Annotated in this window: 53 protein-coding genes, 1 other RNA gene and 1 pseudogene (1 of these 55 only partly in view); 26 read left to right on the top strand and 29 right to left on the bottom strand. The window is 73.7% G+C overall.

Translation table 11 applies throughout. The features are described from left to right. Together ACZ4M3_RS14330 and ACZ4M3_RS14325 are read right to left on the bottom strand one after the other, a co-directional pair. Positions 1 to 695 carry the 5' portion of an alpha/beta fold hydrolase gene (locus ACZ4M3_RS14330; protein ID WP_467732364.1) on the bottom strand. The gene continues 211 nt to the left of window position 1, outside the view, so the window shows 695 of its 906 coding nt (coding positions 1-695); its start codon is at positions 693 to 695; the stop codon falls past the left edge of the window. Beyond that, complete coding sequence (locus ACZ4M3_RS14325; protein WP_467732362.1) at positions 692 to 1,405, bottom strand: DUF998 domain-containing protein; 714 nt, start codon at positions 1,403 to 1,405, stop codon at positions 692 to 694. The genes ACZ4M3_RS14330 and ACZ4M3_RS14325 overlap by 4 nt, the downstream gene beginning before the upstream one ends. A 169-nt stretch (positions 1,406 to 1,574) precedes the next feature. On the opposite strand from ACZ4M3_RS14325, the gene ACZ4M3_RS14320 reads away from it, so the two are divergent. Beyond that, the gene (locus ACZ4M3_RS14320; RefSeq protein ID WP_467732360.1) at positions 1,575 to 2,903 is read left to right on the top strand and encodes a DUF4190 domain-containing protein; all 1,329 of its coding nucleotides are present in this window, start codon (positions 1,575 to 1,577) and stop codon (positions 2,901 to 2,903) included. Between the two features lie 54 nt (positions 2,904 to 2,957). Continuing rightward, positions 2,958 to 4,712, top strand: a complete 1,755-nt coding sequence (locus tag ACZ4M3_RS14315) for an NAD+ synthase (RefSeq protein ID WP_467732358.1) — start codon at positions 2,958 to 2,960, stop codon at positions 4,710 to 4,712. Positions 4,713 to 4,769: 57 nt separating this feature from the next. Here the strand turns inward: ACZ4M3_RS14315 and ACZ4M3_RS14310 are convergent, their stop codons facing one another. After that, complete coding sequence (locus ACZ4M3_RS14310; protein ID WP_467732356.1) at positions 4,770 to 5,801, bottom strand: endonuclease/exonuclease/phosphatase family protein; 1,032 nt, start codon at positions 5,799 to 5,801, stop codon at positions 4,770 to 4,772. A 308-nt stretch (positions 5,802 to 6,109) separates the two neighbouring features. Between ACZ4M3_RS14310 and panB the strand changes: the two genes are divergently transcribed. The 3 genes from panB (at position 6,110) to ACZ4M3_RS14295 (ending at position 8,978) form a co-directional block, all read left to right on the top strand. After that, the gene (gene panB, locus ACZ4M3_RS14305; RefSeq protein ID WP_467732354.1) at positions 6,110 to 6,970 is read left to right on the top strand and encodes a 3-methyl-2-oxobutanoate hydroxymethyltransferase; all 861 of its coding nucleotides are present in this window, start codon (positions 6,110 to 6,112) and stop codon (positions 6,968 to 6,970) included. A gap of 131 nt (positions 6,971 to 7,101) precedes the next feature. After that, entirely contained in the window at positions 7,102 to 8,127 is a 1,026-nt protein-coding gene (locus ACZ4M3_RS14300) for an ATP-binding cassette domain-containing protein (protein WP_467732352.1), read from the top strand. Beyond that, on the top strand, positions 8,124 to 8,978 hold the full coding sequence (locus ACZ4M3_RS14295) for an ABC transporter permease (protein ID WP_467732350.1): 855 nt from the start codon (positions 8,124 to 8,126) through the stop codon (positions 8,976 to 8,978). The genes ACZ4M3_RS14300 and ACZ4M3_RS14295 overlap by 4 nt, the downstream gene beginning before the upstream one ends. 57 nt (positions 8,979 to 9,035) lie before the next feature. Here the strand turns inward: ACZ4M3_RS14295 and ACZ4M3_RS14290 are convergent, their stop codons facing one another. Then, positions 9,036 to 12,362: an ATP-binding protein gene (locus ACZ4M3_RS14290; protein WP_467732348.1), complete on the bottom strand. Its 3,327-nt coding sequence runs from the start codon at positions 12,360 to 12,362 to the stop codon at positions 9,036 to 9,038. Between the two features lie 66 nt (positions 12,363 to 12,428). Between ACZ4M3_RS14290 and ACZ4M3_RS14285 the strand changes: the two genes are divergently transcribed. Further along, positions 12,429 to 13,229: a site-2 protease family protein gene (locus tag ACZ4M3_RS14285; RefSeq protein WP_467732346.1), complete on the top strand. Its 801-nt coding sequence runs from the start codon at positions 12,429 to 12,431 to the stop codon at positions 13,227 to 13,229. Positions 13,230 to 13,248: 19 nt separating this feature from the next. Here the strand turns inward: ACZ4M3_RS14285 and ACZ4M3_RS14280 are convergent, their stop codons facing one another. Together ACZ4M3_RS14280 and npdG are read right to left on the bottom strand one after the other, a co-directional pair. Next, the gene (locus ACZ4M3_RS14280) at positions 13,249 to 13,422 is read right to left on the bottom strand and encodes a hypothetical protein (RefSeq protein ID WP_467732344.1); all 174 of its coding nucleotides are present in this window, start codon (positions 13,420 to 13,422) and stop codon (positions 13,249 to 13,251) included. A 119-nt stretch (positions 13,423 to 13,541) separates the two neighbouring features. Next, a complete protein-coding gene (gene npdG / locus ACZ4M3_RS14275; protein WP_467732342.1) occupies positions 13,542 to 14,246 on the bottom strand; it encodes an NADPH-dependent F420 reductase in 705 nt (234 codons plus the stop codon). A 118-nt stretch (positions 14,247 to 14,364) separates the two neighbouring features. Between npdG and ACZ4M3_RS14270 the strand changes: the two genes are divergently transcribed. Next, positions 14,365 to 14,973 (top strand): hypothetical protein, encoded by a 609-nt coding sequence (locus ACZ4M3_RS14270; protein WP_467732340.1) that lies wholly within the window; start codon positions 14,365 to 14,367, stop codon positions 14,971 to 14,973. 46 nt (positions 14,974 to 15,019) lie between these two features. On the opposite strand, the gene ACZ4M3_RS14265 is transcribed toward ACZ4M3_RS14270, so the two are convergent. Next, positions 15,020 to 15,277, bottom strand: coding sequence for a hypothetical protein (locus ACZ4M3_RS14265; protein ID WP_467732338.1), 258 nt, complete (start codon positions 15,275 to 15,277; stop codon positions 15,020 to 15,022). An 82-nt stretch (positions 15,278 to 15,359) separates the two neighbouring features. Here ACZ4M3_RS14265 and map point away from each other — a divergent pair, with 82 nt between their 5' ends. Together map and ACZ4M3_RS14255 are read left to right on the top strand one after the other, a co-directional pair. Next, a complete protein-coding gene (map, locus tag ACZ4M3_RS14260; protein WP_467732336.1) occupies positions 15,360 to 16,217 on the top strand; it encodes a type I methionyl aminopeptidase in 858 nt (285 codons plus the stop codon). 101 nt (positions 16,218 to 16,318) lie between these two features. Further along, complete coding sequence (locus ACZ4M3_RS14255; RefSeq protein WP_467732334.1) at positions 16,319 to 16,966, top strand: biliverdin-producing heme oxygenase; 648 nt, start codon at positions 16,319 to 16,321, stop codon at positions 16,964 to 16,966. A gap of 57 nt (positions 16,967 to 17,023) precedes the next feature. Here ACZ4M3_RS14255 and ACZ4M3_RS14250 read toward each other — a convergent pair whose 3' ends face one another. Next, a complete protein-coding gene (locus ACZ4M3_RS14250; protein WP_467732332.1) occupies positions 17,024 to 17,734 on the bottom strand; it encodes a PhzF family phenazine biosynthesis protein in 711 nt (236 codons plus the stop codon). Between the two features lie 178 nt (positions 17,735 to 17,912). Here ACZ4M3_RS14250 and efeO point away from each other — a divergent pair, with 178 nt between their 5' ends. The 3 genes from efeO to efeU are packed head-to-tail and all read left to right on the top strand — an operon-like array spanning position 17,913 to position 21,267. After that, positions 17,913 to 19,061, top strand: a complete 1,149-nt coding sequence (gene efeO, locus ACZ4M3_RS14245) for an iron uptake system protein EfeO (protein WP_467732330.1) — start codon at positions 17,913 to 17,915, stop codon at positions 19,059 to 19,061. 35 nt (positions 19,062 to 19,096) lie between these two features. Continuing rightward, the gene (efeB, locus tag ACZ4M3_RS14240; protein WP_467732328.1) at positions 19,097 to 20,380 is read left to right on the top strand and encodes an iron uptake transporter deferrochelatase/peroxidase subunit; all 1,284 of its coding nucleotides are present in this window, start codon (positions 19,097 to 19,099) and stop codon (positions 20,378 to 20,380) included. A 26-nt stretch (positions 20,381 to 20,406) separates the two neighbouring features. Beyond that, positions 20,407 to 21,267 (top strand): iron uptake transporter permease EfeU, encoded by an 861-nt coding sequence (efeU, locus tag ACZ4M3_RS14235; RefSeq protein WP_467732326.1) that lies wholly within the window; start codon positions 20,407 to 20,409, stop codon positions 21,265 to 21,267. An 83-nt stretch (positions 21,268 to 21,350) separates the two neighbouring features. Here efeU and ACZ4M3_RS14230 read toward each other — a convergent pair whose 3' ends face one another. Next, complete coding sequence (locus ACZ4M3_RS14230; protein ID WP_467732324.1) at positions 21,351 to 22,100, bottom strand: bifunctional DNA primase/polymerase; 750 nt, start codon at positions 22,098 to 22,100, stop codon at positions 21,351 to 21,353. A 124-nt stretch (positions 22,101 to 22,224) separates the two neighbouring features. Next, entirely contained in the window at positions 22,225 to 22,896 is a 672-nt protein-coding gene (locus ACZ4M3_RS14225) for a TetR/AcrR family transcriptional regulator (RefSeq protein ID WP_467732322.1), read from the bottom strand. 100 nt (positions 22,897 to 22,996) lie between these two features. On the opposite strand from ACZ4M3_RS14225, the gene ddaH reads away from it, so the two are divergent. After that, positions 22,997 to 23,860, top strand: coding sequence for a dimethylargininase (gene ddaH / locus ACZ4M3_RS14220; RefSeq protein WP_467733085.1), 864 nt, complete (start codon positions 22,997 to 22,999; stop codon positions 23,858 to 23,860). 12 nt (positions 23,861 to 23,872) lie between these two features. Here ddaH and ACZ4M3_RS14215 read toward each other — a convergent pair whose 3' ends face one another. Then, positions 23,873 to 24,889: a small ribosomal subunit Rsm22 family protein gene (locus ACZ4M3_RS14215; RefSeq protein WP_467732320.1), complete on the bottom strand. Its 1,017-nt coding sequence runs from the start codon at positions 24,887 to 24,889 to the stop codon at positions 23,873 to 23,875. Positions 24,890 to 24,968: 79 nt separating this feature from the next. Then, positions 24,969 to 26,261 carry a multidrug effflux MFS transporter gene (locus ACZ4M3_RS14210; protein ID WP_467732318.1) on the bottom strand — a complete coding sequence of 431 codons (1,293 nt, stop codon included), beginning with the start codon at positions 26,259 to 26,261 and terminating at the stop codon, positions 24,969 to 24,971. A 107-nt stretch (positions 26,262 to 26,368) separates the two neighbouring features. On the opposite strand from ACZ4M3_RS14210, the gene ACZ4M3_RS14205 reads away from it, so the two are divergent. The 3 genes from ACZ4M3_RS14205 (at position 26,369) to ACZ4M3_RS14195 (ending at position 28,647) form a co-directional block, all read left to right on the top strand. Next, complete coding sequence (locus ACZ4M3_RS14205) at positions 26,369 to 27,130, top strand: SDR family oxidoreductase (protein ID WP_467732316.1); 762 nt, start codon at positions 26,369 to 26,371, stop codon at positions 27,128 to 27,130. Between the two features lie 67 nt (positions 27,131 to 27,197). Next, positions 27,198 to 28,073 carry a PhzF family phenazine biosynthesis protein gene (locus ACZ4M3_RS14200; RefSeq protein ID WP_467732314.1) on the top strand — a complete coding sequence of 292 codons (876 nt, stop codon included), beginning with the start codon at positions 27,198 to 27,200 and terminating at the stop codon, positions 28,071 to 28,073. Positions 28,074 to 28,095: 22 nt separating this feature from the next. Continuing rightward, positions 28,096 to 28,647, top strand: coding sequence for a GNAT family N-acetyltransferase (locus tag ACZ4M3_RS14195; protein ID WP_467732312.1), 552 nt, complete (start codon positions 28,096 to 28,098; stop codon positions 28,645 to 28,647). A gap of 74 nt (positions 28,648 to 28,721) precedes the next feature. On the opposite strand, the gene yaaA is transcribed toward ACZ4M3_RS14195, so the two are convergent. Then, the gene (gene yaaA, locus ACZ4M3_RS14190) at positions 28,722 to 29,522 is read right to left on the bottom strand and encodes a peroxide stress protein YaaA (protein ID WP_467732310.1); all 801 of its coding nucleotides are present in this window, start codon (positions 29,520 to 29,522) and stop codon (positions 28,722 to 28,724) included. 168 nt (positions 29,523 to 29,690) lie between these two features. Between yaaA and ACZ4M3_RS14185 the strand changes: the two genes are divergently transcribed. Then, positions 29,691 to 31,133 carry an RNB domain-containing ribonuclease gene (locus ACZ4M3_RS14185; protein WP_467732308.1) on the top strand — a complete coding sequence of 481 codons (1,443 nt, stop codon included), beginning with the start codon at positions 29,691 to 29,693 and terminating at the stop codon, positions 31,131 to 31,133. 1 nt (position 31,134) lies between these two features. Here the strand turns inward: ACZ4M3_RS14185 and ACZ4M3_RS14180 are convergent. Beyond that, positions 31,135 to 31,554: pseudogene (locus ACZ4M3_RS14180) on the bottom strand (helix-turn-helix domain-containing protein); the annotation flags it as partial. A 76-nt stretch (positions 31,555 to 31,630) separates the two neighbouring features. Here ACZ4M3_RS14180 and rnpB point away from each other — a divergent pair. Next, positions 31,631 to 32,032: RNase P RNA component class A (rnpB, locus tag ACZ4M3_RS14175), an RNA gene on the top strand. Positions 32,033 to 32,097: 65 nt separating this feature from the next. Here the strand turns inward: rnpB and ACZ4M3_RS14170 are convergent. From ACZ4M3_RS14170 to ACZ4M3_RS14160, 3 genes are read right to left on the bottom strand one after another with little or no spacing between them, the layout of a single operon-like run. Then, positions 32,098 to 33,387: a bifunctional RNase H/acid phosphatase gene (locus tag ACZ4M3_RS14170; protein WP_467732306.1), complete on the bottom strand. Its 1,290-nt coding sequence runs from the start codon at positions 33,385 to 33,387 to the stop codon at positions 32,098 to 32,100. Continuing rightward, a complete protein-coding gene (locus tag ACZ4M3_RS14165; protein WP_467733083.1) occupies positions 33,387 to 34,130 on the bottom strand; it encodes a zinc ribbon domain-containing protein in 744 nt (247 codons plus the stop codon). Before ACZ4M3_RS14165 ends, ACZ4M3_RS14170 begins: the two co-directional genes overlap by 1 nt. Further along, the gene (locus ACZ4M3_RS14160) at positions 34,127 to 34,984 is read right to left on the bottom strand and encodes a Nif3-like dinuclear metal center hexameric protein (RefSeq protein ID WP_467732304.1); all 858 of its coding nucleotides are present in this window, start codon (positions 34,982 to 34,984) and stop codon (positions 34,127 to 34,129) included. Before ACZ4M3_RS14160 ends, ACZ4M3_RS14165 begins: the two co-directional genes overlap by 4 nt. A gap of 187 nt (positions 34,985 to 35,171) precedes the next feature. Between ACZ4M3_RS14160 and ACZ4M3_RS14155 the strand changes: the two genes are divergently transcribed. Then, complete coding sequence (locus ACZ4M3_RS14155) at positions 35,172 to 36,236, top strand: hypothetical protein (RefSeq protein ID WP_467732302.1); 1,065 nt, start codon at positions 35,172 to 35,174, stop codon at positions 36,234 to 36,236. 122 nt (positions 36,237 to 36,358) lie between these two features. On the opposite strand, the gene ACZ4M3_RS14150 is transcribed toward ACZ4M3_RS14155, so the two are convergent. Genes ACZ4M3_RS14150 through ACZ4M3_RS14140 form a run of 3 tightly spaced genes read right to left on the bottom strand, consistent with a single transcriptional unit; the run spans position 36,359 to position 39,300 of the window. Then, on the bottom strand, positions 36,359 to 37,300 hold the full coding sequence (locus ACZ4M3_RS14150) for a 3-oxoacyl-ACP reductase (protein ID WP_467732300.1): 942 nt from the start codon (positions 37,298 to 37,300) through the stop codon (positions 36,359 to 36,361). 23 nt (positions 37,301 to 37,323) lie between these two features. Next, complete coding sequence (locus ACZ4M3_RS14145; protein WP_467732298.1) at positions 37,324 to 38,400, bottom strand: Zn-dependent alcohol dehydrogenase; 1,077 nt, start codon at positions 38,398 to 38,400, stop codon at positions 37,324 to 37,326. A gap of 45 nt (positions 38,401 to 38,445) precedes the next feature. Then, the gene (locus ACZ4M3_RS14140) at positions 38,446 to 39,300 is read right to left on the bottom strand and encodes a MaoC/PaaZ C-terminal domain-containing protein (RefSeq protein ID WP_467732296.1); all 855 of its coding nucleotides are present in this window, start codon (positions 39,298 to 39,300) and stop codon (positions 38,446 to 38,448) included. A 246-nt stretch (positions 39,301 to 39,546) separates the two neighbouring features. Here ACZ4M3_RS14140 and ACZ4M3_RS14135 point away from each other — a divergent pair, with 246 nt between their 5' ends. After that, positions 39,547 to 39,897, top strand: a complete 351-nt coding sequence (locus ACZ4M3_RS14135) for a response regulator (protein ID WP_467732294.1) — start codon at positions 39,547 to 39,549, stop codon at positions 39,895 to 39,897. Positions 39,898 to 39,903: 6 nt separating this feature from the next. Here ACZ4M3_RS14135 and ACZ4M3_RS14130 read toward each other — a convergent pair whose 3' ends face one another. The 4 genes from ACZ4M3_RS14130 to ACZ4M3_RS14115 form a co-directional block, all read right to left on the bottom strand. Then, positions 39,904 to 41,091, bottom strand: coding sequence for a lipid-transfer protein (locus ACZ4M3_RS14130; protein ID WP_467732293.1), 1,188 nt, complete (start codon positions 41,089 to 41,091; stop codon positions 39,904 to 39,906). A 16-nt stretch (positions 41,092 to 41,107) separates the two neighbouring features. Continuing rightward, entirely contained in the window at positions 41,108 to 43,240 is a 2,133-nt protein-coding gene (locus ACZ4M3_RS14125) for an acyl-CoA dehydrogenase (RefSeq protein WP_467732291.1), read from the bottom strand. 149 nt (positions 43,241 to 43,389) lie between these two features. Further along, positions 43,390 to 43,632, bottom strand: coding sequence for a DUF397 domain-containing protein (locus tag ACZ4M3_RS14120; protein WP_467732289.1), 243 nt, complete (start codon positions 43,630 to 43,632; stop codon positions 43,390 to 43,392). Beyond that, positions 43,610 to 44,458: a helix-turn-helix domain-containing protein gene (locus tag ACZ4M3_RS14115; protein ID WP_467732287.1), complete on the bottom strand. Its 849-nt coding sequence runs from the start codon at positions 44,456 to 44,458 to the stop codon at positions 43,610 to 43,612. Before ACZ4M3_RS14115 ends, ACZ4M3_RS14120 begins: the two co-directional genes overlap by 23 nt. 235 nt (positions 44,459 to 44,693) lie before the next feature. On the opposite strand from ACZ4M3_RS14115, the gene ACZ4M3_RS14110 reads away from it, so the two are divergent. From ACZ4M3_RS14110 to ACZ4M3_RS14095, 4 genes are all read left to right on the top strand, one after another. Next, positions 44,694 to 45,335, top strand: a complete 642-nt coding sequence (locus tag ACZ4M3_RS14110) for a class I SAM-dependent methyltransferase (RefSeq protein ID WP_467732285.1) — start codon at positions 44,694 to 44,696, stop codon at positions 45,333 to 45,335. 123 nt (positions 45,336 to 45,458) lie between these two features. Continuing rightward, positions 45,459 to 46,427, top strand: a complete 969-nt coding sequence (locus ACZ4M3_RS14105; protein ID WP_467732283.1) for an N-acetylmuramoyl-L-alanine amidase — start codon at positions 45,459 to 45,461, stop codon at positions 46,425 to 46,427. A 140-nt stretch (positions 46,428 to 46,567) separates the two neighbouring features. Then, complete coding sequence (locus ACZ4M3_RS14100) at positions 46,568 to 47,362, top strand: hypothetical protein (protein WP_467732281.1); 795 nt, start codon at positions 46,568 to 46,570, stop codon at positions 47,360 to 47,362. Positions 47,363 to 47,487: 125 nt separating this feature from the next. Then, positions 47,488 to 48,498: an LLM class F420-dependent oxidoreductase gene (locus tag ACZ4M3_RS14095; protein ID WP_467732279.1), complete on the top strand. Its 1,011-nt coding sequence runs from the start codon at positions 47,488 to 47,490 to the stop codon at positions 48,496 to 48,498. Here the strand turns inward: ACZ4M3_RS14095 and ACZ4M3_RS14090 are convergent. Both ACZ4M3_RS14090 and ACZ4M3_RS14085 read right to left on the bottom strand, forming a co-directional pair. Then, positions 48,495 to 48,893 (bottom strand): hypothetical protein, encoded by a 399-nt coding sequence (locus ACZ4M3_RS14090; RefSeq protein ID WP_467732277.1) that lies wholly within the window; start codon positions 48,891 to 48,893, stop codon positions 48,495 to 48,497. The two genes, ACZ4M3_RS14095 and ACZ4M3_RS14090, sit on opposite strands and share 4 nt — an antisense overlap. A 90-nt stretch (positions 48,894 to 48,983) precedes the next feature. Then, entirely contained in the window at positions 48,984 to 49,631 is a 648-nt protein-coding gene (locus ACZ4M3_RS14085) for a hypothetical protein (RefSeq protein ID WP_467732275.1), read from the bottom strand. Positions 49,632 to 49,744: 113 nt separating this feature from the next. Between ACZ4M3_RS14085 and ACZ4M3_RS14080 the strand changes: the two genes are divergently transcribed. Continuing rightward, a complete protein-coding gene (locus ACZ4M3_RS14080) occupies positions 49,745 to 50,044 on the top strand; it encodes a hypothetical protein (RefSeq protein WP_467732273.1) in 300 nt (99 codons plus the stop codon). Between the two features lie 128 nt (positions 50,045 to 50,172). Here the strand turns inward: ACZ4M3_RS14080 and ACZ4M3_RS14075 are convergent, their stop codons facing one another. The 3 genes from ACZ4M3_RS14075 to ACZ4M3_RS14065 are packed head-to-tail and all read right to left on the bottom strand — an operon-like array spanning position 50,173 to position 53,351. Next, a complete protein-coding gene (locus ACZ4M3_RS14075; RefSeq protein ID WP_467732271.1) occupies positions 50,173 to 51,255 on the bottom strand; it encodes a prenyltransferase/squalene oxidase repeat-containing protein in 1,083 nt (360 codons plus the stop codon). Then, positions 51,252 to 51,986, bottom strand: coding sequence for a class I SAM-dependent methyltransferase (locus ACZ4M3_RS14070; protein WP_136215595.1), 735 nt, complete (start codon positions 51,984 to 51,986; stop codon positions 51,252 to 51,254). The genes ACZ4M3_RS14075 and ACZ4M3_RS14070 overlap by 4 nt, the downstream gene beginning before the upstream one ends. A 54-nt stretch (positions 51,987 to 52,040) precedes the next feature. Continuing rightward, complete coding sequence (locus ACZ4M3_RS14065; protein WP_467732269.1) at positions 52,041 to 53,351, bottom strand: glycosyltransferase family 4 protein; 1,311 nt, start codon at positions 53,349 to 53,351, stop codon at positions 52,041 to 52,043. A 238-nt stretch (positions 53,352 to 53,589) separates the two neighbouring features. On the opposite strand from ACZ4M3_RS14065, the gene ACZ4M3_RS14060 reads away from it, so the two are divergent. Further along, the gene (locus ACZ4M3_RS14060; protein ID WP_467732267.1) at positions 53,590 to 54,213 is read left to right on the top strand and encodes a TetR family transcriptional regulator; all 624 of its coding nucleotides are present in this window, start codon (positions 53,590 to 53,592) and stop codon (positions 54,211 to 54,213) included. The last annotated feature ends 201 nt before the right edge of the window (positions 54,214 to 54,414 follow it).

Below are 54,414 nucleotides of genomic sequence, written 5' to 3'. Positions count from 1 at the left end.
ACCGTGACGGGGGCGGCCGTCGGACGCGTGGCCCGCAGCGCGAGCAGTTCGGTGGCCACCTCGGGGTAGCGGACGTACTCCAGCAGGGCCCCGCGCCAGACACGGGTGCCGCGGTAGCAGCGGCGTACGAGGTCACGTGCCGCCGGCTCGCCCGCACCGCCGGCCCGCCCGGCCCGGACCCCCGCGCGGCGCGCCGCCGGACCCAGCGCGGCCGGGAGTCCGGCGGCGCACGCGGCGCGGCCCAGCAGGCGGGCGGCGCCGGTGCGCAGGCCAGCGCCCCGGACCGCAGGGGGGACCTCCTCGATGCTGGAGTCGACCAGGACGAGGGCGGCGGTGCGGCCGGGGTGGAGGCGGGCGAAGGCCTCGGCGTGGAACCCCGCGAGCGAGTGCCCGACGACGGTGACGGGCCCCGCGGCGGGCAGGTCCAGCGCGTCCAGCAGCGCGGCGATCCGGTGCGCCTCCCCCGCGGCGCTCGGCGGGGCCACGGCCGGGCCGCTGAGCCCGTGTCCGGGCCGGTCGAAGCGGACGACGGTCCGGCCGGCGGCCACGAGCAGCCGGGCGACGGGGTCCCAGTCGAACCAGGCCATCGCCAGCCCGGCGCTGAGCACGACGACGGGGCCGCTCCCCTCGACGACGGCGTGCAGCGCGACCCCGTCGCCCCCGGCCGGGCGCAGGAACAGCCCGGGCCCGGTCACGTCCGCCGCTCCCGGTGCACGGAGTACGCCAGCAGCCCCAGCCAGGACGCGACCAGCAGCACTTGGAGCCGCTGTCCGGCGCCCAGGGCCCACGTCCCGCGCCCGGCCGTGAACAGGGCGATGGCCGACAGCGTCCAGCAGGTGGCGAGGAGTTCCAGCGCGACGAGCACGGGCCCGTACCGGGCGAGCGGGGCCGGGCGGCGGTAGCGGCGGGCGGCGACGGTGAGGGCCACCATCGCGGTGAGCGCGCCGGCCATGGCGAGGCCGCTGCTGACGGCGTGGGCCTGATGGGTGGCCGGCACCAGCCCGGCGGTCTCCCGGGAGGCGCACTCGGGGTCCACGGTCGGCGCGCAGCTCAACGGGAGCCAGGCGTCGGCGGCGGTGGCGGCGCCGAACACGGTGACCCCCGCCCAGCCGACGACCGCCCAGGGGCGCCGCGCGTCGGGGTGGCGGACGAGCCGGAGCAGGGCGAGCAGTCCGCCGCACAGGACGAGCAGTCCGGCGGTGAAGTCGGTGGCCCTGAAGAGGCCGCCCAGGGGCTGGTCCCGGGCGGCGAGTTCGCTGACGTAGGTCTCGACGGGGTCGAGGCCGGTGGACAGCACGACTTCGAGCACCCAGGCGGTGTAGGCGGCGCCGCCGAGGCCGACGAGCACGGCGACGGACCGGACGCCGGGCAAGGCGCGGTGCGGGGGCGGGCCGTTGGGCGACATGGTGCGGTTCATCCTAGGCGGGGCCGCGCCCGTTCCCGGGGAGCGGAGCTGCCGGGCGCGGGGGCCGAAAGCGGTTGGAGGGGGTCGGGGGGCGTGGCAGGGTAGGTGATCACCGCGTCGGCCGCCGCCGCGGGGCACCGCCACCGCCGTTCCGAAGGACGCCCCAGGTATGACTACGCCCCCGAACCCGCCGAGCAGCAGCCCGAGCGACCCGCCGCCGGAGCCTTCGGGGACCCCCGTACCGGAGGAGTCCGCGCGGCCGGCCGAACCGCTGTCCCTGGCCAAGACCCCGCAGGACGCTCCCGAGGTCACGCCCGCGCAGGACGCGCCCGCGCACCCGATACCCGAGGACGCACCCCCGCCCGCGGAGCCCCTCTCCCTGACCAAGTCCCCCGCGCCCGCCCGGCAGGACGCCGCCCCGCAGCCCGCGCCCGCCCCGCAGGACGCCGCCCCGCAGCCCGCGCCCGCCCCGCAGGACGCCGCCCCGCAGCCCGCGCCCGCTCCCGCCCCGTTCGCGCCGCTCACCCCGCCGCCCGCCGCGCCGCAGGGGCCGCCGCCCGGGGCCGCGCCCTACGGTTACCCGGGTCAGCCCGGACCCGCCGCCAACCCCTTCGCCCCGCCCGGTTCCCCGGGTCAGCCCGGCTACCCGGGTTATCCGGGCTACCCGGGTTATCCGGGTTATCCGGGTTATCCGGGTTATCCGGGTTATCCGGGTTATCCGGGTTACCCCGCCGCCCCCCGGCCGCCCGCCAACCACCTGGCCATCGCCGCCCTCGTCCTCGGCCTCACCGCGATCTCCTTCGGCATCATCCCGTTCGCCTTCTGGCTCGGCGCCCTCCTCGGCTGCACGGGGCTCGGCATCGGCATCGCCGCCATGGTCAGCGCCTCCCGCGGCGCGCCCCGCAAGACGATGGCCCTGATCGCCACGATCCTCTGCGTCCTCGGCCTGTTCGCCTCGGTCGGCGGTTACTTCCTCACCGTGGCCCTCATCCACAAGGCCTCGGACCACGTGGAGCGCCGGCTGGACCACGACTGGAAGCAGCCGGCCGACCCGGACGATCCCTTCGGCCCGGACGAGACCACCGCCCCCGACCCGGATTCCGGCCGGGGCTTCGGCACCCCCGTCCCCTTCGGCAGCACCGTCAGCTACGCCAACGGCCTCCGCGTGAGCCTGTCGGCGCCGAAGAAGTACGCCACGAAGAACGAGTACATCGAGGTCGGCAACGCGGTGCGGATCGAAATCAAGATCACCAACAGCTCGGATCAGCCCGTCAACGTGACCTACGCGATCCCCTCCGTCCACGACGAGCACGGCGGCAGAGGCAAGCTGGTCTTCGACGGCGACACACCGAAGATGATCACCGGCACCATCCAGCCCGGCGCCACCGCCACCGGGTCCGCCGCCTACGAGGTCCCCGAGGGCACCACGAACCTCACGGCGGACGTCTCCCCCGTCAGCCCTGCCCCCGCCGCCCGGTTCAGCGGTCCCATCGGCTAGAGATCAGGGCGCGCGCCCAGGACATCGCGTCAGTAAGACGATTAGAGTGGGTCCGTGCCTCAACTACGCCTCGCTCTGAATCAGATCGACTCGCACGTCGGCGACATCGCCGCCAACGCCGACTCGGTCGTCCACTGGACCCGGCACTCCGCCGAGCAGGGCGCCCACCTGGTGGCGTTCCCGGAGATGATGCTGACCGGGTACCCCGTCGAGGACCTCGCCCTGCGCGGTTCCTTCGTCGAGGCCTCCCGCGAGGCGCTGCGCGGCCTCGCGCGGCGCCTCGCCGCCGAGGGCTTCGGCGAGCTGCCCGTCATCGTGGGGTACCTGGACCGCGCCGAGCAGGCCGCGCAGCGACTGGGCCTGCCGCCCGGCTCGCCGGAGAACGCGGCGGCCGTACTGCACCGCGGGGAGGTGGTGCTGCGCTTCGCCAAGCACCACCTGCCCAACTACGGAGTCTTCGACGAGTTCCGGTACTTCGTGCCGGGCACCACCCAGCCGGTGATCCGGGTGCGCGGCGTCGACGTGGCGCTGGCCATCTGCGAGGACCTGTGGCAGGAGGGCGGCCGCGTCCCGGCGACCCGCTCCGCGGGGGCCGGTCTGCTGGTGTCGATCAACGCCTCGCCCTACGAGCGCAACAAGGACGACCTGCGCCTGGAGCTGGTCCGCAAGCGGGCCCAGCAGGCCGGCTGCACGCTGGCGTACCTGGCGATGATCGGCGGCCAGGACGAGCTGGTCTTCGACGGGGACTCGATCGTCGTGGACGGCGACGGCGCGGTCATCGCGCGCGCCCCGCAGTTCTCGGAGGGCTGCGTCCTGGTCGACCTCGACCTGCCCGCCGCCCGGGCGGACGCCCCGGAGGGCGTGGTCGAGGACGGCCTGCGCATCCACCGGGTGGTCCTGTCCGAGGAGCCGGTGGAGCCGTACGAGCCGGTGGTGGCGGGCGGCTACGCCGAGCGCCTGGACGACGACGAGGAGATCTACGACGCGCTGGTGGTGGGCCTGCGCGCGTACGTCAGGAAGAACGGTTTCCGTTCCGTGCTGATCGGGCTGTCCGGCGGCATCGACTCCGCGCTCGTCGCCGCCATCGCCTGCGACGCCATCGGCGCGCAGAACGTGTACGGCGTCTCGATGCCCTCGAAGTACTCCTCGGACCACTCCAAGGGCGACGCGGCCGAGCTGGCGCGGCGCACCGGCCTGAACTTCCGTACGGTGTCGATCGAGCCGATGTTCGACGCGTACATGGGGTCGCTGGGCCTGACCGGCCTGGCCGAGGAGAACCTCCAGTCCCGGCTGCGCGGCACCATGCTGATGGCGCTCTCCAACCAGGAGGGCCACATCGTGCTGGCCCCGGGCAACAAGTCGGAGCTGGCCGTCGGCTACTCGACCCTCTACGGGGACTCCGTCGGCGCCTACGGCCCGATCAAGGACGTCTACAAGACGGTGGTCTTCCGCCTCGCGGAGTACCGCAACCGGGCCGCCGCCGAGCGCGGCGAGACCCCGCCGATCCCGGAGAACTCGATCGTGAAGCCGCCCAGCGCCGAGCTGCGCCCGGGCCAGGTGGACACGGACTCGCTGCCGGACTATCCGGTGCTCGACGCGATCCTGGAGCTGTACGTGGACCGCGACCGCGGGATCGGGGAGATCGTCGCGGCCGGCTACGACCGCGAGCTGGTCGCCAGGATCCTGCGGATGGTGGACACGGCCGAGTACAAGCGCCGCCAGTACCCGCCGGGCACCAAGATCTCCGCGAAGGGCTTCGGCAAGGACCGCCGGCTGCCCATCACGAACGGCTGGCGCGAGCACGCGTAGGGCGGCCGCTACGCGTCCGGTTCCCGCGCCGGGGCCCGGCGCGGGAACCGGACGGGGTTACGGGGCCATCTCGACCCGCGCCGCGATGGGCAGGTGGTCGCTGTCGGTGCGCGGCAGGGTCCAGGAGGCCTTCGGCGTGACGCCCCGCACCAGGATCTGGTCGATCCGGGCCATCGGGAACCCGGCCGGCCAGGTGAACCCGAAGCCGTCGCCCGCCGCGCCCTGCGTGGAGCGCATCTGCGACGTGATCTCCGACAGGGACCGGTCGTTCACGGTGCCGTTGAGGTCGCCGAGCAGCACGACCCGCTTGAGCGGCTCGGCGGCGAGCGCGGCGCCCAGCGCGCCGGCGCTGTTGTCGCGCTGGTTGGCGGTGAACCCGGCGTTCAGCTTGACCCGGACGGACGGCAGGTGGGCGACGAAGGCGGCCAGGTCCCCGTGCGGGGTCTTCACGGTGACGCGCATCGCGCGCGTCCAGCCCATCTTGATGTCGACGGGCCGGCTGGAGGTGAGCGGGTACTTGCTCCAGACGCCGACCGTTCCCTCGACGGCGTGGTACTTGTACGTGGCCTCCAGGGCCTTCTCGTAGGCCGGGACGGCGCCCGCCTTGAGCTCGGTCAGGGCCAGCACGTCGGCCCCGGCCTTCGCGACCGACTCGGCGGTGCCCCGCGGGTCCGGGTTGGCGGCGTCCACGTTGTGGGTGGCGACCGTCAGGTTGCCGCCGGTTCCGGACTTGTCGGTGACCAGGCCGCCGAAGAGGTTCACCCAGACGGCGGCGGTCAGCGCTATCGAGAGCAGCGCGGTCGCCGACTTCCGGACCAGGGCCGCGACCAGCAGCAGCGCGACGGCCAGGCCCAGCCAGGGCAGGAAGGTCTCGGTGAGGCTGCCGAGGTTACCGACGTCGTTCGGCAGCTCCGCATGGAAGATCATCACCAGCGAGACCAGCGCGGCCAGGGCCGCCGTCACGATCCCGCGCCGCCAGATGCCGCGATCCTTGCGCCATTGGGCGATCCGGCGCCGCAGACCGGATCCGGAGGGCCCCGGCTCCGAGCCGCCGCCGTTCCCCGTCTCCGTCATGTACGCCTGTGCCATGTAACTGCCCTCGCTGCCGTGCTTGCGCTCCGTCCCCGCCCCTTGACCCTAGGCGATCGACGCAGCCATCCGTGCCGTCCGTTCCGGCCGTACGACCGGGAGGACGAACAGCTGTCCGCCCGGGGTTCCTGTTGTCACGAAACGCGCACATTCGGTCCGGCGCGAGTGGAGTGCGGCCTGGATCGGACCGGGAGTGTGACGGACCGGTCATCGCACCACTTCCGCCCCGGGCCCGGAGGGTGCCACCATGGTGGGTGAGTCCGGGGACGTCGTCAGGACGCCTCGAGATGACACAAGGAGCAGCAGCAATGACGCATGCCGTTTCGCCTGCCCGCGAAGCTTCCGGCCCCACTCTGTACGGGGGCACGGCCTCCCGCCGCATCACCATCCGCGACCTGGCCCTGGCCAAGGAGCGCGGGGAGAAGTGGCCCATGCTGACGGCGTACGACGCGATGACCGCGTCGGTGTTCGACGAGGCCGGCATCCCGGTCATCCTCGTCGGCGACTCGATGGGCAACTGCCACCTGGGCTACGAGACCACCGTCCCCGTGACGATGGACGAGATGACCCTGCTCTCGGCGGCCGTCGTACGGGGCACCCGCCGCGCCCTGGTCATCGGCGACCTGCCGTTCGGTTCGTACCAGGAAGGCGCCGTGCAGGCGCTGCGGAGCGCGACCCGGCTGGTCAAGGAGGCGGGCGTCGCCGCGGTCAAGCTGGAGGGCGGCGAACGCTCGCTGGCCCAGACCGAGCTCATCGTGCAGTCCGGCATCCCGGTCATGTCCCACCTGGGGCTGACCCCGCAGTCCGTGAACGCCATGGGCTACCGGGTGCAGGGCCGCGGCGACGAGGCCGCGCACCAGCTGCTGCGCGACGCGAAGGCGGCACAGGACGCGGGCGCGTTCGCCGTGGTGCTGGAGCTGGTCCCGGCCGAGCTGGCCGCCGAGGTCACCCGGTCGCTGCACATTCCGACGGTCGGCATCGGCGCGGGCTCGGAGTGCGACGCCCAGGTGCTGGTGTGGACCGACATGATGGGCCTGACCGGGGGGAAGATGCCGAAGTTCGTCAAGCAGTACGCGAACCTCCGCCAGACCATGGGTGACGCGGCGAAGGCCTTCGCCGAGGACGTGATCGGCGGATCGTTCCCGCAGCCGGAACACGCCTTCCACTGAGGTCCGCTCTCGGGAACGCGCCCTCCCGAGGCCTTCTGACGGCCCGTCGGCCACCGTGCCGGCGGGCCGTCGGCCGTCTGTCGGTTCGCCGTCGGTCTCCTGTCGGCGGTTTGTCAGTGGGCGGTGGTCCCATGGTGGACATGACGCGAAACGACAAGAATCCCCTGAACGGCTCGCACGCCGTAGAGGTACGGGGGCTGGTCAAGCACTACGGCGAGACCAAGGCCCTCGACGGCGTGGACCTCGATGTGCGCGAGGGAACCGTCCTCGGGGTCCTCGGGCCCAACGGCGCCGGCAAGACCACCCTGGTCCGCATCCTGTCCACCCTGATCGCCCCGGACGCCGGGACGGCGACGGTCGCCGGTTTCGACGTGGTCCGCCAGCCGCGGCAACTGCGCCGCACCATAGGCCTGACCGGCCAGTACGCCTCGGTCGACGAGAAGCTCTCCGGCTGGGAGAACCTCTACATGATCGGCCGGCTGCTGGACCTGCCCCGCAAGGAGGCCCGGTCCCGCGCCGACGAGCTGCTGGAGCGGTTCTCGCTCACCGAGGCCGCCCGGAAGGCCGCCATGAACTACTCCGGCGGCATGCGCCGCCGGCTCGACCTGGCCGCGTCGATGATCGGCCGCCCGGCCGTCCTGTACTTGGACGAGCCGACCACCGGCCTCGACCCGCGGACCCGCAACGAGGTGTGGGACGAGGTGCAGCGGATGGTCGCGGAGGGCGCGACCGTGCTGCTGACCACCCAGTACATGGAGGAGGCCGAGCAGCTCGCCGACGAGCTGACGGTCATCGACCGGGGCAAGGTCATCGCCAACGGCAAGGTGGACGAGCTGAAGGCCCGGGTCGGCGGCCGCACCCTGCGGATCCGGCCCGTCGCCGCCGCCGACCTGCCGGGCATGGCCCGGGCGTTGGCGGAGGCCGGGCTGGACGGGGTGGCCGGCTCCCAGGCCGTGCCCGACGAGGGCGTGCTGCTGGTGCCGATCCTGAGCGACGAGCAGCTGACCGCGGTGGTCGGGCTGCTGGCCGCCCGGGGCTACCCGATAGCCGACCTCGGCACCTACCTCCCCAGCCTCGACGAGGTGTTCCTTTCCATCACCGGCCAGAAGCCCTCTTCCGAGACCTCCGCCCAGCAGACCGAGGAGGTCGCGGCATGAGCACCGTCACCACGTCCAAGCCCACTCCCGCCGTGGCCGTTCCGGCCGCGCCGGCCGCGGGACCGGCCGGCGAGGGCCGGATCGGCCTGCGGGCCAACCTGCGGCACATCGGCGCCCTGGTGCGCCGCAACACCCTGCAGATCAAGCAGGACCCCGAGTCGATGTTCGACGTCGTGTTCATGCCGATCATCTTCACCCTGCTGTTCGTGTTCGTCTTCGGCGGTGCGATCTCCGGCAAGGGCCAGCAGGAGGCGTACGTCAACTACGTGGTCCCGGGCCTGATGGCGATGATGGGCATGAACATCGCCATGGGCGTCGGCACGGGGGTGAACGACGACTTCAAGAAGGGCGTGATGGACCGCTTCCGGTCGATGCCCATCGCGCGGTCCTCCGTACTGATAGCCAAGATCGTGGTCGAACTCGGCCGCATGATGGTCGCCATCGCGATCCTGCTCGGCGTCGGCTTCGTGCTGGGCCTGTCGATCAAGACCTCGGTGCTGGACCTGCTCCTGTCCATCGGGCTGTCCGCCGTCTTCGGCGCCTCCCTGATGTGGATCTTCATCCTGCTCGGTCTGACCATGAAGACCGCGCAGGCCGTACAGGGCATGGCCATGCTGGTCCTGATGCCGCTCCAGTTCGGCAGCTCGATCTTCGCTCCGCCGTCGACCATGCCGGGCTGGCTGCAGACCTTCACCGATTACAACCCGCTGTCCAACCTGGCCGACGCGGCCCGCGGCCTGATCAACGGCGGCGCGGTCGGCCACCCGGTCTGGGTGACCCTGGCCTGGTCCGTGGCCATCACGCTCGTCACCATGCCGCTCGCGGTGCGCAAGTTCCGCCAGAAGACCTGATCCGGGACCCGGTCCGTTCGGATCGCGTCCCGGACGGACCCCGTACGGGGGGCCGGGTCAGCAGAGGGCGGTGGCCTCCTCCAGGGAGAGGCCGCCGCCTTCGGCGTACGCCGCCTCGAAACCGGCGTCGCCCAGCACCGCCCGCGCCCGCTCCTCGGCGTGGGCGGCGTCGGTGCGTTCGGTGGAGACCGGCATGTGCCCGGGCGGCAGCAGGACCCGGTAGGCCCCGATCAGCCGGGCCGCGTCGTACGCGCGCTCGGGGCCGCCGAGACCGGTGAGGGAGACGGCGGCCGTGATCAGGAACACGGCCGGGATCTGGGGCGCGACCATCCTGGCGAGCGGGTCCTCGGCGGCGCCCATGGCCTGCCGGATCAGCTCCAGCGACTCGCGGTACCTGCCCTCCTGGTTGTCGAGCCAGGCCTGGGTCGCGAGCAGCAGGCAGTCGAAGATCGCGAACGCGCCGGTGGAGAATTCCTCGCGCAGCGCGCGGAGCTGGGCACGGGCCTGGGGGATGCGGCCGGTGCGGCCGTAGATGCCGGCGATGAACATCCGGGCGGCCGGCATGGCTTCGTTGTTGAGCTGGTGGACGTACCCGATGACCTCGTCGAGGATCCGCTCGGCCTCCTCCACCTGGCCGTTCTCGACCAGGGACCCGGCCCGCCGCACCCGCAGGACGGTCACCTGCGCCTGGGCGCCGAGGCGTTCGGCGTAGTCGATGGCGGCGCGGAAGTCCTCGGCGGCCAGGCCGTACTCACCGCGCTTCTCCAGCGATTCGGCGCGGGCCGACAGGGCTTCGGCGCAGCCCCAGGCGTCGCCGAGGTCCCGGAAGACGGCCAGGCTCTCCTCCGCGTCGCGGGCGGCGTCGCCGCTCCAGTCGGCCCGGTTGGCGAGGATGTTGGCGCGCAGCTGGAGGGCGGACGCGTACGCCCAGCGGTCGTCCAGCTCCCGGGAGGTGTCGACGGCGGCGTCCAGGATGGTCCGGAGCAGGTCGGCGTCCCCGTTGATCACGACGGCGTAGATGTAGATCCAGAGGGCGCCGGGGACCTGGCAGGTCTGCGGGAGGCCGGGGCGGTAGACCCGCACGATGGCCTCGATCTGGGACCGGACCTCGGGGCTGCTCCAGTCGCCGCCGGCCTGGTCGCGGGAGGCCAGGGACAACATCCGCACCCCGCGCCAGGCTTCGGTGAGCAGTTCGCCGGTGTAGGGCGGCGGGGAGTCGAGGATCCGTTCCCGGACGGGTTCGGCGGGGGCGGCCGGCGGGGCGAACGGGTCGGGGCCGAGGGCGGCGGCCACACCGGACCAGTGGCGGCTCTCGGCGCGCAGGTCGTGCATGTGCCAGTACCAGATGAGGGAGTGCACCAGGCACAGCACCTCGCCCGTGTCCTTGACGGCGACGGCCCGGCGCAGGGCGGTACGGATGTTCTCGTACTCGGTGGCCAGCCGCTCGCCGGCCTCCCGCTGGCCGTGGCCGCGCAGCACCGGCTCGGTGGTGCGGGCGAGTTCGCGGTAGTGGGTGAGGTGGCGGCGCTCGGTGGCCTCGCGGTCGCCGGGGACCTCGGCGAGGCGCTCGGCCGCGTACTCGGCGACGGTCTCCAGCAGCCGGTAGCGCATGACACCGCCGGGGCCCGGGGCGGCGACGACGAGGGACTTGTCCACGAGGGAGCCGAGGCAGAAGAGCACGTCGGCGCCGTCCCGGGCGGCCCGGCCCCCGCCCGGGCCGGCCGCGCCCGGATCGCCGGCATCTGAGCAGACGGCTTCGGCGGCGGCCAGGTCGCAGCCGCCCGCGAAGACGGACAGCCGCCGCAGCACGGCCCGTTCGGCGGCATCGAGGAGGTCCCAGGACCAGTCCACGACGGCGCGCAGCGTCTGCTGGCGGGGCAGCACGGTACGGGACCCGCTGGTCAGCAGCCGGAACCGGTCGTCCAGCCGGTCGGCGATCTGCCGCGCGGTCAGCAACCGCAGCCGGGCGGCGGCGAGTTCGATGGCGAGCGGCAGTCCGTCGAGGCGGCGGCAGATCTCGGCGGCGGCCTCCGGATCGTCCTCGACGCGGAACCCGGGGCGGGCGGCGGCGCCCCGGTCGGCGAGGAGCCGGAGCGCGACCGGGTCGGGCAGCGGTTCCACCGGGCGCAGGGTCTCCCCCGGCACCCCGAGGGGTTCGCGGCTGGTGGCCAGGATGCGTACGCCGGGGCAGCGGGCGAGGAGTTCCTCGGCGAGGCCGGCGGCGGCCTCGACGACGTGCTCGCAGTTGTCCAGGAGCAGCAGGAGCCGCCGCCGCGCGCAGTGGTCCACGAGCCGTTCGAGCGGGTCGTCGTTGCGGTCGGTCAGCGCCCGCAGTTCCTCGGCGGCGGCGCCGCGCAGCTTGGTCTCGCGGGCCCCGAGGGCGGTGAGGACCACCTCGGGTACGTCCTCGGGGTCGTCCACGGGTGCCAGCTCGACCAGCCACACCCCGTCGGGCCAGCCGTCGGCGGTGCGCGCTTCGGCGGCCTCCTGCGACAGCCGGGTCTTGCCCGCCCCGCCCGGGCCGAGGAGCGTGACGAGGCGGGCGCGGGCGAGGTCGTCGCCGATGGCCCGGATGTCCTCTTCTCGGCCGACGAAGGTGGTGAGCCGGGACCGCAGGTTGCCGCGGACCGGCGGCGGCCCGGGCGCGGCGGCGGGGGCGGGCGGCGCCTCCGCCGCCGGGGCCAGGAGCTCGGCGTGCAGGGCGCGCAGGGCGGGCCCCGGGTCGGTGCCCAGCCGGTCGGCGAGGTCCCGGCGGACCTCGTCGTAGGCGGCCAGCGCCTCCGCCGGCCGGCCCGCGTCGCGCAGGGCGCGGATCCGCAGCGCCTGCGACGGCTCGTCCAGGGGCTGTTCGGCGCACAGTGCGCTCAGCTCGGGCAGGACCCGCTCCGCCTGCCCCAGCGCGAGGGCCGCGGCCAGCCGTCCCCGGCGCGCGTCGGTCCGTACGGCCTCCCAGCGCGTGGACTCGGCCCCGGGGTCGGGCAGGCAGGCCAGCGCCGGTCCGCGCCACAGCGCGAGCGCCTCGTCGTACAGGGCGGCGGCCCGGGCGGGGTCCGGCTCCGCCGCGGCGGAGCCGGCCAGCCGCTCGAAGCGGTACAGGTCGACGTCGTCCCGGTCGGCGGCCAGCAGGTAGCCGCCCTCGGCGGACCGCACGGCCCGGTGTCCGAGCGCCCGCCGCAGCCGCGCCACGAGCGCCTGGAGGGCGGCGACCGCGTCGGCGGGCGGGTCACCGTCCCAGACCTGGTCGACGAGCAGGTCCGTCGGCACCGTGCGGCCGGGCCGCAGCGCCAGCGCGGTCAGGAGGGCGCGCAGGCGCGCTCCGCCGACGGCGGCGGGGGTCCCGTCGTCGCGGACTGCCTGGGCGGTGCCGAGAATCGCGTAACGCACCGGCCCATTGTCGCTGCCCGGGCCCCCGGCCCCGACCGATTTCCGGACCGGGGTAGGTTTCGCCGCATGGGTCACCAGGGGAGCCGCGCCGAGCGGCAGATCAGTTCCGTGTTTCTGGGCATCGTCGCCGTCATGGCCGTCACCGGCTGGGCCGTCTGGACCGGTTACGCGACGAGCGCCGGACTCGCCGTGTTCCTCTTCGTGACCTCGGCGTGGGTGGTCTCCCTGTGCCTGCACGAGTACGCGCACGCCCGCACCGCCCTGCACGGCGGGGACATCACGGTGGGCGCCAAGGGCTACCTGACGCTGAACCCGCTGAAGTACACGCACGCGCTGCTCAGCATCGTGCTGCCGGTGCTCTTCGTGATCCTGGGCGGTCTGGGTCTGCCCGGTGGCGCGGTGTACATCGAGCGGGACCGGATCCGCGGCCGCTGGAAGCACAGCCTGGTCTCGGCGGCGGGCCCGCTCACCAACGTGCTGTTCGCGGTCGTGTGCACGGCGCCGTTCTGGCTGCACGCGCTCGACGGCGTCCCCTTCGTCTTCCGCTTCGCGCTGGCGTTCCTCGCGCTGCTCCAGGTCTCGGCGGCGATCTTGAACTTCCTGCCGGTTCCGGGCCTGGACGGCTACGGGGTCATCGAGCCCTGGCTGTCCCACCGGGTGCGCCGCGAGGTGGCGCCGCTGGCACCGTTCGCCCTGATCGGCGTGTTCGCGCTGCTGTGGATCCCCGGGGTGAACGCGTTCTTCTTCGACCGGGTCGACGACGTCCTGGGCGCGCTGGGCGTGTCCGACCTGGAGACGTACTGCGGCCACGCCCTGTACCGCTTCTGGGAAGAGACGGACGGCTACTGCCAGATCCCGTCGCGGTAGGGGGTCTCCGGCGGGCGGGTCAGGCCCGCTTCTCCGCCTTGGCCTTGCGCAGGTAGTACCAGGCCATGTTGGAGGTGAGCCCGGCCAGCAGGACCCAGACGATCCCGAGGAAGCTGCCCTCCACGAAGGCGACCACGGCCGCGGCCACGGACAGCAGGCAGACGACAACGGCGAACACGGCAAGGCGGGGCATGCGGCAGAGCTCCTCGGCGGCACAGAAGGGGTCGAGCCCCTCCAGTGTCCCCCATCCCCGCCCGCCCGCCGGACGGCCACCGGATCCACGGGGCGGCGGCCGTCGCGGCGGGGCGGCGCTCAGACGTCCGTGACGCGCAGGCCCGCGTGGGCCTTGTAGCGGCGGTTCGTGGAGATGAGGTTGGCGACCAGGGCCTCGACCTGGTGGGCGTTGCGCAGGCGGCCCGCGAAGACGCCGCGCATGCCGGGGACGCGGGCCGTGAGGGCCTGGACCAGGTCGGTGTCGGCGCGGGATTCGCCGAGGACCATCACGTCGGTGTCGATCTCCTCGACCGACTCGTCCTGGAGCAGCACCGCCGAGAGGTGGTGGAAGGCCGCCGTGACCCGGGAGCCGGGGAGCAGCGCCGCGGCCTGCTGGGCGGCGCTGCCCTCGGGGACCTGGAGGGCGTACGCGCCCTGCTTGTCGAAGCCGAGCGGGTTGACGCAGTCCACCACGAGCTTGCCCGCGAGGTCCTCGCGCAGCGCTTCGAGGGTCTTCGCGTGGCCTTCCCACGGCACCGCGACGATCACGATGTCGCTGCGCCGCGCACATTCGGCGTTGTCGGCGCCCTCCACGCCCAGGCCCAGTTCCCCGGCCGCGGCCCGCGCGCGATCGGCGGCGCGGGAACCGATGATCACCTTCTGGCCGGCCCGGGCGAAGCGGTAGGCCAGGCCGCGGCCCTGGTCGCCGGTGCCGCCGAGGACGCCGACGACCAGGCCCGAGACGTCCGGGAGGTCCCAGGGGTCCTTGGCCGGCGGCTTCTGCGTGCTGTCTGAGGAAGTCATGGGGGCAAAGGTACTGCCGAGTACCCCTCGCCATACCCGCCCTACCCGCCGTACCCCGTCGGGACGTATCGCGGGGAAGTGCCCGCCGCGCGTCCACCGGGTGCGACAGGATGCCGCCATGGACGCCGTGAGGGTCGCGTTGTTGCGCGAGGTGCTCGCCGGTACGCAGTGGCCCGGGGCCGCCCGCCGGTTCGCCGGTTCGCTGCGGCGCTCGGTCGTGCCCGCCGGGGGGAACCTGCTGCTGGTGGGCACGGAGGGGTACGAGCCCTGGCACCTGGCGGCGCACCTGGTGGACGAGGCCGCGTGGTCGGGGCTGCCCGAGCTGGCGCCGACCCTCGTACGCCACCGGGTGCGGCCGGGCGAGCCGCCGCACCTGTCGGTCGGGCTGAGCCGGCTCGCGGCGGCCCGGCGCGGGCACACCCTGCTGGTGGTGGCCCCGGAGCAGCCGGGTGCCGGGCTGCTGGAGCGGGTGCACGACGCCCGCCGGGCGGGGGCGACCGTACTCTCCCTGGACGGCGGGGACCCCGATCTGGGCACGCTGGCCCACGAGGCGCTGTCGGTGCCGGACGCCACCGCCGAGCTGGACCTGGACACCGTGCAGCACCTGGTGAGCGCGGCGGCCGGGGAGAACAGCCTGCCGGCCCCCCGCGGCGGTCCGCGCCGGCTGCGGGACCGGCTGGCGCGGCTGGCCGATCAGCTGACCGCGCCGCCGCCCAGCCGCTGGTAGGGCCGCGCGGCCGTGGCCGGCACCGCCGCCACGGCCCCCGGCGCCGCTACGGCGTCTGCGCGTTCCCGTCCGGTCCGCCGGTCCCGTCCGCCTCGCCGTTCTTGTCGTTCCACTTGGGGTCGTTCTGCCACTCCAGGTTCCGCTCCTCGGCGGTCTCCATGGCGTGCGCCGCCTCCTCCGGCGTGGAGTACGGCCCGAACCGGTCCTTGGCCGGGCACTCCGGGCCCTCCTCGACCTTGTGGTGGACCAGGCAGTAGTACCACTCGCCCGGTTTGCCCGTCTGGCGCTTCTTGAACAGGGCCATCGTCAGCCGGCTCCTCTCGTCGCGGCTCTCGCCGCTCTCTGACCGCCATGCTGCCCCATCACCGCTGGATACACTCGCTTGCATGTCTGGCCAGTCGCTGCTCGTACCCGGCGAGCTCTCCCCCGCCCGTTCCGTTCCCGGCAACATCCGCCGGCCCGAGTACGTGGGCAAGCCCGCACCCACGCCCTACACCGGACCGGAGGTGCAGACGCCCGAGACCGTCGAGGCGATGCGCATCGCCGGCCGGATCGCCGCCCGCGCGATGGAAGAGGCCGCGAAGCACATCGTGCCGGGGGTGACCACCGACGAGCTGGACCGGGTCGCGCACGAGTACATGTGCGACCACGGCGCCTACCCCTCGACGCTCGGTTACCGCGGCTTCCCCAAGTCCCTCTGCGCCTCGGTCAACGAGGTCATCTGCCACGGGATCCCCGACTCGACCGTCCTGCGGGACGGCGACATCGTGAACCTCGACGTGACCGCGTACATCGGCGGGGTGCACGGCGACAACAACGCCACCTACCTGTGCGGCGAGGTGGACGAGGAGTCGCGGCTGCTGGTGGAGCGCACCCGCGAGTCCCTGAACCGGGCCATCAAGGCCGTCAAGCCGGGCCGGCAGATCAACGTGATCGGCCGGGTCATCGAGTCGTACGCGAAGCGTTTCGGCTACGGCGTGGTCCGGGACTTCACCGGGCACGGCATCAGCACCTCGTTCCACTCGGGTCTGATCGTCCCGCACTACGACAGCCCGCACGCCACCACCGTCATCGAGCCCGGCATGACCTTCACCATCGAGCCGATGCTGACGCTGGGGACGCACGAGTACGACATGTGGGCCGACGGCTGGACGGTCGTCACCAAGGACCGCAAGCGCACCGCGCAGTTCGAGCACACCCTGGTCGTGACCGACTCCGGGGCGGAGATCCTGACCCTGCCGTAGGTTTTTGCCGACAGGGCGTCGGGAAGACTGGTGGGAGACCGGGCGGGGCGGCGGGGCCCTCGTGCCCGCCTCCTCTCCCAGCGAACCCTCGGAGGTCCGCCTTGGACGCCTTTTCCACGGCCATCCGTGTCGCCTCGCACCAGCAGCACACCGAGGCCGAGACCTCGACGTTCATGAGCGACCTGCTGGGCGGCCGGCTCGGGGTGGCCGCCTACGCCCGCTACACCGAGCAGCTGTGGTTCGTGTACCGGGCGCTGGAGGACGCGGCCGAGGCACTCAAGGGCGACCCGGTGGCCGGGCCGTTCATCCGGCCCGAGCTGATGCGGGTCGCACAGATGGAGCGGGACCTGGCACACCTGCGCGGGCCGCGGTGGCGCGAGTCCGTCTCCGCCCTGCCCGCGACGCGGGCGTACGCGGGCCGGGTCGCGGAGTGCGCGGCGTCCTGGCCCGGCGGGTACGTCGCCCACCACTACACCCGCTACCTGGGCGACCTGTCGGGCGGCCAGATCATCCGGGACAGGGCGGAGCGGACCTGGGGCTTCGCCCGCAAGGGCGACGGGGTGCGCTTCTACGTCTTCACGGAGATCGACAACCCGGCGGCGTTCAAGCGGCGCTACCGGGAGTTGCTCGACGCGATCGCCGCGGACGACCTGGAGAAGCAGCGCATCATCGACGAGTGCAAGCGCGCGTTCGACTTCAACGGCGCCGTCTTCCGCGAGCTGGGCGAGCAGTTCCCCCTCACGGCGTAGGCCCTGGCCGGTGCCCTGCGGGGCGCAGCCCCCGGGGCCGCCCGGACGGCGGCGGGCTCAGGGGCGGCGGGGGGCGAAACGGACGCGGCCGCCGACCTCGACGGTGCCGTCCGGGCCGGGTGCGGTGAGGATCTGCGAGCCCGCGCCCTGGGTGATGTTCAGGGCCCGGTTCAGCTCGGCCGTCAGCAGGATCGCCGCCGAGCCGGTGGCCTCGTCCTCGGTGACCGCCCCGTCCGGGCGGCGCGGGAACCCGCGGGCCCGGATCCGTCCGGCGGCCTCGTCCTCCCAGGCCCAGGCGTAGAGCCAGCCCTCGCCGGGCGGCGGCGCGGGCAGCGCCTCCACCTCGGCGGCGCTCGCGTACTGCTCGGTGCGCTTGCCCTCGACCCATTCGGGCCGGGCGGTGATCCAGGTGAACTCCCCGTCGTCGCGGGCCCACACGGAGCCGGCCGGCGGCTGGAGTTCCTCGATGTCGAGCAGCCAGGCGACCCCGACCAGGGGGTGGCCGGCGAAGGCCATCCGGGTGCCGGGGGTGCGGATGTCCACGATCCCGCGTTCGGGGTCGTCCACGAAGACCGTCTCGCTGTATCCGAGCTCCGCCGCCAGGGCCTGCCGGGAGGCGTCGTCGGGGCAGGTGCGGCCGTCGCGCACGACGCCGAGCAGGTTGCCGTGACGGCCGTCTCCCGCGCAGAAGACGGAGAGCACGTCGAGATCATTCACCCCGGCATTCAAGCACGGGCGCCAGCCTTTACTCCCGCTTGACCTTCCCATGGGGCGGCCATGAGGGGCTCGTGACGGCCCCGTGTCCAGCCAGGAGCGGTGTGCGCCGAATCACTGGACGTGCGGTCCGAGGTCAGGTAAGCCTCGGTTAAGTTAGGTCCGCCTCACCCGGCCGCTCCCGTCCGACGGGGCGGCCGTCTGCCGAACGCCAGACCCGCCAGGAGCCCGCATGCGCCCCGCCCGCCTCACCGTCGTCACCGCGGCCGCCGTCGCGGCCGCGCTCACCGCCGTAACCGGCTGCGCCGAGAAGAGCGCGGCGGGCGCCGAGGGCACGATCCAGGTGGCCGCCTCCGACAGTGCCTGCGACGTCTCCAAGAAGGAGTTCCCGTCCGGCAAGGTGACCATCGAGGTCGACAACAAGGGCTCCAAGGTCACCGAGGTCTACGTCCTCTTCCCCGACGACCGGATCGTCGCCGAGCGCGAGAACATCGGCCCCGGCACCAAGGCCACCATCACCGCCGAGATCAAGGCGGGCGACTACGAGGTCAACTGCAAGCCCGGCATGAAGGGCGACGGCATCCGGCAGAAGGTCAAGGCCACCGGCGGCGGCGCCACCAAGCGCAGCCCCGAGCTGGACGCGGCGGTCGCCGAGTACCGCAAGTACGTGCAGGCGCAGGCGGACGAGTCGCTGCCCACCACCAAGGCCTTCGTGGACGCGGTGAAGGCCGGTGACGTCGAGGCCGCGAAGAAGGCCTACGCCGTCTCCCGCCTCGGCTGGGAGCGCACCGAGCCGGTCGCGGAGTCCTTCGGCGACATCGACCCGAAGATCGACGTCCGCGAGGACGGCCTGGAGGCGGGCCAGGACCCGGCGAAGGACTGGACCGGCTGGCACCGCCTGGAGAAGTCCCTGTGGGCCGAGAACAAGATCGACGACAACGACAAGAAGCTCGCCGACACGCTGATGGCCGACGTGACCGACTGGCAGAAGCGGATCGGCACGGCGGAGATCACCCCCACCTCGATGGCCAACGGTGCCAAGGAGCTCCTCGACGAGGTCGCCACCGGCAAGGTGACGGGTGAGGAAGAGCGCTACAGCCACACCGACCTGGTCGACTTCAAGGGCAACGTCGAAGGCGCGCAGAAGGCGTACGAGCTGCTCAAGCCGGTCGCCGCGAAGAACGACGCGGAGCTCGTCAAGACGCTCGACGCCCAGTTCGCGGCGCTGGAGACGCTGCTCGACAAGCACCGCGCGGACCAGAACGGCTACGACTTCACCTCCTACGACAAGGTCGGCGACGCGGAGCGCAAGGAGCTCTCGGACGCCGTGAACGCGCTGGCCGAGCCGCTCTCCAAGCTGGCCGCAGCGGTCGCGAAGTAACGGTGGGGAACAGCGGAGCAGGCGGGAGGACCGGGATGACTGACTCGGAGTCGGTGGCGGTGGAAGAGCACGACGACGCTCCGGAGGGGGCCGGCGCGCCCTCGCGGCGGGCCGTGCTCGGCTGGGGCGGGGCCGGGCTGGCGCTGGGCGCGGCAGCGGCCGGCGGTGCGGTCGCGGCGTTCGGCGGCACCTCGGACGTGGTGCCCGCGGCTTCGGCCGGGGCGGCCGTGCCGTTCCACGGGGAGCACCAGGCCGGGATCGCGAGCGCCGTCCAGGACCGCCTGCACTTCGCGGCCTTCGACGTGAAGACCAAGGACCGCGCGGAGCTGGTCAAGCTCCTCAAGGACTGGACCGAGGCGGCCCGGCTGATGACGGCCGGGCATCCGGTCGGCGAGGGCGGCTACGGCGGCCTCCCGGAGGCCCCGCCGGACGACACGGGCGAGGCGCTGGGCCTCAAGGCGTCCCGGCTCACCCTGACGATCGGTTTCGGCCCGGGCCTGTTCGCCAAGGACCGCTTCGGGCTGGAGGACAAGCGCCCCGAGGCCCTGGTGGACCTGGAGCAGTTCCCCGGCGACAACCTGGACCCGGCCCGCTCCGGCGGCGACCTGTGCGTCCAGGCCTGCGCGGACGACCCGCAGGTCGCGGTGCACGCCATCCGCCAGCTGGCCCGCATCGGCTTCGGCAAGACGGCCGTGCGCTGGTCGCAGCTCGGCTTCGGCAAGACCTCGTCCACCACCCCGGACGCGCAGACCCCGCGCAACATGATGGGCTTCAAGGACGGCACCCGGAACATCTCGGGTACCGACCTGGCGGCGCTGGACGAGCACGTCTGGGCGGCCGCGTCCGACGGCAGCGCGTGGATGGCCGGGGGCTCGTACCTGGTCGCCCGCCGCATCCGGATGCACATCGAGACCTGGGACCGCACCTCGCTCCAGGAGCAGGAGGACGTCTTCGGCCGCGACAAGGGCGAGGGCGCGCCCGTCGGCAAGTCCAAGGAGCGCGACGAGCCCTTCCTCAAGGCCATGAAGCCGGGAGCGCACGTCCGCCTCGCCCACCCGGACAGCAACAACGGTGCGCGGATCCTGCGCCGCGGCTACTCCTTCACGGACGGCACGGACGGGCTGGGCCGCCTCGACGCGGGCCTGTTCTTCCTCGCCTACCAGCGCGACGTCCGCAAGGGCTTCATCCCGGTCCAGCGCAGCCTCGCGAAGAACGACGCGCTCAACGAATACATCCAGCACGTGGGTTCGGCCGTCTTCGCCGTCCCGCCGGGCGTCCGCGACAAGGACGACTGGTGGGGCCGGACGCTGTTCGCGTAGACCCGTAGCCGCGTAGGAGGAACCACGTGTTCAGCAACTATCTGATCGGTCTGCGCGAGGGGCTGGAGGCCAGCCTCGTCGTCTGCATCCTCATCGCCTACCTGGTGAAGACCGGCCACAAGGACAAGCTCGGGCCGCTGTGGCTGGGCGTCGGCCTGGCGGCCGCGCTCAGCCTCGGCTTCGGCGCGGCCCTGGAATTCGGCACGCAGCAGCTGACGTTCGAGGCGCAGGAGGCGATCGGCGGGTCCCTGTCGGTGATCGCGGTGGGCCTGGTGACCTGGATGGTCTTCTGGATGAAGCGCACCGCGCGGCACCTGAAGGCGGAACTCCACGGGAAGCTCGACGCGGCGCTCGCCATGGGCACCGGCGCGCTGGTCACGACGGCGTTCCTCGCCGTGGGCCGCGAGGGCCTGGAGACGTCCCTGTTCGTGTGGCGCTCGGTGAAGGCGGCCGGTGACGGCGCCGGCCCGCTGACCGGCGTACTGCTGGGCATCGGCTCCTCGGTACTGCTGGGCTGGCTTTTCTACCGGGGCGCCCTGAGCATCAACCTCGCCAAGTTCTTCACCTGGACCGGCGGCATGCTGGTCGTGGTCGCGGCGGGCGTGCTGGCGTACGGGATCCACGACCTCCAGGAGGCCGCGTTCCTGCCCGGCATCGGGTCGAAGGCGTTCGACATCAGCGAGACGGTCCCGCCGGACAGCTGGTACGGGACCCTGCTGAAGGGGACGCTCAACTTCCAGCCGGACCCGACCGTGCTCCAGCTCGTGGTGTGGGTGCTGTACCTGCTCGTGGTGCTGAGCCTGTTCCTGGTGCCGCTGGGCGCCAAGGGCCGCGGCAAGCCCGCGGACCGGCAGCCGGCGGCCGCTCCCGCCGACGCGCAGGCCTGACGGCGACCGCGCAACCGGAAACAGCGGGAAGAGCAAGCGGGCCGGACGACAGCGGTCGTCCGGCCCGTCGTCGTTCGCGCCGGTCAGCGGCCCAGGGGCCAGGCCACGGCGGCGGGGGTCCGGTCGGAGGTCCCCGCGTACAGGGCGCAGGCGTCGGTCAGGGTTTCGAGCAGCGTCAGCGGGTCCGGCAGCGGGTGTTCCACCCCGCGCAGCCATACGACGGCCTGCTCACCCGGGAGGGCGGCCGGCGGGACGAGGACGTAGCTGCCGCGGCAGTGCCAGCGCAGGCCCGGGTGTTCGTCCATCGTCTCGGGGTGGCAGTCCAGCGCGCAGGGCCACCACTCGTCCTCGTCCTCCGGCGTCCCCCGGGTCGCCGTGAAGAACAGCATGCGGGCCTGGTCGCCCGTACCGCCGGACTCGGCCACCGGGCCGACGTCCACGCCTGAGGCCAGCAGGCGGGCCAGGGCGTCGCGGCCGGCGTCCAGCGGGACGTCCAGGACGTCGTGGACCATGCCGGTCGCGGTGATGAAGTTGGCGTGGGGCTCGTTGCGCGCCCAGCGTTCGACCTGTGCCCGGTCGGTGGTCGCCTGGGTCTGCCAGGCGAAGGAGACCGGGTGCCGCGCGGGCGTGGGACAGCCGATGCGGTCGCAGGAACATCGGTAGCCGGCGGGGTGGGCGGCGGGGGCTATCGGGAGGCCGGCGGCGGCGATGGCCAGCAGGAGGGCCTCGCGTTCCCTGCCCGGGTCTTCGGGAGCCGGTTTCGCGCGGCGGCGCAACCACTGGGAAATCCTGCTCTGCTCGCCGCGTTTGACGCGGCCGGACTCGGACCCCATCTATCCCCTCACCTCACCGTTGCCCCCGGCGGACCTTCCCATGGTCCCACCCTCCGGGGCGCCGGGTGACCGCACCCCCGGGACCGGGCGCGCATAACGGCAGATTTAGGCCATATGTTCTCGGTCACGCAGGCCGGGCGGGCCGACCCCCGGCCTCCAGCGCAGTGCCCAGCACCGCGTCCACCAGCGCGTCCGTGAACGCGTGCGTCAGGGGAGCCGTCCGCAGCAGCCAGCGGTACGTCAGGGGGCCGAGCAGCAGCTCCGTCATCAGCCGCAGATCCGCTCCGCCCGCCAGCTGCCCCGCCGCCCGCGCACTGCGCAACCTGGCCTCGTACAGGGCGAGCTGGGGGGCCAGCAGCCGCTCGGTGAAGCGCGCCCCCAGCTCCGGGTCGTTCGCCCCGGCGGCGGTCAGCGCGCGCAGGGGGGCGTCGCGGGCCGGGTCGTTGAACTCGTCCACCGTGGCCCGCAGCACCGCTTTCAGGTCGGCGGCCAGATCGCCGGTGTCCGGGAGCCCCGGCCGGGCGGCCCCCTCGGACGGGTCCCCGGCCAGCGTCAGGGAGGCGTCGAGCAGCACGGCCGCCTTCGAGGGCCACCAGCGGTAGATGGTCTGCTTGCCGACCCCGGCGCGGGCGGCGATCGCCTCGATGGTCAGCTTGTCGTAGCCGACCTCCCCGACGAGGGCGAGCGCGGCGGCCAGGATCGCCCGCCGGGACCGGTCGCTGCGCCGGGCCGGATCGGGCGCCTTGGCCCCGGGCGCCTTGGCCGGGGGTGTCGCTGCGTGGGGAGTCCTGCTCATGCCCTCAACGTACCAACGCGTACCGGACCGGCTTCCGGTTCCGGTCATTCCGATAAACCACCCAATCAGTTCACTGCGCGGTCCCCCTTGAGGAGAGACGATTCTCTGCACACGCCCAGCGCACGTACCGCGAGTCAGTCGTGAGGAGCCTTCTTTGCGCAGAGACGCCACACCCCGGCGCTACCTGATGTGCCCACCCGCGCACTTCAAGGTCACGTACTCCATCAACCCGTGGATGGACCCCGCGAAACCGGTGGACCTGCCCCTGGCCCAAGCCCAGTGGGAAGACCTGAGGGACCGCTACCGCTCCCTCGGCCACACCGTCGAGACCCTCGTCCCCGATCCCGGACTGCCCGACATGGTCTACGCGGCGAACGGCGCCCTGGTCATCGACGGCCGCGTGCTCGGGGCCCGGTTCGCCTACCCGGAACGCACCGCCGAGGCGGAGATCCACCTGGAGTGGTTCCGCGCCCACGGCTTCCGGGACATCCACGAGCCGTCCCACATCAACGAGGGCGAGGGCGACTTCGCCGTCACCGCCACCTACATCCTGGCCGGCCGGGGCTACCGCTCCAGTCCGCTCTCGCACGACGAGGCCCAGGAGTTCTTCGGCCGCCCCGTCATCGGCCTCGACCTGGTGGACCCGCGCTTCTACCACCTGGACACCGCCCTGTGCGTCCTGGACGGCGACGAGATCATGTACCACCCGCCGGCCTTCTCGCCCGGCAGCCAGGCCGTGCTGCGGCGGCTGTTCCCCGACGCGCTGATCGTGGACGCCGAGGACGCCGCGGCCTTCGGCCTGAACTCCGTCTCCGACGGCCTGCACGTGCTGCTGCCCCAGGCCGCGGCCGGCCTGCTCGCACCCCTGCGCGACCGGGGCTTCGAGCCGATCCCGATGGACCTGGGCGAGCTGCTCAAGGGCGGCGGCAGCGTCAAGTGCTGCACCCAGGAGCTGCGGCCCTGACGGCACCCCCGCTCAGGCGGAGGGCGGCCACTCCCGGCCCCAGTCGGCGTCCCGCGCCGCCTTGTAGAGGTCACCGTGGCGCTTGGTCACGGTGACCCGGGTCAGGCCGTCCTCCGGCGGACCGCACAGGTCCAGCAGCACCAGCCCCTTGCGGAGCTGCGGCTTGCGCGTGATCCGGGAGGCGGCCCGATCGACGGGGAACCGCGTCGCGGCCACGTAGCTGAACTTCTCGTCCTCGTAGGGCAGCGAGCCGCCCTTGATCTGCCGGTGCAGCGAGGAACGGCTGACCCGCGCCGAGAAGTGGCACCAGTCCTGGCCGGTCTCGATCGGGCAGGCGCCGTCGTGCGGGCACGGCGCGGCCACCGTCAGCCCTGCTTCGATCAGCTGCTCGCGGGCTTCGCGGATGCGCAGGTAGCCCTCGGGGGTGCCCGGCTCGATCAGCACCACCGCCCGGCCGGCCCGGGCCGCCTCGGCGACGACCGCCCGGCGGGCCTCCGCGGTGAGTTCACCGAGCACGTACGACACGGTCACCAGGTCGGCCTCGGGGAGCGCGGTCCCGGCGCCGATGACCGCCCGCCGCCACTCCGCCGCGCGCAGTACGGGCGAGGAGGAGCGGGAGGCCAGTTCCCGGCCCAGGGCCAGCGCCGGCTCCGCCCAGTCCAGCACCGTCGTACCGCGCGGACCGTCCCAGGTGGCGTCCACCGCCCAGGTCGCCGCGCCGGTGCCGCCGCCCACGTCGACGTGGGAGCCCGGCGTCCACTGCGGCGCGGCCTCCGCCAGGGCGTCCAGGGCGGCGCGCACGGCTTCGAAGGTGGCCGGCATCCGGTACGCCGCGTACGCCGCCACGTCCGAGCGGTCGCGCAGCACGGGCGCGTCGGTGGGGATCGTGCCCCGGTAGTTGGCGATCAGCCGCTCGACGGCGGCCGAGACCTGCTTCGGCGGGAGCCCGTCGAGCAGCCCGCCGAGCGCGGAGCGCAGGGTCTCGGCGGTGGTGGGACCGGAAGCGGGAAGGGCGGCGGAGGCGTTCACCTGGGAAGTTTACGGCGCCGGGCGCGGGCTGCGCCCCGGGCGCTTGGGCCACACCCCGGCGCGGGCGCCCCGGCCGCCGCTACGCCCCGGCCGCCGCCAGCGGCTCCCGGCTCTGCCACGGACGGCACAGCCCCAGGAAGCAGGCCGCCGCCAGCAGCGCGCAGGCGAGCTGGACCACCGCCATCGGCACCGCCGTCCCCTCCCCCGCGATCCCGACCAGCGGCGAGGCGACCGCACCGACCAGGAACGAGGAGGTGCCCAGCAGCGCCGACGCCGATCCGGCGGCGTGCGGCGTACGCATCAGCGCCTGCGCGTTGGTGTTCGGCATCAGCACGCCCATCGCCGACATCAGCACGAACAGCCCGGCCGCCATCGGCAGCAGCCCGGCCTTCCCGAACGCGCCGCCCGCCATCAGCAGCAGCGCGACCGAGTCCACGATGACGACCGCGAGCCCGCAGGCCAGGACCTTGTCCAGGCTGACCCGGCCCACCAGCAGCTTGCCGTTGATCTGGCCGACCGTTATCAGGCCGACCGAGTTCAGCCCGAACAGCAGGCTGAACTGCTGCGGCGAAGCCCCGTAGATCTCCTGCACCACGAACGGCGAGGCGGAGATGTACGAGAACAGCACCGCGAACGCGAAGCCGCCGGCCAGCGTGTACCCGGCGAAGACCCGGTCGCCGAGCAGCCCGCGCATCGTCCGCAGGGCGGCGCCCACGCCCCCGGTGTGGCGCCGCTCGGGCGGCAGCGTCTCGCCCAGGCTGCGCCACACCACCAGGGTCAGGGCCGTGCCGACGACGGTGAGGACGACGAAGACCCCGCGCCAGTCGGCGAAGCGCAGCACCTGGCCCCCGATGAGCGGGGCGATGATCGGGGCGGCGCCGGAGATGAGCATCAGGGTGGAGAAGAACCGGGCCATCTCGACCCCGTCGTAGAGGTCGCGCACGACGGCGCGGGCGATGACGATCGCCGCCGCGCCCGCCAGGCCCTGGGCCAGCCGGAAGCCGACGAGCAGTTCGGTGCTGGGGGCGAGCGCGCAGACGGCGGTGGCCAGCACGTAGACGATCATGCCGGTCAGCAGCGGCCGCCGGCGGCCCCACTTGTCGCTCATCGGGCCGATGACGAGCTGGCCCAGCGCCATGCCGGCGAGGCAGGAGGTGAGGGTCAGCTGGACCGTGGCGGCCGGGCTGTGCAGGGCGGAGGTAACCTGCGGCAGCGCGGGCAGGTACATGTCCATGGACAGCGGTGGCAGCGCCGTCAGCCCGCCGAGTATGAAGGTGACCAGCAGGCCGGTGCGGCGCGCCGTGGGAGAGGAGCTGTGCGCGGGGGACGACGGCTTGCGGTCACGGGCCGTCCCGGGGGCTCTCTCCGGCATGCGGAACTCCACTCTCGTCGTCTGTTTTCGCACCCCTGACCGGCCCATGCTCTCAGCTGTCGGAACGTCCGTGTTCGCATGTCCGGTGTGACGTACCCTGCGGCCCCATGAACGCACCTGGGAAGAAGATCGCTGTGGTGACCGGGGCCGGCTCCGGCATCGGCCGCTCCGTCGCCCTCGCCCTGGCGACCGCGGGCTGGTCGGTGGCCGTGGCCGGACGCCGCCCGCAGCCGCTGGCGGAGACCGCCGAGGCGGCCGGGTCCGGCGCCGACGTGCTGTGCGTACCGGCCGACGTGAGCGACCCGGACGCGGTGCACGCCCTCTTCGAGACCGTCCGCGCCCGGTACGGGCGGCTCGACCTGCTCTTCAACAACGCCGGTACCTTCGGCCCGGGCGGGGTGCCGCTGGAGGACATCACGTACGAGGCCTGGCGCGCGGTCGTGGACGTCAACCTGACCGGCTCCTTCCTCTGCGCGCAGGCCGCGTTCCGGCTCATGAAGCAGCAGGACCCGCAGGGCGGCCGGATCATCAACAACGGCTCCATCTCGGCGCACGTGCCGCGCCCGCACTCCATCGCCTACACCGCGACCAAGCACGCGATGACGGGCCTGACGAAGGCGCTGTCGCTGGACGGGCGCCCGTACCGGATCGCGTGCGGGCAGATCGACATCGGCAACGCGGCGACCGAGATGACCGAGCGGATGCAGAACGGCATCCTCCAGGCCAACGGGCAGCTGGCCGTCGAACCGGTGATGGACGCGGCCGACGTGGCGCGCACGGTGGTGCACATGGCGGAGCTGCCGCTGGAGGCGAACGTGCAGTTCGCGACGGTGATGGCGACGGCCATGCCGTACATCGGGCGCGGCTGAGGGCGCGGCTGAGGGCGCTGCCGGGCCGGCGGGAATGCCCGCCGCAGTCCCGGGAGTTGGGCTGATCATGACTGATACGACAGGACAGCCGACGGTACTGCGCTACACCGCCTTCGCCACCGACCCCGCGGGCGGCAACCCCGCCGGGGTCGTGCTCGACGCGAGCGCACTGGACGACGCGCGGATGCTCGCGATCGCGGCGGAGCTGGGCTACAGCGAGACCGCCTTCCTGACGGCCCCGCCGCAGGACCTGGGCGCCGCGCCCGGACGGGGCTTCACGCTGCGGTTCTTCAGCCCGAAGGCGGAGGTCTCCTTCTGCGGCCACGCCACCGTCGCCACCGCCGTGGCACTGGGCGAGCGGATCGGACCCGGCGAACTCGTCTTCGCGACCCCGGCGGGTACCGTGCCGGTCTCGGTGACCGAGGCCGACGGGGGCCTGCGGGCCGTCCTGACCAGCGTCGAACCGCACACCGAGGCCGTATCGCCGGAGGACCTCGCGGAGGCGCTGGCCGCGCTGGACTGGCCGGCCGGCGACCTCGACCCGGCCTTCCCGCCGCGCATCGCCTACGCCGGGGCCCGCCACCTCGTGCTCGGCGCCGCCACCCGCGCCCGGCTCGCCGCCCTGGACTACGACTTCGCCCGGCTGGAGGCGCTGATGCGCCGCCTGGACCTCACCACGGTCCAGCTGGTGCACCGGGAGGGGCCGGCGCTGTTCCACGTACGGGACCCGTTCCCGGTCGGCGGCGTCGTCGAGGACGCGGCCACCGGGGCGGCGGCCGCCGCGTTCGGGGCGTACGCGCGCGAACTCGGGCTGGTCCCGGACGACGCGACGCTGACCCTGCGGCAGGGCGAGGACATGGGCCGCCCCGGCGTCCTGACGGTGGAACTGCGCCCCGGCGACCCCCGGGTACGGGTGGGCGGCACGGCGGTGGCCATCGCGTGACGGGCCCAGTGGCGTGATCGGCGTGTACGGAGCGCTCCCGGCCGGGCTCGCCGCGCAGGTCGGGGCTCTGGAGGCGGCGGCCTGGCCGGGCGCGCGGGCGGGCCACGACCCGGCGCTGGCCCCGCGCACCGTCCTGCTGCGGGAGGGGGGCGGGGCCGGTGCGGTGGCCGCCTGTCTGACGCTGCTGCACAAGGAGATCCGGCTCGGTGGCGGCAGCTACCGCGCGGCCGGGCTCAGCGCGGTGGTGACCCGGCCGGACCTGCGCGGGCGGGGCCTCGGGAGCCGCCTGGTCGCGGCGGCCCGCGAGGTGCTGGCCGCCGACCCGGGCGTGGACCTGGCCCTGTTCAGCTGTGACCGGGAGCTGACCCCGTTCTACGAGGCGGCCGGCTTCGAGCCCCTCCCCGGCACGGTCCTGCTGGGCGGCACCCCGGCCGATCCGCTGCCGAGCGACCGGCCCGGTTTCGACAAGTCCGTGCTGGCGGCCTTCTTCAGCCCGGACCCGGCGGCCGCCCGCGCGGTGTTCACCGGCGCGCGGGTACCGCTGTATCCGGGGCTGACCGACCGCTTGTGGTAGCGCGGGACCTCCCGTGGATCCGGCCCAGTGGATCCGGGCTCGGCGGATCCGGCTCAAGCCCAGTGGATCCGGGCTCAGTGGATCTGGGTCACCACGACGTCCAGCGCCCAGGCCTTCGCGGGCTTGCCCGGCTCCTGCGCCTCCACCACGTACCCCAGCGCCCGCAGCGCCTCCACCAGCTCGGCGGGGCTGCCCGGGACCGCGCCCGCCAGCAGCAGGTCCCGGACCAGCCGGCCCTTCGTCGCCTTGTTGAAGTGGCTCACCACCGACCGCTTCTCCACCCCGTCGACCAGCTGGGAGTGCAGCACCCGCACGGTCGCGGTGCGCCCGGCGAGCTCCCCCTTCGGCTTCCAGGCGGACGCGTACGCGGAAGAGCGCAGGTCCAGGACGAGGCCGTCGCCCGCCGCCTCGGGCATGACCTCCGCCATCGGCGCCCGCCAGTACGCCCCCAGCGCTCCGAGCCCGGGCAGCTTGACGCCCATCGAGCAGCGGTAGGAGGGGATCCGGTCCGTCATCCGCACCGCGCCCCACAGCCCGGAGAACACCAGCAGCGACCGCTCGGCCAGCGCCCGCGCCCCGGCGGGAAGGCCGGCCAGGCCGAGGGCGTCGTACAGCACCCCGGTGTAGATCTCCCCGGCGGGCCGCGCGGCCGCCGACCGCAGCTGCGCGTTCTTGGCGACCTCGCCCCGCAGCCCCTCGCTCAGGCCGAGCACCTCGCGCGCCTTCGTCTCGTCGCCCGCGCACAGCTCGACCAGCTCTTCGAGTACGGCCGCCCGCGCCCCGGCCAGGCCCGGCAAGGACAGCGCCCCCGGGTCCAGCGGTGCGCCGGAGCCCCCGGCGGCCTTTCCCTCGGAGGGCGGCAGCAGCACGAGCACGGTGGTTCTCCTTCGGTACGACACGGCGCGGGGGGTGCGGCCCCCGGCGCCCCAGGGTAGACGGCGCGGCGCGGGCCGCCCGCCGGAGCACCTCGCCGCCGGGCCGCTGCGAACGCCCGCGCGGCGGCTCGACGGGCAGCCCGGGCCCGTCCCCCATAGGCTCGGTCCATGCCACGCCGTCACCTGCACATGACCGGCGCAGACGGGGCTGCCCTGCGGGCCGCGCTGCGCGCACTGCGGACGGGGCTGAACGTGCCGGAGCGGTTCCCCGCCGCCGTGCTCGCCGAGGCGGAACAGGCCGCCGCCCACCCCCGGCTCCCGCCGGCCGACGCGACCGACATCCCCTTCTTCACCGTCGACCCGCCCGGCTCGGTAGACCTCGACCAGGCCATGCACCTGGCGAACCGTCCCTCCGGCGGCTACCGCGTGCACTACGCCATCGCCGACGTCGCCGCCTTCGTCACCCCCGGCGGCGCACTCGACGCCGAAGCCCACCGCCGGGTCACCACCCTCTACTTCCCCGACGGGAAGGTCCCGCTGCACCCGGCCGTGCTCTCGGAGGGCGCGGCCAGCCTGCTGCCCGACCGGACCCGCCCGGCGCTGGTGTGGCGGCTCGACCTGGACGCCGACGGCCGGGTGGAGGGCGCCGAGGTGCGCCGGGCACTGGTGCGCAGCCGGGCGAGGCTCGACTACGCCACCGTCCAGCGGGCCGTCGACTCCGGCACGGCGGACGAGTCCCTGGCGCTGCTCAAGGTCATCGGGACCCTCCGCGAGGCCCTGGAGGTGGAACGCGGCGGCATCTCGCTGGCCGTGCCCGAACAGGAGGTCGTCGCGCAGGACGGCTCGTACTCCCTCGCCTACCGGGCCCCGCTCCCGGCGGACGGCTGGAACGCCCAGATCTCCCTGATGACGGGCATGGCCGCCGCCGACCTGATGCTCGCCGCCGGAACCGGGATCCTGCGCACCCTGCCGAGCGCCCCCGACGGCGCGGTCGGCCGGCTGCGGCGCGCCGCGAAGGCCCTGCGGATCGACTGGCCCCACCACGTTCCGTACGCGGAACTCGTCCGCTCCCTCGACCCGAACCGGCCCGCCCACGCCGCCTTCCTCCAAGAGTGCACGACCCTGCTGCGCGGCGCCGGGTACACGCCCTTCACCCCCGGCGTGACCCCCGACCCGCTGCTGCACGCCGCCGTGGCCGCCCCGTACGCGCACTGCACCGCCCCGCTGCGCCGGCTCGTCGACCGGTACGCCGGGGAGCTGTGCGCGGCGGCATCCGCCGGGGCCGAGCCGCCGGAGTGGGCCGTCGCCGCGCTGGAGGCGCTGCCGCACGAGATGGCGGAGGGCACCCGGCTGGCCAACACCGCCGAGCGCGAGTGCGTGGACCTGGTGGAGGCCGCCCTGCTCAAGGACCGGGTCGGCGAGACCTTCGAGGCGACGGTGATCGACGTCAAGGAACACGAACCGCTGGTCGGCACCGTCTGCCTGGCGGACCCGGCCGTGATCGGCCGCGTCGAGTCCCCGACGGCGCGGCTGCCGCTGGGCGAACGCATCCGGGTCCGGCTGACCCGGGCCGACCCCGGCACCGCGAAAATCCTCTTCGCTCCGGCCTAGACACGGCCGGGTCGGCGGCCAACGGGCCGAGTGCGGCGTACTGCGCCTCGCCCCCGGCGCCCGTCGCGTCAAGCAGCGTCAGGTGGTCCCGGTCGAGCGCGGCGCTGGGCGAGTCCGTCGGCGGCGCCGCGCCGAGCGGCCCGGCGAGCGCGGGCCGGGCGGCCCCGGCCGACAGTTCCGCGAGCCGGCGCCGGCGCTCGGCCAGTTCGGCCTGCGGCCGGGCCAGGTCCGCGTCGAGCTCCGCCAGGATCTCGGCGAGCTCGCGCCCCGCGTCGTCGGCGAGGGCGTCCCGGACCTCGTCCAAGCCGGGCCCGAGTTCGCCGAGCCGGCGTACGCGGGCCAGCAGGACGGCGTCCCGCACGGTGTGCACGCGGTAGCCGTTGGCGCGCCGCGCCGGTTCCGGGAGCAGGCCGATGTGGTGCTAGTGCCGTACCGCCTGCCGCTGCGGCAAGGTCAAGCCGGCACGGCGCAGCCGGTACCATGGGCGGCACGACAGACGAGTCGGCCGGGCGGCCGCGTCGGGGTCTTCGGATCCCGCCGAGGAACGTCCGGGCTCCACAGGGCAGGGTGGTGGGTAACGCCCACCCGGGGTGACCCGCGGGACAGTGCCACAGAAAACAGACCGCCGGGGGCTTCGGTCCCCGGTAAGGGTGAAACGGTGGTGTAAGAGACCACCAGCGCCTGAGGTGACTCAGGCGGCTCGGTAAACCCCACCCGGAGCAAGGTCAAGAGGGGTCGTTCTCGGACGGCCCTGCGCGAACGTCCGAGGGCTGCCCGCCCGAGTTCGCGGGTAGACCGCACGAGGCCGGTGGCAACGCCGGTCCTAGATGGATGGCCGTCTCCCCGGCGACCGCGAGGTCTCCGGGCGACAGAACCCGGCGTACAGGCCGGCTCGTCTGTCCTCGCCGTACGTAAGCCGGAGCCCCCGCCACATCTGTGGCGGGGGCTCCGGCGTTGCGGGGGTTCAGCGCAGGTGCGAGGTGTCGTTCAGGAGCCGGACCGAGGCGTTGCCGTCGGCGTAGTAGGCCACCGCCGAGAGGGAGGCGGCCGACAGTTCCATCTTGAACAGGGACTCCGGGGGCGCGCCGAGCGCGAGCCGGACCAGCGTCTTGACCGGGGTGACGTGCGTGACCAGCAGGACCGTGCGGCCCGCGTACGCGGTCAGCAGGCGGTCGCGGGCGGCGGTGACCCGGCGGGTGACGGCGGTGAAGCTCTCGCCGCCGCCCGAGGGGGCCGCCTTCGGGGAGTCCAGCCACGCCTGGAGGTCGTCCGGGAACTGCTCCCGCACCTCGGCGAAGGTCAGCCCCTCCCAGGCGCCGAAGTCCGTTTCGCGCAGGCCCTCTTCGACCACGACCGGCAGCCCGAGCCGGTCCGCGACGGCCTGCGCGGTCTCCCGGCAGCGGCGCAGCGGGGAGCTGACGACGGCCTCGACGGTGCCCCGCGCGGCGAGCGCCCCGGCCACCGCGGCGGCCTGGCGGCGGCCGGCCGGGGACAGCTCGGGGTCGGTGCCGCCGCTGCCGGAGAAGCGCTTCTGCGGGGTCAGCGCGGTCTCGCCGTGGCGCAGCAGCACGAAGGTGGCCGGGGTACCCAGGTCGGGACCCCAGCCGGCCGACGGCACCGCCGGGGCCGGGCCGGGCTCCGCGACCAGGGTGTCCGCCGCCTGCTCGGCCCCCGCCGCGGGGGCCGGCGTACCGGAAGAGGCGGCGAGGGCCGCGCGGACCGCGGCCGCTCCGGCCGTGGCGTCGCCGGGCGGCCCCGCGGGCGGCGGGGTCGCCAGGGCGCGGGCCACCGAGGTGTCCAGGGCGGCGGAGGAGGCCGACGGCTCCCACTGCCGACCGTGCTTGCCCGCGTCCATCGCCTCGTTCGCGAGCCGGTCCGCGTGCTTGTTGCGCTCGCGCGGGATCCACTCGTACGTCACCTGCGCGCGCGGCAGGATCGTGGCCGCCTCGGCGGCCAGCGGCTTCATGTCCGGGTGCTTGATCTTCCAGCGGCCCGACATCTGCTCGACGACGAGCTTGGAGTCCATCCGTACGAGGACCACCGCGTCCGGCGCCAGCTCGCGGGCGGCCTTCAGCCCGGCGATCAGCCCCTTGTACTCGGCCACGTTGTTCGTCGCGACGCCGATGTACTCGGCGCGCTCGGCCAGCGTCTCGCCCGTGGCCGGGTCGAGGACCACCGCGCCGTAGCCGGCCGGCCCCGGGTTGCCCCGGGACCCGCCGTCCGCCTCCACGACGAACCGGACCAGCCTCGACATCAGATGCCCGAGTCCGCCGTACGGACCAGGATGCGGCCGCAGTTGTCGTGGCGTACGACCTGGTCGCGGGCGGCGGCCTTGATCTCGTTGACCTCGGCCATGTCGAGCTCCAGGCGGCAGCCCTCGCAGCGGCGCTGGTACAGGCGCGCGGCGCCGACGCCGCCCTGCTTGACGCGGATCTTCTCGTACAGGGCCATCAGCGCGTCCGGCATCGAGGCGACGATGACCTCGCGGTCCTTGGCGATGCCCGCGGCCTCGGCGTCGAGTTCGGCGGTGGCGGCGTCGCGGCGCGCGGTGGCGTCCGCGAGCTTCGCCTCCAGGCCGGAGACCCGCTCGGTCAGTTCGGTGACGCGCGCCTGCGCGGCCTCCAGGCGTTCCATGACCTCCAGGACCACGTCCTCCAGGTCGCCCTGCCGCTTGGCGAGGGAGACGACCTCGCTCTGCAGGTTCGCCAGGTCCCGGGCCGAGATGCCCGCGCCGGAGTCCAGTCGCGCCTGGTCGCGGGCCGCGCGCTGGCGGACCTGGTCGACGTCCTGCTCCGCCTTGGTCTGCTCCCGGGCGGCGTCGCTGGCCTGCGTCTGGGCGGCGACGAGCAGGTCCCGCTGCTGGGTGAGGTCCTTGGTCAGGGAGTCGACCTCGGCGTGCTCGGGCAGCGACTTGCGCTTGTGGGCGAGCTGAGACAGCCGGACGTCCAGGGCCTGGACGTCGAGAAGTCGGATCTGGTCGGCGGGCTCGGCGTTCAGTTGGGGGCTCCAGGGTTGGTGGGTGAGGTGACGGACGGCGCGTGCGCCGTCCACGGGTCGGTGACCGTGCGCGAGACGTGGGTACGCAGACCCCAGCCGTGGCGCTCGGAGATCGCGTCGAGCTGCGCGGCGGCCTGCTCGCACCAGGGCCACTCGGTGGCCCAGTGGGCGGCGTCGAGGAGCGCGAGCGGGCTCTGCCCGCGGGCCTCGGACGCGGGGTGGTGGCGCAGGTCGGCGGTGAGGAAGGCGTCCACGCCCGCCGCGCGGACCTGCGCGAACAGGCTGTCGCCGGAGCCGCCGCTGACCGCGACGGTGCGGATCAGCGCGTCCGGGTCGCCGGCGACGCGGATGCCCTGCGCGGTGTGCGGCAGCCGGGCGGCGGCCCGGGCGGCGAAGTCGCTCAGGGTCTGGGGGTGGTCGAGTTCGCAGATCCGGCCGAGGCCGCGGCGGCCCGCGGGGTCGGTGGGATCGGGCACGAGGGGGCCGGTGACGCGCAGGTCCAGGGCGCCGGCGAGGGCGTCGGAGACCCCGGGGTCGGCGGTGTCGGCGTTGGTGTGGGCGACGTGCAGCGCGATGTCGTTCTTGATCAGCGTGTGCACGACGCGGCCCTTGAAGGTGCCCGCCTCGACGGTGGTGGTGCCGCGCAAGTAGAGGGGGTGGTGGGTGACGACCAGATCGGCGCCGAGCGTGACGGCTTCGTCGACGATCTCCCGTACGGGGTCGACGGCGAACAGGACCCGGGTGACTTCGGCGTCGGGGTCACCACAGACGGTGCCGACGGCATCCCACTGCTCGGCCCGCGCGGGGGGCCAGAGAGCGTCGAGGGCGGCGATGACTTCGGAGAGACGGGGCACGGGCCAAGGCTACCGTCCGTGGCGGCCCCCGGTCGCGGTGCCGGGGGACTACGGCACCGCACAGCACAACCACCCCCCGCGCCACACCTGAACCGCCGCGCCGCCACCCGTATGTGTGAAGCCGGGTAGGTCGTGTTGTTCGGCAGGAAGTGCGAAAACTAGCTTCCTCACCGGAGGTGACGCACGGATGACTGTCTGTGCCATCGAGATGACGACGGCTGCCGCGTTCACGATCGCGGCGGACGGGGCGTACGCCGCACGGCTGGCCGGCGCCGGCCAGGCCCGGTACCCGGAGCGCTGGACCCTTGACGGGCCCGAGCCGTACGCGGTGCCGCTGCCGCTCGCGCAGCCGGAGGAGGCGGACAGCGAGGTGCTGCCGCTGGCCGACGGGCGGGTGCTGATCCACCGCCGGGTCGCGGACCGGCACTCCTTCTCGCTGCTGTACCCGACGGGCGGCGCCGGGGCCGGGCCGCGCACCGGGGAGCTGCCGCTGGGCGCGATCGAGCGGGAGGCGCAGGACGTACGGGTCTTCCTGCTGCCGCCGTCCCCGGACGGGCACGGCGCCTTCGCCCTGGCGGTGGGCGCCGAGGAAACGGTGCTCTGGCAGGTGGCCGGCGCCCCCGGCGGGCCCCGGCGGGCCGCCGTCGTCCCGGGCCGCTGCTCCGGCGGCGTCTGGCTCGACCGGGCGGGCCGGCTGCTGGCGCTGGACCGCGAGCTGGCGGGCCGCACCAAGGCGGTGGCCGTGGACCTGGCCCGGGACGGGCAGGTCACCCCGCTGCTCCAGATCGCGGACGGCAGCGACGACCGACTGCTGCTGGCCGAGCCGGACAGCGGGCTGCTGCTGATCCGCTCGGACGCGCCGGGCGAGCCCAGGCTGGGCTGGGGGGTGCTCGGCAGCGAGCGCCCGGTCCGGTTCCCGGAGTGCCTGCGGGCGGCGGACGCGGTGCCGTTCGCGGTGCAGCCGGGGCAGGTGCTGATGCCGGAGAGCTGCGGGGTGGCACTACGGGTGCCGGAGGGCATCGCGCTGTGGCGCCCGGCCGACCGGCACGTGTTCCGGCTCTCCGCCCCGGCGGGCTGGCTGGGCACCGGGCTGTGGACGCCCCAGGGGGTGCTCCGCCTTCCGTACGCCACCCCGGAGGTGCCGTGCGGGATCGTCACCCTGGCCCAGCCGGTGGCGCCGCCGCCGCCGGTCCGGATCGCCCCGCCCACGGCGCCGCGCCCGGTTCCGCTCCAGCAGGCCCCGCTGAACTGAGCCGCAGCGGCCGGGGTGTCCGGCGGATCCGCACCCCGGCCGCGCCGCGCGGCGCCCCTCCGGACGCCCCAAGGGCTGTCCGGTAATCCCCGGCTGACCCGCCGCGGATTACGGGACAGCCCTCAGTCGTGCTTGAGGCCCAGGACCTCTGCCGCCGCGAAGGTCTCGTTCGGCGGGCGCGTGTCGTAGTAGGACGTGAGGAGCGCGTCGAGCTCCTCGAAGCCGAACGCCTCCTTGGCGGTGTCGAACTTCGCCGCCACCTTGGGGCGTTCCATCACCACCACGATCCCGCCGTGCACCACGAACAGCTGCCCGTTGGCCTTGGCGGCGGCCGGTGAGGCCAGGTAGCCGACCAGCGGTGCGACGTGCTCGGGGGCGAGGGCGTCCAGCTTGCCCTCCTCCGGCTCCTGGAAGCCCGCGAACACGTCCTCGGTCATCCGGGTACGGGCGCGCGGGCAGATGGCGTTGGCGGTGACCCCGTACTTGGCCATGGCCAGGGCGGTCGAGGTGGTCAGGCCCACGATGCCGCCCTTGGCCGCCGCGTAGTTCGGCTGGCCGGCGCTGCCGCCGAGGAAGGCCTCGGAGGAGGTGTTGACGATCCGGCCGTAGACCGGGCCGCCCGCCGCCTTGGACCGCTCCCGCCAGTGCGCGGAGGCGAAGTGGGTGGTGTTGAAGTGGCCCTTGAGGTGGACGCGTATCACCGAGTCCCACTCCTCCTCCGACATGGAGAAGATCATCCGGTCGCGCAGGATGCCCGCGTTGTTGACCAGGACGTCGAGCTTGCCGAAGCTCTCGACCGCCAGCTCGACAAGCTCGCGCGCCTGCCCGAAGTCGGCCACGTCACCGAGGTGCGCCACCGCCTGCCCGCCCGCGGCCCGGATCTCGTCGGCCACCTCCTGCGCCGGGGCCGCCGACGCCTCGCCGGAGCCGTCGCGCCCGGGCTGCCCGAAGTCGTTGACGACCACGCTCGCCCCGAGCCGCGCCAGCTCGATCGCCTCGGCCCGGCCGAGCCCGCGGCCCGCGCCGGTCACGATGGCGCTGAGCCCCTCAAGTGGCAGTGACATCTACCGCATTCCTCTCGTCGCGCTCAGAGTTCGATGCAGGTGCGCAGGGCCACGCCCGTACGCATCTGGTCGAGGGCGTCGTTGATCTCCCCGAGCCGCACCCGGTGCGTGATCAGGCCCGCCAGGTCCACCCGGCCGGCCCGCCACAGCGCGATGGTGCGCTCGTAGGAGCGGAGCACGTCACCGCCCCCGTACATCGAGGGCAGGATCTTCTTCTCGTCGAAGAACAGCGAGAACATGTTGACGGAGTAGTCGTCGTCCAGCGCTCCCGCGCCGACCACCACGACGGAGCCGCCGCGCCGGGTCATGTCGTACGCGGTCCGCGTCGTCGCGGACTTGCCGACCACCTCGAAGACGTAGTCGAAGCCCTCCCCGGCCGTGATCCGGTTCTTGGCGTCGCCGAAGGCGTCCGGCGCGACCGCCTCCGTCGCTCCGAACCGCAGCGCCGCCTCGCGGCGCGAGGCGACCGGGTCGACGGCGATGATCTGCGCCGCGCCCTGCACCTTCGCGCCCTGGATGACGGATATGCCGACGCCGCCGCAGCCGATGACCGCGACCGAGGAGCCGGCCTCCACCTTCGCGGTGTTGATCGCCGCGCCGAGCCCGGTGGTCACGCCGCAGCCGATCAGGGCGGCGATGTCGTACGGCAGGTCGTCGGGGATCGGCACGGCGCACCCGGCCGGGACGACGACCTCCTCGGCGAAGGTGCCGGTACCGGCGAAGCCGAAGACCTCGCCGCCCGCGCGGCGGAAGTTGGGGGTGGCGACGTTCCCGAAGGCCTCCAGGCACAGGTGGCCCTGGCCGCGCTTGCAGGAGGGGCAGTGGCCGCACGGCGGCAGCCAGCACACCAGCACCCGGTCGCCGGTCTTGAGCTGGGTGACGCCGTCCCCGACGTCGGTGATCTCGCCCGAGCCCTCGTGGCCCGGGACGAAGGGGGCGGGCTGCGGAAGTACGCCGCTCATCGCGGACAGGTCCGAGTGGCACAGGCCGGTGGCCTTGATCCGGATCCTGACCTTGCCGGGGCCGAAACCCGCGGCCTCCATGTCCTCGACGACCTCCAGCTTGTCCTGGCCGATCTCGCTCTGCAGCGCTGCGCGCACGGTGCGGCTCCTTCGGTTCGTTCGTGAACGTGGGCGGGCCTGTGGTTACGCGTGTTCCACGACGGTGTCGGCGAGCACGGGCGCGTCGTCGCGTTCGACGGCGGCCACCGCCACCCGCACCCGGCCGGGCTCCTCCCACATCCGGATGCGCAGGGTCTCGCCCGGGAAGACGATCCCGGCGAAGCGCGTGCGGTAGGCGCGGACCCGGGACACGTCCCCGGCCAGGACGGTGTCGACGACGGCCTTGAGGGTGATCCCGTACGAGCACAGGCCGTGCAGGATCGGCCGGTCGAAACCGGCGAGCTTGGCGAACTCCGGGTCGGCGTGCAGCGGGTTCCAGTCGCCGGAGAGCCGGTAGAGCAGCGCCTGGTCCTCCCGGATGTGCCGCTCGACGGTGCGGTCGGGGTCCCGGTCGGGCGCGTCCTCGCGGGCGGAGGGCCCGCGCTCGCCGCCGAACCCGCCCTCGCCGCGTACGAAGAGCTGCGCGTCGCTGGTCCACAGCGGCCCGTCGGCGTCCTCGACCTCGGAGCGCAGCACGATGACCGCCGCCTTGCCCTTGTCGTAGACGGCGGCGACCTTGGAGCTGGAGGTGGCCCGGCCCTTGACGGGGATCGGGCGGTGCAGCTCGACGCTGTGGCCGCCGTGCAGGACGGCGGCGAGGTTGACGTCGATGCCGGGGGCGGCGAGGCCGCCCAGCATGGCCATCCCGGCGCCGGCGACGGTCGCGAAGCTGGGCAGTACGTGGAGCTTGGACTCCAGGGTGTAGCGCAGCTCGTCGGGGTCGGTGGCGGGCCGGCCGGCGCCGACGCCGAGGTGGTAGAGCTGGATGTCCTTGTGGTCCCAGGCGATGTCCCCCCGGCGGGGTTCGGCGGCCAGGGCCTTCGCGGCATCGATCGGCATTCGGACGCTGCTCCTTGCTGAGCGGGTGCTCCGTGAGTGGAAGACCTCGGCGCGGTCGTCCGCACCGTCGGCCGCGCCGAGGTCGTCTGCGGGGGCCGCCGCCCGGGTAGAACGCGTTCTAGGCGGCCGGTGAGGCCATGTATAACGCACCCCCCAACAGTTGGGAAGACCGCTGACTCAACGTCAGATCATCGGTTTCCGGCATGTTTTCCGGGCGCGCCGGGGCCGGGACCCTACCCTGGCGGGATGGACGAAACCGGTCGGTCCCTGCGGGTGCTGCTGTGGCCCGCGAACCCGGCGCTGGCGCTGCGGCTGGGCATGGAGCGGGACATCGAGGTGGTGGCCTCGCCGCTGGGCCGGCCGGCGGTGGCGCTGGTGGAGTCGGTGGCCGGGGTACGGGAGGTACGCGAGGCCGCACCGGAGTGCGCGGTCCTGCTGGCGGTGGGCTCCGCCCGCGCGGGCCTGCGGGAAGCCGCCCTGGCGGCGGGCGCGACCGGCCTGGTCCTCCGGGACGGACCGGTCTCGGACCTGGCCCGCTCCCTCCACCGCGCCTCCCGCGGCGAACCGACGACCGACCCCGCCCTGGACGTCCCGTAACCCCGGCTACCGCCGCAGCAGCGTCACCACCGCCGCCCCGCCCAGGCCGATGTTGTGCGCGAGCCCCACGCCCGCCCCCGGGACCTGCCGCCCGCCGGCCTCGCCGCGCAGTTGCCACACCAGCTCCGCCGCCTGCGCCAGCCCCGTCGCCCCCAGCGGGTGGCCCTTCGAGATCAGGCCCCCGGACGGGTTCACCACCCACCGGCCCCCGTACGTCGTCGCCCCGCTCTGCACCAGCTCCCCGGCCCCGCCCTCCGCGCACATCCCCAGCGCCTCGTAGGTCAGCAACTCGTTGATCGAGAAGCAGTCGTGCAGCTCGATCACGTCCACGTCCTCGACGCCCAACCCCGACGCCTCGAACACCGCCCGCCCGGCCGCCGCCGACATCGGCTTGCCGACCACGTCGATGCACGAGCCCGACGCGAAGGACGCCTCCGTGTCCGTCGTCATCGCCTGCGCCACGATCTCCACCGCCTTGTCGTGCAGCCCGTGCGCGACCACGAACCGCTCCGACACCACCACCGCCGCCGCCGCCCCGTCCGAGGTCGGCGAGCACTGGAGCTTCGTCAGCGGCTCGTGGATGGTCTTCGCCGCGAGGATGTCCGCCACCTCGTACACGTCCCGGAACTGCGCGTTGGGGTTGTCCGCCGAGTGCCGGTGGTTCTTCGCCGCCACCGCCGCCAGCTGGGCGGCCGTCGTCCCGTACCGCTCCATGTGCTCCCGCGCCGCGTTCCCGAAGATCTGCGCGGTCGGCGGCGACATCTCGAAGCCGTGCCCGGCGGCCATGATCCCGTAGTGGCGCGCGACCGGCGAGACCTTGAAGTCGCCGCCGTCGGCGCCCCCGCCCAGCGCGCCCTTCTTCATCTTCTCGAAGCCCAGCGCCAGCACGCAGTCGCTCAGGCCGCCCTCCACGAACTGCCGCGCCATCATCAGCGCCGTCGAGCCGGTCGCGCAGTTGTTGTTCACGTTGTAGACGGGCACCCCGCTCAGCCCCAGCTCGTACACCGCCCGCTGCCCGGCCGTGGACGCCTGGAAGCAGTACCCCACCGGCACCTGCTCCACCAGCTCGTACCCGATCCCCGCGTCCGCCAGCGCCGCGCTCCCCGCCTCCTTCGCCATGTCCCAGTACTGCCAGTCCCGCGACTCCGGCTTCTCGAACTTCGTCATGCCCACGCCCACGATGTACGACTTCATCCCTGCCACTCCTCCGTCAGTCCCTGGGAAGGCCGAGGATCCGCTCGGCGACGACGTTCAACTGGACCTGCGTGGTGCCCCCGGCGATGGTCAGACAGCGGGACATGAGCAGCCCGTGCACCGCCCGCTCCCCCGCCCCCTCGCACACCGCGCCCGCCGGCCCCAGCAGTTCCAGCGCCAGTTCGGCCAGCCGCTGCTGGTGCGGGGTCTGGACGAGTTTGCGTACGGACGCGCCCGCGCCCGGCTCCAGCCCCGACACCTGCCGCAGCGTGGTCCGCAGGCCGATGCAGGCCAGCGCGTGCGCCTCGGCGGCCAGCGCGCCGATCCGCAGCCGGTAGGAGTCGTCCGGTCCGGCCGCGCAGGCGGCGATCAGCGCCTCCAGCCCCGTGTCGAAGGTCATCTGGTCGGCCATGTGCACGCGCTCGTTGCCGAGGGTGTTGCGGGCCACCTTCCAGCCCTCGTCGGCCGCCCCGACCAGCGCGTCGGCGGGCAGCGCGACGTCGTCGAAGTAGACCTCGTTGAACAAGGCCTCCCCGGTGATCTCCTTCAGCGGCCGGATGTCGATGCCGGGCGTGCGCATGTCGACCACGAAGTAGCCGAGCCCCTTGTGCTTGGGCGCCTGCGGGTCGGTGCGGGCGAGGAGGATCCCGAAGTCGGCGCTCTGCGCGGAACTCGTCCACACCTTCTGCCCGTTGACGGTCCAGCCGCCCCCCTCCGCCGGCTCCGCCTTGGTCCGCAGCGAGGCCAGGTCGGAGCCCGCGCCGGGCTCCGAGAAGAGCTGGCACCAGGTGACGTCCCCGCGCAGGGTCGGCATCAGGTACGTCTCCTGCTGGCGCGCGCTCCCGTAGGCGAGCAGCGAGGGCACGACCCAGGTGGCGATCCCGAGGTCGGCGAGCCTGACCCCGGCCGCCACCAGCTCCTGCTGCACCACCAGCTGTTCGACGGGCCCGGCGCCCAGCCCGTACGGCGGCGGCAGGTACGGGGCGGCGTAGCCGGTCGGCGCCAGCATCCTGCGGGCAGCCGCCGGATCGAGGCCCCGCGCCTGCCCGATCACGCCGCGGGCCCGGGTGCGGTACGCCTCCGCCTCCGCCGGGAGTTCCAGGCGCAGCTCCCGCCGCGCGCCGGCCGCCGCGTGCCCGACGGCCCGTACGCGGTGCGCGTCGCCGGGGCCGAGCAGCTGGCGGGCCACGATCGCCCGGCGCAGGAAGACGTGCGCGTCGTGCTCCCAGGTGAAACCGATCCCGCCGAGCACCTGGATGCAGTCCTTGGCGCAGGAGTAGGCGGCGTCCAGGGCGGTCGCGGCCGCGAGCGCCGTCACGAGCGAGCGCACGCCGCCGGGTTCGTCCAGCACCTGGGCGGCGTCCCAGGCCAGCGCCCGGGCCTGCTCCAGCCGTACCAGCATGTCGGCGCACAGGTGCTTGACGCCCTGGAACCGCCCGATGGGCCGGCCGAACTGCTCGCGCACCTTCGCGTACTCGGCGGCGGTGTGCACCGCCCGGGCGGCGGTCCCGCAGGCGTCGGCGGCGAACAGCGCGCAGGCCGTGTCCCGCACGAGGTCGGCGTCCAGCTCCAGCAGCCGCCCGGCCGGTACGGCGACCGCACGCGCCCGCACCTCGGCGGTGGGCCGGGTCGGGTCGGCGCTGTCGTGGGTGCGGACCTCCAGGGCGGCGGAGTCGACGGCGAACCAGCGCGTCCCGTGCGCGGTCCCGGCGGCGAGCAGCACGAGCTCCGCCTCCCCGGCGCCGAGCACGGGCGGGGCGAGGCCGTCCAGCAGGTGGCCGCCCCCTTCGGCGGCGACGGCGGTCACGGTCCCGGGCCCGAGCGCCACGGCCCCCACCCGCCCGCCGAGCGGCGGCGCCCCGGCCCGCGCCAGGAGTACGGAGGCCAGCGCGCTCGGCAGGTACGCCCCGGGCAGCGCCGCCCGGGCGGCCTCCTCCACGACGACGGCGAGGTCGAGCAGGGTCCCGCCCTCCAGGTGCGGGAACAGCAGCCCGGAGCCGGCCAGGGCGTCCCAGTACCCGGGCCGCACCCCGGTCTGCGGCGGGGTGTCGAGCAGCTTGCGCACTTCCTCGGCTGGCGCGGCCCGCGCGATCCAGCCGCGCACGGCGTCGGCCAACTCCCGTTGCTCTTGCGTGATTCCGATGCCCATGCGCGGCAGGCTAGAACACGTTCCATTCTGACGGAAGGTCAGATCGCTCCGGGTTCCGGCCGGACTCGCGGTCCGGCGCCGGACACGACGAAGGCCCGGTTCCGGCGCGAGGGGTCGTCCTCACGCCGGAACCGGGCCCGGAACCCGTGTCAGAGACCGCGCACGAACTCCGTGAAGGCGTCGGGGCTCACGGTGAAGGCGGGCCCGTCCGGATTCTTGGAGTCCCGGACGGCGACGGCGCAAGGCTGAGCGGCAACCTCGACGCAGTTACCGCCGGTGTCGCCGCTGTACGAGGACTTGCGCCAGGCGGCGCCGCCGAGGGGGGCGCACTCGACACAGTCACCGCCGGTGGTCCCGCTGTACGAGGACTTACGCCACGACGTGCCCGTCATGTGCTGGATGGTGTCCATAACGCTCCTCCATTACGCGGGCGATCCGTGCCGCCGAGTCCTCCACGGAGAGGGCGGCGGCCTGCAAAAGATCGTAACGGAGCGAACCCTCCCTAAGTGCTTTCGGATTGGCCGTGATATGACCCTGGACGAAGTCCTCGGTGTAGACGAGGTTGTGTCCGTCGTCGAGCCGCAGCAGGCTGAACTCCCCCAGCAGCCCAACGTGCGCGCCGGCCTCGAAGGGCAGGATCTGCACGTTCACCCACTCCCGTCGCCGCTGCTCCAGCAAGTGGGCCAGTTGCTCCCGCATGACCTCCCGGCCGCCGATCTCCTGGTGCAGGGCGGCTTCGCTCATCACCACCCACATCAGCGGCGGTTCCTCGCGGTCCAGGATCCGCTGCCGGTCCAGCCGCGCGGCCACCTTGCCGTCGAGGTCGCCGTCGCCCCGCGCCCCCAGCACCGCCCGCGCGTACGCGGGGGTCTGCAACAGCCCGTAGACGAGCTGCGCCTGGAAGGTGGAGATGTACCCGGCCCGCGCCTCCATCTCCGCGTACGCCTGGAACCACGTCGGCAGCTGGCTCCGCAGCACCAGCCCCACTAGCCGGGAGAAGAAGCCGCCCGTGTCGAGCACCGCGTCCACCCGCTCGGAGAAGTCCCGGGTCGGCACCCTGCGGGCTTTTTCGATCATGCCGATCAGCGATCCGGTGCAGAAGACGCTGCTCCCGAGCTGCGCTTGTTTCAGTCCGGCGTTTTCCCGGAAGCGGCGCAGTTCGGCGCCGTAGTAGTCCAGCGGCGAGGCGCTGGGATCGAGTTCGCGACTGCTGGCCATGGAGCGGTCACCCCCAAGTACACGCCCTGCGGCGTACGTAGTCGGTCTGTCGCCGAGCGTAATCACGCCATCGCGTCCGCCGGGCCGGAATGCCGCAACTTCACCCGCAGGAGCGGTTATCGCCCCGCGCTCCCCGCCCGCTCCGGTCGGGCCGGACCCCCGGCCGTGGTGCCCTACCGGGCGGTAGGGCAGCATGGGCCGCCCACGCGCACCCCGCTCAGCAGGAGGAACCACCATGGCCAGCCCCAAGCCGGAGACCCTCGCCGCCTTCGAGGCCGCCAAGGGGTTCATGCCCGTGGGCGAGGGGCTCGCCCTGTACGCCGCCGCGGCCGGGGCGGCCGCGCTCGGCCTGCCGCTGCTGGAGGTCGGCACGTACTGCGGCCGCTCCACCATCCTGCTGGCCGACGCCGCCCGCGAGGCGGGCGTGGCCGCCCTCACCGTCGACCACCACCGGGGCAGCGAGGAGCAGCAGCCCGGCTGGGAGTACCACGACCCGACGGTGGTGGACCCCGAGATCGGGCTGATGGACACGCTGCCGGCGTTCCGCCGCACCCTGCACCGGGCCGGCCTGGAGGAGCACGTGATCGCGATCGTCGGCCGGTCCCCGCAGGTGGCGGCCGCGTGGGGCGGTCCGCTCGGCTTCGTCTTCATCGACGGCGGCCACACCGACGAGCACGCGAACGCCGACTACGAGGGCTGGGCCCCGCACCTCGCGGTGGGCGGCACCCTGGTGATCCACGACGTCTTCCCGGACCCGGCCGACGGCGGTCAGGCCCCGTACCGGATCTACCTGCGCGCGCTCGCCTCCGGCGCCTTCGAGGAGGTCTCGGTGACCGACTCGCTGCGCGTCCTGCGGCGCACCGGCGCAGGCATCTGACGCTCCACAGGCACCCCCCGCCGGCACCCCCACACGCACGCCGGCTTCGGGCATATAAGCCGACCACGCCCTCGGATGGCCCAGCCCCGGCCTCCCGGGGCGGGGGCGGTCTAGCATCGCGACGTGCGCTACGACGACAGTCCCCCGCCTCCGGAGTCCGCCTCTTCGATCAGCCCGGACCGGCGCTGGTTCATGCGCCGCTCCGCACTCACCATCGCGGTCGCGTCCCTCGTCCCGGCCGCGCTGGCGGCCTGGGTGCTGACCCAGGCGCTGACCGGGTCCGACGCGGACCGGCAGCCGCCCCGGGCCGTTCCGCTGCCCGCCTCCCACGCCACCGGCCTGGACGGCAAGCCGAACCCGGCGGCCGGCGCCTCGGCCGCCGGCTCCCTCACCCCCTCCGCGCAGTCGCCCGCCAAGGGCCCGCTGACCGGCCGGACCGTGGTCATCGACCCCGGCCACAACACCGGCAACTTCGACCACACCGCCGAGATCGACCGCCAGGTGGACATCGGCACCAACCTCAAGGAGTGCGACACCACCGGCACCACCACGAACTCGGGTTACATGGAAGCCGAGTTCACCATGGACGTCTCCCGGCGGCTGCGCACCCTCCTGGCGGCCAAGGGCCTCAAAGTGGTGTTCACCCACGAGACGGACCGCGCCTGGGGCCCCTGCATCGACGAGCGGGCCCGCATCGGCAACGAGGCCAAGGCCGATGCCGTCGTCTCCGTCCACGCGGACGGCGTCTCCGAAGGCAGCCGCGGCTACCACGTGATCCTCCCGGCCGAGGTCAAGAGGGGGAAGGCGGACACCGCGAAGATCGTGGAGCCCTCCCGGCTGCTCGGCGAACGCATCGCGAGCAACTTCGCCCGTACCACGGGTTCCAGCCCGGCCAACTACCTCGGCGGCGGCACCGGTTTGGTCATCCGTGACGATCTGGGCGGACTGAACCTCTCAACCCGCCCCAAGGTGTTCATCGAATGCGGCAACATGCGTGACAGCAAGGACGCGGCACAGCTGAAGAATCCGCAGTGGCGCCAGAAGGCCGCGCAGGGCATCGCGGACGGCATCGTCGGCTTCCTGGGCGGGTAGGTCCCCACCGGGGCCGCCCGCCGCCCCGGCCCTCTCGGCCACGGAAAACCTCCGTACCATGGTGCCGCCCGCCCCGCTCCAGCTCTGATCTGCGACCGCGGCACCACGAGACGACCGAGACCGAGAAGGACACCTAAGACGTGAACATCCGCTCCCTCACTCGAGGCGACGGCGTGGTGATCGGAGCAGCGGTGCTGCTGTTCATCGCCTCGTTCCTCGATTTCTACACCGTCACCGGCGCTGACATGCCGAGCGTGTGGAACACCGACTACAGCGGCCTGGCCCTGCCCGCCGTCTTCCTGCTCGGCTTCATCGCGGCGGGGCTGCTGATCGGCGCGCGCTTCCAGCCGGAGTCCCGCAAGGTCCTCGGCCTGCCCCTCGCCACCTGGGGCACGGTGCTCGCGGTCGCGGCCGCGTGGAACGCGCTCTGGGCCCTGATCGTCTGCCCGCCCAGGGTGGACCTCGGCGCGGGCTGCATCCTGTCCTTCCTCGCCGTCCTCGCGCTGGCCGGGGTGGCCGTCGCCGGGCCGAAGATCCCGGCGCTGGCCGGTCAGCTCGTCCCGGAGCAGCGGCCGACGGCCGTCCCGCCGTACGGGGGCCAGCCCGGCGCCGGGTACGGCTACCCGGGCGCCCAGCAGCAGCCGTACGGGTCCACTCCGCAGCCGGTCCCGCCGTACGGCGGCACCCCGACGCCCGCTCCCGGCCCGCAGGACGCGGCCCCCGCGCCGGCGGCGGACTTCTCCCCGTTCTGGTTCGCCGTCCCGGTGGCCCGGCCGCTCTTCCCGGAGGACGGCTCGCCCACCCCGATCGCGGAACTCGCCCCCGGCACCTGGTACCTGGCCGTCGAGCAGCGCGGCGAGTCCACCCTGATCGCCCAGACCCAGGACGGCCGCCGCGGCGTGCTGAACGACACCTCGGGCATCCAGCGCGGCTGACCCCCCGGGCGTCCCCCACGGCCCCTCGCCCTTCCGGGCGGGGGGCCGTTGCCCTACAGTCCCCTGACACACCGTCAGCTGAGCTGGAGCCGCCGGGGCTCGTGGACACGCACAGGGGGACCGACATGCGCCTGGGACTCGCACTCGGCTACTGGGGCCGCGGGCCCGGACCGGACCACCTCGCCCTCGCGAAGGAGGCCGAGCGGCTCGGGTACGACTCGGTGTGGACCGCCGAGGCCTGGGGGTCCGACGCCTTCACCCCGCTGACCTGGATCGCCGCGCACACCTCCCGCATCCGGCTCGGCACCGCCATCGCGCAGATGGCGGCCCGCAGCCCCACCGCCACCGCCATGCACGCCCTGACCCTGGACCACCTCTCGGGCGGCCGGATGATGCTGGGCCTCGGCCTGTCGGGGCCGCAGGTGGTGGAGGGCTGGTACGGGCGCCCGTTCCCCGCGAGTCCGCTCACCGCGACCCGGGAGTACGTCGACGTCATCCGCCAAGTGCTGCGCCGCGAGGGCCCCGTCGCCGTCGACGGCCGCTTCCACAGCCACCCGTACCGCGGCGCCGACGGCACCGGCCTCGGCAAGGCCCTCAAGCCCATCACCCACCCGCTGCGCCCGGACCTGCCCCTGCTGCTCGGCGCCGAGGGCCCCAAGAACATCGCCCAGACCACCCGGATCGCGGACGGCTGGCTCCCCCTGTACTGGTCGCCGACCCGCACCGACGTCTACCGGGCCGCCCTCACCGCGCTCCCCGAGAACTTCATGATCGCCCCGATGGCCCGGGCCAAGGTCTGCGACGACGTCGCGGAAGGACTGCTGCCGGTGAAGGCGATGCTGGGGTTCTACATCGGCGGCATGGGCCACGCGGCCCGCAACTTCCACGCCGACCTGATGGCCCGGATGGGCTACGAGGAGGAGGCCCGCCGCATCCAGGACCTCTTCCTGGCCGGCCGCAAGGAGGAGGCGGTGCTGGCGGTCCCCGACGCGTTCGCGGACGAGATCTCCCTGATCGGGCCGCGCGAGCGGATCGCGGAGCGGTTCGACCTCTGGCGCAGGGGCCCGGTCACCGACCTGCTCCTCACCGCCCCCGACCCGCACACCCTGCGCGTCCTCGCGGAGCTCAACAGCTAGCGGACGTCTTCCGCCCCCGCCTGCGGCACCGCCGCCAGCAGTTCCGCCAGGTCCTGCGGCATCACCGCGATCTCGATGTCCGGGCCGGCCGCGAGCGCGCAGCCGACGATGCGGGAGCCGGGGTTGATGGCGAGCCCCTCCCGTACCGAGGGCGGCCGGACGGCGGTGGCGCGGGCCCCGGCCAGCTCGACGGCCGGGCCCCGCCGGGGGAGCCAGCGGGCCGCGCCCTGGTCGACGTACACCCGGCCGGGCCGCCAGCGCCCCCGGCCAGCGGGGTGGCGGGCCATGCAGGGGAGGCCGGCGGGCGGCCCGGCCGCCGCCCGGCGGCGCTGTACCCGCCGGAGCAGCCAGCCGGTCACCGCGGCCACGACGGCGAGGAAGAGGAATCCGAACATCCGCTCATCTTGGGTCGCGGCCGTGCACCGCACAAATCACGGGCCGGAGGGCGGGTGCACCCGCCCTCCGGCCCGCCCCGCCGGCCGCTGCTAACCGCGCAGTTGGGACAGGCTCGGGACCTTGTCCTGCACGGGGGCGCCGGCGCTCTGACCGGCGTTCTTCACGCCTTCGATGACGTTCTGGAAGGAGCTGACGTCGGCGTCGCTCGCGTCGCCCTTGCGGAGCTTGGAGCCGAGGCCCTTGAGGGACTCGATGCCCGCGGTCAGCGGGGCCACCGCCTTCGACAGCAGTGGGTCGCCCTTGGCGTTGTTCAGCGCCGCCTTGAGCCGGTTGTAGGCGAAGGCACCGGCCAGACCGGCCTTGACGAGCGCGAACGTACGGCCCTTCGCGCCCTTCTTGAAGGTGCCGGCCCGGTACGGCTTGATGATCCACTGGTACGTCGCCCCGGCCGCGAGACCGGCGTTGGCGACGAAGCGGGTCTTGGCGAACTTCTGCCGCTCGGCGGAGGTGCTGGGCGTCGGCTCCGCCGCGGCGGCCCGGGCGTCCGCGGCGGAGGCGGCCCCCTCGGCTTCGGCGAAGGCGGCCACGGCGACCGAGACGTCGTCGTTCCGGCTTCGGGAACCAGCGCCGGAGCCGCCGCCGGAACCACAGGCGGTCGCACCGGCCAGGAGCGCGCAGGACAGCAGGGCCGCCGTCAGCGCGCGGCGGATTCGTATGGTCGTGATGGGGTGGGACACGGTTGCCTCCGGGGACTGAGGTGTCCTCCGCAGCCTGTCCCGGGCCGCGTGACTCCGCTACTTGGGGGACCCGTTCGGGGTTTGTTCCGCCGTGCGGCGGCAAGACGCGGGACATGCGGACATACACCAGAGCACCTGCCCGAGGTAGCGGCCTGGGCCGGGCCGTCGCCGTCCTGGCGGACGTGCTGGCTTTCGTGATCGGCCTGTGGATCCTGCTCTACCTGCTGGACGCCAACCGGGGGAACGCGCTCGTCGACTTCGTCCACGACGCCGCGACGTGGCTCGCCGGCTGGTCGTACGACCTGTTCACCTTCGACCGCGAGTGGGTCCAGGTGGTGGTCGGCTACGGCCTGGCGGCCGTGGTCTACCTCTTCATCGGCCACGTCGTCTCGGGCTGGCTCTACCGGCGCTGAGCCCGGACCCGTACGCCGGCCGCCGCCCGCGCCGCGGCGGCCGCCGGCGTACGGGGACCGGAGCGAGCGGGTACGAAGCGTCCGGCGCGCGGCCGGGCGCAGGCGCGCGGCCGGGCGCCGGCGCGCGTCTACCCGCAGCAGTCCGGTTCGAGGCCCGGCGGGAGGGAGAGGCCGCCGAAGACCTCGCCCGTGGCCTCGTCGCCGCCGAGCGCGGCCACGGCCAGCAGCAGCGAGCCGGCCGTCCAGGTCGTCTGCTCCACCGGCCAGACCGCCTTGTCCTGGAACACGTAGCCCGTCCAGTACATGCCGTTCTCGGCCCGCAGGTGCCCGATCGAGCGCAGGACCTCCAGCGCCCGGTCCGACTCCCCGATCGCCCACAGCGCGAGCGCCAGCTCGCAGGACTCCCCGCCCGTGACCCACGGGTTCGGCAGCACGCACCGCACGCCCAGCCCCGGGACCACGAACTCGTCCCACCGCTGCGCGATGCGCGCCCGCGCCTCGGCGCCGGTGACCGCGCCGCCCAGCACCGGGTAGTACCAGTCCATCGAGTACCGCGACTTGTCCAGGAACCGCTCCGGGTGCCGCCGTATCGCGTGCCCCAGCGCGCCCGCCGCCAGCTCCCAGTCCGGCTGCGGGTCCCCGCGGTGGTCGGCGATCGCCAGCGCGCAGCGCAGCGCCTGGTGGATGGAGGAGGAGCCGGTCAGCAGCGCGTCGGCGACGGGCGTGCCGTCCGCCTCCCGCTTCCAGCCGATCTCGCCGCCCGGCTGCTGGAGCGCGAGCACGAACTCCACGGCCGCGTACACCGCCGGCCACATGCGGTCCAGGAACGGGTCGTCGCCCGTGGCGAGGTAGTGGTGCCACACCCCGACCGCTATGTACGCGACGAAGTTGGTCTCCCGGCTCGCGTCCTGCGGCGCGGCGGTGTCCACCCCGTCCGGCCGGTCGGCGTAGGCCGCGTACCAGGAACCGTCCTCGTTCTGGTGCCGCGCCAGCCACTCGTAGGCCCGTTCCGCGGCCCGGTGCTCCCCCGCCGCGTCCAGTGCCATCGCGGCCTCGGTGTGGTCCCACGGGTCCAGGTGGTGGCCGCGGAACCAGGGGATCGCCCCGTCGGCGCGCTGCGCCGCGAGGATCCCGGCGACCGTGCCGGCCGCCTGCTCCGCGGTCAGTACGCCGTCCAGGACCAGGTGTTCGGTGCGTCCGGGCGTACTCACTGCGCCGCGCCGAGGGGCAGGTGCGGCTTGGTCGCGTACGCCACGAAGCTCTTGCCGATGACCGGGTTGAGGGCCTGCTCGGCGAGCCGGGTCGCCAGCGGCTTCTTCATGATGTCCCAGACCAGGAGCTTGTGGTACGCCTTCACCGGCAGCGCCTTGTCGTTGTCGACGCCGAACGCGCACTTGAGCCACCAGTACGGGGAGTGCAGGCCGTGCGCGTGGTGCGTGCCGTACGGCTTGAGGCCCGCGGCCTCCATCTTCCCGAGCAGCTCGTCGGCCTTGTAGATGCGGATGTGGCCGCCCTCGACCTCGTGGTAGGCGTCGGAGAGCGCCCAGCAGATCTTCTCCGGGCCGTAGCGCGGCACGGTGATCGCGATGCGGCCGCCGGGCTTGAGCACGCGCACCATCTCGGCGAGCACGCCCTTGTCGTCGGGGATGTGCTCCATCACCTCGGAGATGATGACGACGTCGAAGGACTCGTCGGGGAAGGGCAGGGCCAGCGCGTCGCCCTCCATGGCGGTGGCGGTGGCGCCCGCGGGGGCCTCGCCGGCCTCCTTCATGGCGGCGAACCACTTGGCGACCTCGCGGATCTCCTCGCCGTTGCGGTCCACGGCGACCACCTGGGCGCCGCGCCGGTAGCACTCGAAGGCGTGCCGGCCTGCGCCGCAGCCCAGGTCGAGCACACGGTCGCCGGCGGCGAGCGGGAACCGGGAGAAATCGACGGTCAGCACGGGGTCCTGCCTTCGCGGGTCGCGGGGGGGTACGGGGCGGTGGATGGAACGGTGTCAGCGCGAGCTGCGGGTGCGGGCCTGCTCGATGGCGGCCCGGTAGTGGACCACGGTCCCCTCAGCGGCCTTCGCCCAGGTGAACCGGGCCAGGACTCTCTCGCGTCCGGCGGCGCCGAGCCGGGCGCGCAGCCGCTCGTCGCCCAGCAGCTGGCCCAGCGCGGCGGCCAGCGCCCCCGCGTCGCCGGGCGGCACGGCCAGGCAGGTCTCCCCGTCGGGTCCGGCGACCTCGGGGATCGCCCCGCCAGTCGTGGCGACGAGCGGGGTGCCGGTGGCCATGGCCTCCGCGGCGGGCAGCGAGAAGCCCTCGTAGAGGGAGGGCACGCAGGCGACCTGGGCGCTGCGCACCAGGTCAACGAGCTCGGCGTCGGTGATGCCCTTCACGAACCGCACCGCGTCCTGGAGCCCGTACGTCTCGATCGCGCGGGCGACCGGCCCCTTCTCGGCGCGCTTGCCGACCACGACCAGGTGCGCGTCGGGCCGCTCGGTGCGCAGCTTGGCGAGCGCCTCGACGAGGTGGACGAGCCCCTTGAGCGGCACGTCGGCGCTGGAGGTCGTCACGATCCGGCCGGGGACCTCCGCCACGGAGGCGTCGGGCGACCACAGGTCGGTGTCGGCGCCGATGTGCACGACGTGGATGCGTTCGTCGCGCACGCCGAGGTGCTCGGCGATCTCCTGCCGGGAGGAGCCGGAGACGGTGAGCACGGACGGCAGGCGGCGGGCGACGCGGCCCTGCATGCGGGTGAAGGCGTACCAGCGGCGGACGGAGAGCCGCTTCTTGCGGTCCTTGGCGGCGGCCAGGTCCAGCTTCCGGTCGACGGTGATCGGGTGGTGGATCGTGGTGACGAGAGGCGCGCCCAGCTCGCCCAACAGGCCGTAGCCGAGGGTCTGGTTGTCGTGGATGACGTCGAAGTCACCGGCGCGGGCGGCGAGGTGGCGGCGGGCGCGCAGGGAGAACGTCAGCGGCTCGGGGAAGCCGCCGGTCCACATGGTGGCGACCTCCAGCGCGTCGATCCAGTCCCGGTACTCGTCACGCCCCGGCGTACGGAACGGATCGGGACTGCGGTAGAGGTCCAGGCTCGGCAGCTCGGTGAGGGTGGCGCCGGTGTCGAGCACCGGGTAGGGCTGCGCGCCGATCACTTCGACCGAATGGCCCAGCCGGACGAGCTCGCGCGAGAGGTGCCGGACGTAGACGCCCTGGCCGCCGCAGAACGGGTTCCCCTTATAGGTGAGGAGTGCGATGCGCAACGGGCGGTCGCCGTCGGCGACGGAACCCGCGAAAGGGCTCGTCACCATGGCCTCTGCGGTCACTCTCGGCCCCCTTCTCCCTGCACTTTCGCCGGAGCGTAACCGCTCGCATAATGTAGAACAAGTTTCAGACTTGATCCGTCGAAGAGCATTGAATCTACCGGCCGGAAACCACACCGTAAGAGGCGGAGCAGGTGATTCACGCCACGGCTCCGAGGGGGCTCCGACGGCTGACATGCTGACGGCGAGACCGACGCGAGCAGCCCCCGCCAACGACACGGAACGCCTTGGAACAGGACAGATGACAGTGGAAGCGAAGGCCGTGACCACACCGGCGTCCCCGCCCCTGACGGAACGCCAGGAGGCACGCCGCCGGCGGATACTGCACGCCAGCGCGCAGCTGGCCAGCCGGGGCGGCTTCGACGCGGTGCAGATGCGCGAGGTCGCGGAGGCGGCGGGCGTGGCGCTGGGCACCCTGTACCGGTACTTCCCGTCCAAGGTCCACCTGCTGGTCGCCACCATGCAGGACCAGCTCCAGCACATGCACACGACGCTGCGCAAGCGGCCCCCCGCGGCCGAGGACCCGGCGGCGCGCGTCGCGGAGACCCTGATGCGGGCGTTCCGGGCGCTCCAGCGGGAACCGCACCTGGCGGACGCGATGGTCCGCGCCCTGACCTTCGCGGACCGCAGCGTGAGTCCGGAGGTGGACACGGTCTCGCGGCTGACGACGGCGATCATCCTGGACGCGATGGGCCTGGAGTCCGCGCCGACGGCGGAGCAGCTCTCGGCGGTCCGGGTGATCGAGCACACCTGGCACTCGGCACTGATCACCTGGCTGTCGGGCCGGGCCTCGATCGCCCAGGTGAAGATCGACATCGAAACGGTCTGCCGCCTGATCGACCTGACGTCCCCGGAAAGGGCCTGAACCCGCCGGTGGGCGCGCGCCCTGTGGGGCGGGGGCTTCGGGGGGCGGGATACGAGCCGGGCCGGATCGGGGAGGGTATGGGGGTTTCCCGTCAGTCCCATCGTCTCTCCGGGGCGGCCCGGCCCCTCAAGGGCGCTCCTCCTCGTTCCTCGTCGTCGCGTCGCTACGCGATGGCCTTCGGCCACCCTTGACCGACCGACC

This window comes from Streptomyces sp. NPDC026522 (assembly GCF_055567555.1).
Note: the sequence above shows the minus strand (reverse complement) of the source record. Positions and strands in the feature narration are given on the sequence as shown.

Bases quoted from the DNA above. Each gene is read 5' to 3' on its own strand.
- ACZ4M3_RS14080 (WP_467732273.1), top strand. From the start codon at position 49,745: ATGCGGACATACACCAGAGCACCTGCCCGAGGTAGCGGCCTGGGCCGG.
- ACZ4M3_RS14300 (WP_467732352.1), top strand. From the start codon at position 7,102: ATGGTGGACATGACGCGAAACGACAAGAATCCCCTGAACGGCTCGCAC.
- map (WP_467732336.1), top strand. From the start codon at position 15,360: ATGTCTGGCCAGTCGCTGCTCGTACCCGGCGAGCTCTCCCCCGCCCGT.
- ACZ4M3_RS14225 (WP_467732322.1), bottom strand. From the start codon at position 22,896: ATGAGCAGGACTCCCCACGCAGCGACACCCCCGGCCAAGGCGCCCGGG.
- ACZ4M3_RS14310 (WP_467732356.1), bottom strand. From the start codon at position 5,801: ATGGCACAGGCGTACATGACGGAGACGGGGAACGGCGGCGGCTCGGAG.
- ACZ4M3_RS14285 (WP_467732346.1), top strand. From the start codon at position 12,429: ATGGGTCACCAGGGGAGCCGCGCCGAGCGGCAGATCAGTTCCGTGTTT.
- ACZ4M3_RS14325 (WP_467732362.1), bottom strand. From the start codon at position 1,405: ATGTCGCCCAACGGCCCGCCCCCGCACCGCGCCTTGCCCGGCGTCCGG.
- ACZ4M3_RS14130 (WP_467732293.1), bottom strand. From the start codon at position 41,091: ATGAAGTCGTACATCGTGGGCGTGGGCATGACGAAGTTCGAGAAGCCG.
- ACZ4M3_RS14295 (WP_467732350.1), top strand. From the start codon at position 8,124: ATGAGCACCGTCACCACGTCCAAGCCCACTCCCGCCGTGGCCGTTCCG.
- ACZ4M3_RS14060 (WP_467732267.1), top strand. From the start codon at position 53,590: ATGACAGTGGAAGCGAAGGCCGTGACCACACCGGCGTCCCCGCCCCTG.
- ACZ4M3_RS14155 (WP_467732302.1), top strand. From the start codon at position 35,172: ATGACTGTCTGTGCCATCGAGATGACGACGGCTGCCGCGTTCACGATC.
- ACZ4M3_RS14320 (WP_467732360.1), top strand. From the start codon at position 1,575: ATGACTACGCCCCCGAACCCGCCGAGCAGCAGCCCGAGCGACCCGCCG.
- ACZ4M3_RS14250 (WP_467732332.1), bottom strand. From the start codon at position 17,734: ATGGGAAGGTCAAGCGGGAGTAAAGGCTGGCGCCCGTGCTTGAATGCC.
- ACZ4M3_RS14205 (WP_467732316.1), top strand. From the start codon at position 26,369: ATGAACGCACCTGGGAAGAAGATCGCTGTGGTGACCGGGGCCGGCTCC.
- ACZ4M3_RS14140 (WP_467732296.1), bottom strand. From the start codon at position 39,300: ATGCCGATCGATGCCGCGAAGGCCCTGGCCGCCGAACCCCGCCGGGGG.
- ACZ4M3_RS14230 (WP_467732324.1), bottom strand. From the start codon at position 22,100: ATGGGGTCCGAGTCCGGCCGCGTCAAACGCGGCGAGCAGAGCAGGATT.
- ACZ4M3_RS14170 (WP_467732306.1), bottom strand. From the start codon at position 33,387: ATGTCGAGGCTGGTCCGGTTCGTCGTGGAGGCGGACGGCGGGTCCCGG.
- efeO (WP_467732330.1), top strand. From the start codon at position 17,913: ATGCGCCCCGCCCGCCTCACCGTCGTCACCGCGGCCGCCGTCGCGGCC.
- ACZ4M3_RS14150 (WP_467732300.1), bottom strand. From the start codon at position 37,300: ATGTCACTGCCACTTGAGGGGCTCAGCGCCATCGTGACCGGCGCGGGC.
- efeB (WP_467732328.1), top strand. From the start codon at position 19,097: ATGACTGACTCGGAGTCGGTGGCGGTGGAAGAGCACGACGACGCTCCG.
- ACZ4M3_RS14110 (WP_467732285.1), top strand. From the start codon at position 44,694: ATGGCCAGCCCCAAGCCGGAGACCCTCGCCGCCTTCGAGGCCGCCAAG.
- ACZ4M3_RS14265 (WP_467732338.1), bottom strand. From the start codon at position 15,277: ATGGCCCTGTTCAAGAAGCGCCAGACGGGCAAACCGGGCGAGTGGTAC.
- ACZ4M3_RS14115 (WP_467732287.1), bottom strand. From the start codon at position 44,458: ATGGCCAGCAGTCGCGAACTCGATCCCAGCGCCTCGCCGCTGGACTAC.
- ACZ4M3_RS14120 (WP_467732289.1), bottom strand. From the start codon at position 43,632: ATGACGGGCACGTCGTGGCGTAAGTCCTCGTACAGCGGGACCACCGGC.
- npdG (WP_467732342.1), bottom strand. From the start codon at position 14,246: ATGACTTCCTCAGACAGCACGCAGAAGCCGCCGGCCAAGGACCCCTGG.
- ACZ4M3_RS14210 (WP_467732318.1), bottom strand. From the start codon at position 26,261: ATGCCGGAGAGAGCCCCCGGGACGGCCCGTGACCGCAAGCCGTCGTCC.
- ACZ4M3_RS14200 (WP_467732314.1), top strand. From the start codon at position 27,198: ATGACTGATACGACAGGACAGCCGACGGTACTGCGCTACACCGCCTTC.
- ACZ4M3_RS14090 (WP_467732277.1), bottom strand. From the start codon at position 48,893: ATGTTCGGATTCCTCTTCCTCGCCGTCGTGGCCGCGGTGACCGGCTGG.
- ACZ4M3_RS14095 (WP_467732279.1), top strand. From the start codon at position 47,488: ATGCGCCTGGGACTCGCACTCGGCTACTGGGGCCGCGGGCCCGGACCG.
- ACZ4M3_RS14135 (WP_467732294.1), top strand. From the start codon at position 39,547: ATGGACGAAACCGGTCGGTCCCTGCGGGTGCTGCTGTGGCCCGCGAAC.
- panB (WP_467732354.1), top strand. From the start codon at position 6,110: ATGACGCATGCCGTTTCGCCTGCCCGCGAAGCTTCCGGCCCCACTCTG.
- ACZ4M3_RS14280 (WP_467732344.1), bottom strand. From the start codon at position 13,422: ATGCCCCGCCTTGCCGTGTTCGCCGTTGTCGTCTGCCTGCTGTCCGTG.
- ACZ4M3_RS14125 (WP_467732291.1), bottom strand. From the start codon at position 43,240: ATGGGCATCGGAATCACGCAAGAGCAACGGGAGTTGGCCGACGCCGTG.
- ACZ4M3_RS14185 (WP_467732308.1), top strand. From the start codon at position 29,691: ATGCCACGCCGTCACCTGCACATGACCGGCGCAGACGGGGCTGCCCTG.
- ACZ4M3_RS14270 (WP_467732340.1), top strand. From the start codon at position 14,365: ATGGACGCCGTGAGGGTCGCGTTGTTGCGCGAGGTGCTCGCCGGTACG.